We start from the raw sequence: 56061 nt of genomic DNA on the forward strand, positions 1-56061 counted from the left end.
GACCCTCGTGATCGAGAACGGCGGCGGCTACGACCACTTCCTCGACACCATGATCAGCGCGGCCGGCACCGAGGCCCCCGTCATCACGGCCACCGTGATCGCCGGCCTGGAGGACGTCCACGACCACGCGGAGGAGGAGGAGTCGGAGGGCGGGCACGAGCACGCGGAGTTCAACGAGCACGTCTGGTACGACCTCTCGGTGATGAAGGAGGTCGCGGGGCGGATCGGCGACGAGCTCGCCGCGCTCGACCCCGACAACGCCTCCGCCTACTCCGCCAATCTCGCCACCCTCGACGAGGGGCTCGACGCCCTGATCGCCCGCGAGGGCGAGCTGAAGGGCGCACTCTCCGGCCGCTCCATCGCGATCACCGAGCCCGTCCCGCTGTACATGACCGATGCGCTCGGCCTGACCGACGCGACTCCCGAGGCCTTCAGCGAGGCGGTCGAGGAGGGCACCGACGTCCCCGCGACCACGCTCCAGGAGACGCTGGCGCTGTTCTCCGGCGAGGCCGTGGACGCGCTGATCTACAACGAGCAGACCGAGGGGGCGCAGACGGACGCGGTGCTCGACGCCGCGAAGGCCGCCGGGATCCCGGCCGTCCCCGTCACCGAGACGCTGCCCGAGGGCGACGACTACACCGGCTGGATGACCGCCAACCTCGACGCGATCGAGGGAGCCCTCTCCCAGTGAGCCACGACTCCCCGACCAGGCCCGTCTCCCCGGAGGCGGGCCCTTCGGCGTCCGTGCTGCGGCTGCGCGGCGCCGGGCTCCGCTTCGGCGACCGCGAGCTGTGGAGCGGCGTCGACCTCGACGTGCGCGCCGGCGAGTTCGTCGCGGTGCTCGGGGCGAACGGCTCCGGCAAGACGAGCCTCCTGCGCGCGGTGCTCGGTCAGCAGCAGCTGAGCGCGGGGGAGCTGCAGGTGCTCGGCGAGCCCGTGCACCGCGGCAACCGGCGCATCGGCTACATCCCGCAGCAGAGGCTCGCCGACGAGGGCACTCCGCTGCGCGCGCGCGATCTGCTCGGGCTCGGGATCGACGGCCACCGGTTCGGCCTGCCCCTGCCCTCCCGCTCCCGGCGCGCGGCCGTCGACGCGCTGCTCGAGGCCGTCGGCGCCACCGCCTTCGCCGACGCCCCCATCGGCAGCCTGTCCGGCGGCGAGCAGCAGCGCGTCCGCGTCGGCCAGGCGCTCGCGGGCGACCCGGCGCTCCTGCTCTGCGACGAGCCGCTGATCGCGCTCGACCTCGCCCACCAGCGGGCGGTCAGCGAGCTGATCGACCGGCACCGCCGCGAGCGGAACCTCGGCGTCCTCTTCGTCACGCACGACGTGAATCCGGTGCTCGGCATGGTGGACCGCGTGCTCTACCTCGCCGGCGGCCGGTTCCGGATCGGCACCCCCGACGAGGTCCTGCGCTCGGAGGTGCTCAGCGAGCTCTACGACGCACCCGTCGACGTGATCCGCGCCCGGGGCCGGGTCATCGTGGTCGGCGCCCCCGACCACTCGCACGTGCACGAGCACGAGGAGGGGCAGTCGTGACGGACGTCTGGTCGCAGATCTTCGACTTCTCCGACTACGGAGCGCTGCTGTCGCTCCTGATGAACTCGGTGATCGCCGGCGCGGTCCTCGGAGTGGTCGGCGGGCTCATCGGCGTCTTCGTGATGTCGCGCGACATGGCGTTCGCGGTCCACGGCATCAGCGAGCTCTCGTTCGCGGGGGCCTCCGCGGGGCTGCTGCTGGGCGTCGGCGTCGTCGAGGGATCGATCGTCGGCTCGCTGATCGCGGCGGTCCTGATCGGCGTGCTCGGCTCGCGCGCCCGCGACCGCAACTCGATCATCGCGGTGCTGATGCCGTTCGGACTCGGCATCGGCATCCTCTGCCTGGCCCTCTACCCGGGCCGCAGCGCGAACAAGTTCGGCCTGCTCACGGGTCAGATCGTCGCGGTCGACGACCCGCAGCTCGGGTGGCTGATCGGCATCTCGGTGGTCGTCCTCGTCGGTCTCGCGCTGATCTGGCGCCCCCTCACCTTCGCGAGCGTCGACGCCGACGTGGCGGCCGCGCGCGGCATCCCCACCCGGGCGCTCTCGATCGCGTTCATGCTCCTGCTCGGCCTCGCGGTCGCCGTCTCGGTGCAGATCGTCGGCTCGCTGCTCGTGCTCGCGATCCTGGTGACGCCGGCGGCCGCGGCGCTGCGCCTCTCCGCCTCGCCGGTGGTCGTGCCGCTGCTGAGCGTGCTCTTCGCCGTCGGCGCGCTGGTGGGCGGCATCCTGCTCGCGCTGGGTGGATCGATCCCGATCAGCCCCTACGTGACGACGATCTCGTTCGCGATCTACGCGGTCTGCCGGATCATCGGCCGCAAGGGCGTCCGGCGCTCCCGGCTCGCCGTCGGCGGGGGGCGGTAGCGTGGCCCGGGTCGTGCGGAGTGGAGGTGGTCCAGTGGTCAAGCGCAACACGTGGCAGCGCGAGGCGGTGCGCGAGGCCCTCGGGCGTCGCGAGGACTTCGTCAGCGCCCAGGGCCTGCACAGCGCGCTGCACGCCTCCGGCTCGCCGATCGGGCTCGCGACGGTCTACCGCGCGCTCTCGGACCTGGCCGTGGAGGGCGAGGCCGACTCGCTGCAGTCGCCCGAGGGCGAGAGCCTCTACCGCGCCTGCACGCCGGGGACGCACCACCACCACCTGATCTGCCGCCGCTGCGGGCTGACGGTCGAGATCGCGGCCGACGAGGTCGAGGAGTGGGCGCGCTCGGTCGCGTCGCAGAACGGATTCACGGACGCGCACCACGTCGTGGACGTCTTCGGGCTCTGCGCGGCCTGCACCGCGGGGCTCGCCGAGGCCTGAGGGTGGTCCGGCCGGGAGCCCGTCCGCGGGCGACCCTGGCCCGGGTTCGGCTCAGGCCGGAAGGAACACGCCGATCGACCGGTCCTTCACCACGGAGCCGGCGGGCAGCACCCGTCCGCTCATCGCGAGGTAGACGCCCGGCGGCAGCAGCTGCACGGCGGCCACCGCGGTGCCGAGGTTGAACGCGGCGTCGCTGTCGAGCATCCGTGCGGGCTGCATCGCGCCGGTGAGGACGACCACCCGATCGCGGACGACGCCGAGGGCCTCGGCCGTCGCGGTCATCGTGTCGGTGCCGTGGGTGAGGACGATCCGGTCCTCCTCGGCGGCGAGCACCCGCTCGCGGATGAGGGCCCGATCGGCGTCGTCGAGCTCGAGGCTGTCCTTGGCGAGGACCTCCTCGACGCGGAACTCGAGCGTGGTGAGCACCGGGGCGAGCAGGCGCGGCACCATCGGGGCGCCGATCTCGAGCTCGCCCGCGAGCGAGTACTCCTTGTCGACGGTGCCACCGGTGGTGAGGACGAGGATGCGGTCAGTCACGCGATCAGACTAGGCGCCGCCTCCGACACCGGCACGTTCGTGCGCAGTGGCCGCGCCACGGCGGCGGCGGCGGCCCGCATCGGGAACGATGGAGCGCATGACATCCTCCTCCCCCTCCCTCCTCCGCACCGGCGCCAAGGTGCTCCTCGGCTCCGCCCTCCTCTTCGCGGGGGTGAGCCACCTCACCCGCAAGCGGGAGGAGTTCCAGGCGCAGGTCCCCGAGTGGGTGCCGCTGGACAAGGACGCGGTCGTGCTCGCCTCGGGCGTGGTCGAGATCGGGCTCGGCGCCTCGCTGGTGCTCGCGCGCCGCCGGGCGCCGCTGGTCGGAGCCGCGGCCGCCGCCTTCTTCACCGCGATCTTCCCGGGCAACGTCTCGCAGTGGGTGACGCGGACGAGCGCCTTCGGCCTCGACACCGACCGCAAGCGCGCCGTGCGCCTCGCGTTCCAGCCGCTGCTGGTGGCGTGGGCGCTCTGGTCGACCCGTCGTCCGCGGGGCTGATCCCACTCGGCTGATGCCGCTCGGTGGGCGGCACGGCGCCGGCCGCGAGCGCGTGCCGTTCGTCGCCCGCCGCTGAGGATCCCCTCAGCCTCAGCCGCCGCCCTGCTGCGCCTCGGCCAGCAGCGGCGCGAGCAGCTCCTCGATCCGGCGCCGCGCCCCCTCGGCGTCGCCCGCGGCGATCGCCTCGACCAGCTCGGCGTGCTGGCGGGCGTGCACGTCCTCCTCGCCGCCGACGTCCTCCTCCAGCACCGACTCGAACATGCCGGTGAGGCCGTCGTAGAGCTCGACGAACAGGTCGTTGTGGGTCGCGACGACGACGGCCCGGTGCAGCGCGGTGTCGGCGGTGATCCGCTCGGCGAGCTCCGGCGCCTCCCACGAGCGGGCCCGGCGGGCCAGCAGGGAGCGGAGGGCGGCGACGTCCTCCCCGGTGCGGCGCTCGGCCGCCAGCGCGGCCGTCGCCCCGTCGATCGCGAACCGCAGCTCGAGGCCCTCCCGGCGGGCGGCGCTCGGGATGCGGCGGCGCAGCGACTCGGCGAGCTGCGAGCGCGCGGTGACGAACGTGCCGCGCCCCTGCTCCCGCCGCACGAGGCCCGCCTGCACGAGGGCCTGGACGGCCTCGCGGACGGAGTTGCGTCCGGCGCCGGTCCAGCGGGCGAGCTCGGCCTCCACCGGGATCCGCTCGCCGACGGCCCAGCGGCCGGAGCGGATCTCCTCGTGGAACAGCGCCGTGATGTGGTCGATCACGCTCTCGCGCTGGAACGGCGCCGCGGGGCTAGACTCGCCAGAATTCATCCCATCATCCTATCTCCCGGGGACTCCATGACCGCAGCACCGACGCTCCGCGCCACCGCCCTCCTGGCCCTCGCCGCCATCGCGATCACCGCGCTGAACCTCCGCACCGCCGTCACCGGCTTCAGCCCGCTGCTCGACACGATCGGCGCCGATCTCGGCTTCGGGCCCTCGCTCTACGGGGCGCTGGGGACGATCGTCACCGCCTCCTTCGCCGTCTTCGGCTTCGTCGCCGCGGCCGTCTCGCGCCGGATCGGCCTGGAGCGCACGCTCGCGATCGCGACGCTGGTGACCACGCTGGGCATCGCCCTCCGCGCGCTCAGCCCGAGCCCGGTCGCTCTGGTGCTCTCGACCGTCGTCGCCTTCGCGGGCGTGGGCACCACGAACGTGCTCATCGTGCCGATCGTGAAGCGGTACTTCGCCGAGCGGATCAAGACGGTCAGCTCGCTCTACCTGGCGCTGCTGCAGGTGGGCCAGTTCGTCGCTCCGCTGGTCGCGGTGCCGCTGGCCTCGACGGCGGGGTGGCGCTGGGCGATCGGGATCTGGGCCGTGATGACGGCCGCGGCCTGCCTGCTCTGGGCGGCGCTCGCGGCCCGCGGAGGAGGCGGGGCGGCTCCGGCCGCCGCCGGCGGCCGCGTGGACGGGGCCTGGCGCACGCCGCTGCTCTGGGCGATGGTGCTGATGCTCGGGATGACCGGTCTGCACACCTACGGGATCATCACCTGGCTGCCGACGATCCTCGTCGACGCGGGCGCGGATCCGGCGCAGGGCGGGGCGCTGCTGGCGCTGTTCTCGGTGTTCGGCCTCGCCGCCGCCTTCGTGGTGCCGCCGCTGACGCTGGGGATGCGCAACCCGGTCGTGGTCGTGGTGGTGTGCTGCGCGCTGCTCGCCGTCGGATACGCCGGCCTCGTCGTCGCTCCGCTGGAGGGTGCCGTGGCGTGGGTGGTCTGCCTCGGGCTCGGCGTCAGCACGTTCCCGATGACGCTGACGCTCGTGAACGCGCGGACGCGGACGGCCACCGGCTCCTCGACCCTCTCCGGCGCCACGCAGGGGCTCGGCTACGGGCTCGCCTGCCTCGGTCCGCTGCTGATCGGCGTGCTCTACGAGGCGCAGGGGGACTGGAGCGGCGCGTACGCGCTGCTGTTCGCCGGAGTGGCGGTGCTGCTGGTCGGCGGGATCGTCGCGTGCCGTCCGCGGTTCCTCGAGGACGAGGCGGCGCTCCGCCGGGCCTGAGCGGCGGCGCTCAGCGCGACGCGGCCGGAGCGAGCGCGGAGACGATCCGCCCCAGCCCGAAGCGCCAGGCGCTCTCCACGTCGCCGCCGAGGGTGAAGGCGCCGGTGATCTCCATCCCGATGAACCCCGTCGCCCAGGCGGTCAGCGTGCGCGCCGCCTCGAGGGCGTCCTCCTCGCCCGCCAGCTGCGCGGTGAGTTCCAGCAGGCGGGCGCTCGCCGCGTCGCGGTACTCCTGGGCGGCGACGGGCGTGCCGGGAGCGGGGGCCGTCACGAGGAGGAACGCGGCCGGCCGCTCGTGGCCGAAGGCGCGGAGGCGGTCGGCGAGCGCGGCGGCGCCCGGGGCGTCGGCGAGGCGGTCGGCGAGCACGGTCAGGGCGTCCGCGGCGACGAGGCGGATCAGCGTCTCGCGCCCCTCGACGCGCTTGTAGAGGGAGGGAGCGCGGACTCCGACGCTCTGCGCGACGGCCTTCATCGTGACCCCGGCGAGCCCGTCGCGCTCGAGGAGCTCGCCGGCGGCGCGCACGATCGCCTCGAGGGAGGTGCGGTCGGGAGTGGGCATGGGCCGAGTATAGCTATTGACAGTAGCCATGATGGCTAACTAGCGTAGCCATCATGGAACTCGGACCCCACCTGCGCCGCATCGGCACCGACATCGTCGCCGTCCACCTCGTGCACACCGACGAGGGCGTCACGCTCATCGACGCCGGCCTGCCCGGTCTCTGGCCGGAGCTCCTGGCCGAGCTGCGCGCGATGGGCCGCACCCTCGACGACGTGCGCGGCGTCGTGCTGACCCACGGCGACTCCGACCACGTGGGCTTCGCCGAGCGCCTGCGCCGCGACCACGGCGTGCCGGTCCACGTGCACGCCGCCGACGCCGAGCGGGCGAAGGGCGGGGCGAAGCCGAGGACCGCGACACCGCGGCTGCGCGTCCTGCCGCTCCTCGGCTTCGCGGCCTACGCGCTGCGGAAGGGCATCGCGACGGTCCCGCCGCTCACCGAGGTCGTCGAAGTGCACGACGGGCAGACGCTCGACCTGCCGGGCGCTCCCCGCGTGATCGCGCTCCCGGGCCACTCCCCGGGGAGCATCGCCGTGCACGTGCCGCTGGCCGACGCGGTCTTCGTCGGCGACGGGCTGACCACCCGCCACGTGCTCACCGGTCGCACGGGTCCGCAGCCCGCGCCCTTCACCGACGAGCCGGAGCAGGCGCTCGCGTCGCTCCGGGCGCTCCTGCCCACCGGGGCGCGCTGGGTGGTACCGGGACACGGGGCGCCGTGGAGCGGCGGGGTCGAGGCGGCGGTCCGGCTGGTCGAGAGCGCCTGAGGCCCGGAGCCGCTCAGGAGGCGGGGACGAGCTTCCAGCGGTCGGCGAGGATCTCGAGGCCCTTGTCGAAGGTCGCCGACCACGCCGTGACGTCGTGGGCGCTGTCCGGCACCTCGAGGTAGGTGGCGCTCATGCCGGCGGCGACGGCCGCGGCGTAGACGGTCTTCGCTCCGGGGAGGAACGAGGTGTCCTCGGCGCCGACTCCGAAGATCGCGACGGTGCCGGTGTAGGGGGCGTTCTCCGCGAGGACGTTCACCGGCTTCGCGGCCTCGTAGGCGGCCTGGTCTCCGCCGAACCCCTGCGCGACCGTCGCCGCCTCGCTGCCGAGGGTCGGCGCGAGCTCGCCCGAGGCGTCGACGATGTTGCCGAAGAGCGACGGGTGGCCGGCGCCGAGCTGGATCGAGCAGGTCCCGCCCTGCGAGAGGCCGCCGATCGCCCAGTGCTGCGCGTCGCCGAGCACCGGGAGGTTCGCGCGGATCCAGTTCGGGACGTCGACGGTGAGGTACGTGGCCGACTTCCCGAGCGGCGAGTCGACGCACATCGGGTTCCTGTCCGGATCGCCCAGCTGGTCGGGCGACACGACGATCGGCGCGAGGCCGGCGTGCGCGGCGGCGTAGGCGTCGAGGGTCTGCTGGAACTTCTCGGTCGAGAGCGGATCGGAGGGCGACCCCGGCTGCCCCGAGAGCATGATCATCACCGGCAGCAGCGGCGGTGCCGCGGTGAGGGCCGCGGGCGGGAGGTAGACCACGGCGTCGCGGGCCGGGAAGCCCGACGCGGTGGCGGGGATGGCGACCGTCGAGACCGAGCCGACGGCGGGCATCCCGGCCGGGGCGGTCCAGGTCGCGAGGTCCGAGTGCGGTCCGTCCGCGGCGGCGACCGGCACGGAGGAGTCGGAGTACGCGCTGATCCCGAGCGCGCTGCGCACCGTGGGGTACTGGCCGAAGTCGATGTTGACGGTCATCGCGGCCGCCGCGACGATGAGCACTCCGGCCGCGAGCGATGCGAGCACTCCCCGCGCGCGCCGGCGGGCGATCGCGTGGCCGAGGACGACCAGCGCGACGCCCAGCCCGCCGATCCCGAGGCCGATCGCGACCCGGGTGACCGGCGTGAAGTCGACGCCGAACGGGCCGTCGGGCCCGTCGACGAGGGCGGCCAGGGCGGCGCCGCCGATCAGGCCCAGGAGGAGGACCGCGACGGCGATCCCGCCGCGCCGGGAGCGCCCGCGGCGGGGAGCGCGGACGTGGGCGGCGAGCAGGAGGAGGAGCGCTCCGATCGCGAGCACGTAGACGGCGACGACGAGGGGGCCGGAGACGAGGCTCAGGTCGAGGAGAGAGGTCATGCGTCGATCCGGTCGGAGGGTGCTCGGGCGGGCGTCAGTCTGGCGGCGGTCTCTGGAGGAGAGCCGGGAGCTGTCGGGAGCGATTCTCCTCCCCGGGCGCGGATCCACCGAGCTCTCCACCGATCGGGCGCAACCCCGCGCGCCGCGCCGCCGCTCCCGCCTAGCGTGGGACTCCCGACGCACACCGCGCCCTCACGAAGGAGCCCGCACCATGACGCAGCACCCCCGCCTCGAGACCTCCTCCCGCGAGGCCCGCGCATGAGCCGCGGAGTCGCCGTCGTCACGGGCGGCACGGCCGGGCTCGGACGCGCCACGGTCCGCGAGCTCGCCTCCCGCGGCTGGGACGTCGCCGTGCTGGCGCGCGGCGAGGACGGACTGGCGGCCACGGTCGCCGAGATCGAGCAGAAGGGCCGGCGCGGGCTGGGCATCCCGACCGACGTGGCCGACCGCGAGGCCGTCGAGTCGGCGGCCGACCGGGTCGAGGCCGAGCTCGGCCCGATCGAGCTGTGGGTCAACGACGCGATGGTCGGCGTCTTCGGCGAGTTCCTCTCGACCGAGCCCGCCGACTTCGAGCGCGCCGTGGGCGTCAACTTCTTCGGCTTCGTCAACGGCACCCGCGCAGCCCTCTCCCGGATGACCCCGCGCGACCGCGGGCACGTCATCCAGGTCGGCTCCGCCCTCGCGCACCGGGGCATCCCGCTGCAGGCCGCGTACTGCGCCTCCAAGTTCGGCGCCCGAGGCTTCACCGAGGCCGTCACCGCGGAGCTGCTGCACGCGAAGAGCCGCGTGCGCCTGTCCGAGGTCGACATGCCGGCGCTCAACACCATCCAGTTCAACTGGGTGAAGTCGCAGCTGCCGCACCACCCGCAGCCCGTGCCGCCGATCTACGAGCCCGAGGTGGGCGCGATCGCGATCGCCGACGTGGCCGACAAGCCGCGCCGCCGCACCTGGGTCGGCGAGCCGACCGCGGGCACCATCCTCGGCGACCGCTTCGCCGGGCGCTTCATGGACTGGTACCTCGCCCGCAGCGCCTTCGACGGTCAGCAGGCCCCCGACAAGACGGAGCCGATGCTCCCGAACAACGTGTATGAGCCGGTCCCCGGCGATCACGGCGCCCGCGGCCTCTTCAGCGACCGCGCGCACACCATGACGCCCCAGATCTGGATGATCCGCCACCGCGCCCTGAGCTACGCGGGGGCCGCCGCGGCCCTCGCCGCCGGCGCCGCGGGCGTCGTCTCGGCCCTGCGGAGGAAGTGACCGTGGTCGACGCCGTCGTCATCGGGGCGGGGCCCAACGGCCTCGCCGCCGCGGTCACGCTCGCGCGGGCAGGGCTCTCGGTCACCGTGCTCGAGCGCAACGAGACGATCGGCGGCGGCGCGCGCACGGCGGAGCTGACGCTGCCCGGGTTCCACCACGACGTCTGCTCGGCGGTGCACCCGATGGCGCTCGCGTCCGGCTTCTTCCGCGCCTTCGGGCTCGACCGGCGCATCGAGCTGGTCGTCCCCGAGATCTCGTACGCGCATCCGCTCGACGGCGGCCGCGCGGGCATCGCCTACCGCGACCTCGACCGCACGGCCGAGGCGCTGGGCCGCGACGGAGCGGCGTGGCGCTCCCTGATGGGACCTCTCTCCGAGCGGGCCGACCGCGTCGCGGGCTTCACCAACGACGCACTGCTGCGGATCCCGACGGACCCGAGCGTGCTGATCCGCTTCGGCCTGCGGGTGCTCGAGCAGGGCACCCCGGTGTGGAACCTGCGCTTCCGCGAGGACGTCGCCCCGGCGATGTTCTCCGGGGTCGCCGCGCACTCGATCCGCCCGATGCCGAGCCCGTCGACGGCCGCGGCCGCCCTGGCGCTCGGCGCCTACGCCCACGCGCGCGGTTGGCCGGTGCCGATCGGAGGCAGCCAGTCGATCGTCGACGCGCTCGCCGACGACCTCCGGGCGCACGGCGGCACCATCGAGACCGGCGTCGAGGTGACCTCGCTCTCGGAGCTGCCCCCGGCCCGCGCCGTGCTCGTCGACGGCACGCCGACGGCGCTGCTCGCGATGGCGGGGGACCGGCTGCCCCCGGCGTACGCGGCGGCCCTCCAGCGCTTCCGCTACGGCAACGGCGTGGCCAAGGTCGACTTCGCCCTCGACGGGCCGGTGCCGTGGACGAACCCGGAGCTCGCCGGCGCGGGCACGCTGCACGTCGGAGGCAGCCGCGCCGAGATCGCGGCCGCCGAGCGCGACGTGAAGCGCGGCCGGCACAGCCGCAGCCCCTACGTGCTGGTGGCGCAGCCCTCGATCGCCGATCCGACCCGGGCGCCCGAGGGCAAGCACGTCCTCTGGGCGTACACGCACGTCCCCCGGTACTCGCCCGCCGACCAGCAGGAGGCGATCACCGCCCAGATCGAGCGCTTCGCCCCCGGGTTCCGCGACCGCGTGATCGGCGCCTCCTCGATGACCGCCCGCGACATGCAGGCCTACAACCCGAACTATCTGGGCGGCGACATCGCCGCCGGCGCCGCGAGCGTCGCGCAGCTGCTCTCGCGCCCGGTCCCCACGACCGACCCGTGGCGGACGCCCGCGAAGGGGCTCTACCTCTGCTCCTCGTCCACCCCGCCCGGGCCGGGCGTGCACGGCATGGCCGGCTGGCACGCCGCCCGCAGCGCGCTGCGGCACGAGTTCGGGGTGCGCGAGTCGCCCGACCTGTCGCCGGAGGCGCACCCGGCCTGAGCCGCCGCCGTTGCGCTGCGCCCGTCGCCGCCCCCGGCCTGCCAGGCTGAGGGACGGCGCCGCCACGCGCCCCACCACCACTCGAAGGAGTCCGCGATGTCCCGCACCACCCGCGTCGTCCACTGCCCGCCCGAGTCCGTCTTCGCGGTGCTCGCCTCCGGCTGGCTGTTCCCGAGCTGGGTCGTCGGCGCGTCGCGGATGCGGAAGGTCGACGCCGACTTCCCGCACGTGGGCTCGCAGCTGCACCACTCCTTCGGCCTGTGGCCGCTCGTGATCGACGACCGCACCACGGTTCTCGAGTGGGACCCGCCTCGCCGGATGGTCATCCAGGCCGCCGGCTGGCCGCTCGGCGAGGCCCGGGTGCACGTCGAGGTCGAGCCGCACGCGCGCGGCGCGAAGGTGCGGATGCACGAGGCCCCCGTGAAGGGCCCGGGCACGCTCGTCCCGAAGCCGCTGATGCACTCGTTCCTCTGGATCCGCAACCGCGAGGCCGTGCGACGGCTCGCCCACATGGCCGAGGCGGGAGCCGCGGGACGCACGCTCGCGCCCGCCTCGCTCCCCTCGCCCGCCGACCGTGCCGGGATCGACCGGCCGAAGCACGTCTGGGCGCGCCTGACCGGAGCGATCGGGTCGATCGCGGTCGGGACGCTCGTGGTCCGCGGCGTCCTCGCGGCCGTGCGGCGCGCCCGGAGCTGACGGGCCCGGACCCGACGGCGCCCGGAGTCGGCGGCGCCCCGGAGACGACGGCGCCCGGGTCGGACGCCGCTCGGCTCGGACGCCGCCCGGGTCAGACGATCCGCTCGACCAGCCGCACGTGCTGCACCGCGACGCGCTTCGGCTCGCCCGCGAAGGCGGCGTCGCGCTCGGGCGAGGCCAGGTACGCCCGCTCGACCTCGGCGAACGCGTCGGCGTCGCCGGCCGTGCTGACCGCCCAGACGAACTCGTTCACCTCGCGGTCGGCGTAGGCGAACTCGATCCGGAAGCCGTGGGCCTCGCGCGCCGGCACGATCCGCTCGGGGAACCAGGCGAGGAAGTCGTCCATCACCCCGTCCATCAGCTCGTAGCGTCGGAGTTGGATCGTCCTGGTCTCGGCTGCAGCGCTCATGCTGCGACGGTACCCGCCCGGCGGCCGCGCCGTCGCCGCGCTACGCTCGCCGCCGACAGCCCCACGCCGAGGAGGACAGCACGGACCCCCGCCACCGCTCCCTCGCGCTGCTCGTCGCCGGCTGCTTCTTCATGGAGAACCTCGACGCCACGATCGTGACGACCGCCGCGCCCGCGATCGCCGCCGACCTGGGCGTCGACTCCGCCGCGGTCTCGATCACCGTCACCGCGTTCCTCCTCACCGTCGCCGTCCTCATTCCGGCCTCGGGCTGGCTCAGCGAGCGCTTCGGTGTGCGCCGCGTCTTCACCAGCGCGATCGCCGTCTTCACCCTCGCCTCCCTGCTCTGCGCGCTCAGCCCCACGCTGCCGCTTCTGGTCGGCGCCCGGGTCCTGCAGGGCGTCGGCGGCGCGCTGATGGTGCCGGTCGGCCGGCTCGCGGTGCTGCGGGCGACTCCGCGGGAGGGGATCATCCACGCCATCGCGATCCTGGTCTGGCCGGGTCTGGTCGCCCCCGTGATCGCGCCGTTCCTCGGCGGGCTGCTCACGACCGTCGCCTCCTGGCACTGGATCTTCCTGATCAACCTGCCCCTCGGGGTCGTCGCGTTCGCGATCGCGCGCCGGATCGTCCCCGGCACCGCCGAGAGCGCGCCGCCCCCGCTCGACGTCACGGGGCTGGTGCTCGTCGCGGTCGGGCTCGGCGCGCTGGTCGGAGCGGCGGGGCTCCTCACCGGCTCCGAGCTCGACGGGCGGGCGGTGGCGCCGCTGCTCGTCGGCGCGGTCGTGACGGCGCTCGCCGTGCGGCACCTGCGCCGCGCCGAGCATCCGCTCGTGCGGCTCGACGCCTTCCGCTTCCGCACCTTCCGGGTCGCCAACGCGAGCGGATCGCTCTACCGGGCGACCGTGAACGCGGTGCCGTTCCTGCTCCCGCTGCTGTTCCAGGACGCGTTCGGCTGGAGCCCGGTGCAGGCCGGCTCCGTGGTGCTGGCGCTCTTCGTCGGCAACCTGGCGATCAAGCCGGCCACGACTCCTCTGCTGCGGCGCCTCGGCTTCCGCGGGGTGCTGGTCGCGGCGAGCGCGGTGGGGGCGGCGTGCATGGCGGCGATGGCGTTCCTCGAGCCGGCGACTCCGGTGGCGCTCGTGGTGGCGCTGCTGGTGCTGAGCGGAGTGGCCCGCTCGGCGGGCTTCACGGCCTACAACACCGTCACGTTCGCCGAGGTCCCGCAGGAGGGGATGTCGGGCGCGAACACCCTCAACGCCACCACGCAGCAGATCGCGGCCGGACTCGGAGTCGCAGTGGGCGCGGTGGCGCTCGCCGTCGGCACCGCGATCGGGCCCGGCCTCGTCCCCTACCGCGTCGCCTTCCTCGCCCTCGCGGTGCTGACCCTCGTGCCGCTCGCCGCCGCCGCCCGGCTCCCGCGCGACTCCGGGAGCGCCCTCACCGCCTGACCCGCGCGGGCGTCAGGCGAGGCCGAGCGCGATGCCGTCGAGGATGTCGTGCGCGGTCGAGCGGACCCGGTCGACGCCCGGCGACGCCTCGTGGACCGTGCGGAGGACCTCGCCCCAGACCAGCGCGCCGGCCGCCAGCACGTCCTCGCGCCCCGGGCGGACCCAGGGGAGGGCCGCCGTCCCCTCCGGAGACAGCGCGGCGAGCTCGTCGCAGGCGGCGAGGACGTCGGAGAGGGGGAGGGACGTCTCGAGCGCGGCGCGGTCGGTGGTGCGGAGGACGTGCGCGGTGATCGTGAGCACGGTCGCGGCGACGCCGACGACGCTCCGGGCCTGCGAGAGGTCGACGGAGGAGGCGGCCAGCGCGGCGCCCACGTCCGCCCGGATCGCCGCGCGCTCGCCCTCCGTCGGCGCGGCGGCCCGGCGGTGGCGCTCGGTCAGGCGGACGCTGCCGACGTCCATCGAGTGCGCCTGCTCCGGCTCCGCTCCGCCGAGCACGAGCTCGGTCGAGCCGCCGCCGAGGTCGACGACCAGCACGGGCCGGGCGGAGTCGACGGCCGAGACCGCGCCGCGGAAGGAGAGCCGCGCCTCCTCCTCGCCGGAGATCGTCTCCGGGGTGACGCCGAGGATCCGCTCGACGGCGGCGAGGAAGTCCTCGCGGTCGGCCGCGTCGCGGGTGGCCGAGGTGGCGACGAAGCGGAGGTGCTCGGCGCCGGCCTCCTGCGCGGCGGCCGCGTACTCGCGGGTGACGGCGAGGGTCCGCTCGAGCGCGGCCGGATCGAAGCGGCCGGTGCGGTCGACTCCGCGGCCCAGCCGCACGAGCTCGGTGCGGCGCTGGACGTCCCGGAGGCGGCCGCCCTCCACGTCGGCGATCAGCAGGCGGAGGGAGTTGGTGCCGCAGTCGAGCGCCGCGACGCGCGTGGGGGAGGACATCCGCCCATTCTGCCCGCGCGGCCGGGGCCGGAGGCGGGCGATAGCCTGGGGGAGAGACGAAGGAGCCGCCCGTGCACGAACACCACGTCCGCGTCCACCGCAGCGACGAGGAGCTCCCGCGACACGGGCAGCTCGCCCACGCGCTCGCCGAGGTCGCCGCCGATCCGGTCGAGATCGACGACGAGGTCGCCGAGATGGTGGTCAACCGGGTCATCGACAACGCCGCCGTCGCCACCGCGTCGCTCCTGCGCCGCCCGGTCGTCGCCGCCCGCGCGCAGGCTCTCGCGCACCCCGCCTCCATCGGCGGCCAGGGCTCGGTCGTCCTCGGCGTCGACCCGGCCCGCCGGGTCTCGCCCGAGTGGGCGGCCTGGGCCAACGGAGTCGCCGTGCGCGAGCTCGACTACCACGACACGTTCCTGGCGGCCGAGTACTCGCACCCGGGCGACAACATCCCTCCGCTGATCGCCGTCGCCCAGCACGCGGGCATCGGCGGGGCGCAGCTCGTCCGCGGCATCGTCACCGGCTACGAGGTCCAGGTCGACCTGGTGCGCGCGATCAGCCTGCACCGGCACAAGATCGACCACGTCGCGCATCTCGGCCCCTCGGCCGCGGCCGGGATCGGCACGCTGCTCGGCCTCGACGTCGCGACGATCGAGCAGGCCGTCGCGCAGGCCCTGCACACGACGACCGCCACGCGGCAGTCGCGCAAGGGCGAGATCTCGAGCTGGAAGGCGTACGCGCCGGCCTTCGCGGGGAAGATGGCGATCGAGGCGGTCGACCGGGCGATGCGCGGCGAGACCAGCCCGTCGCCGATCTACGAGGGCGAGGACGGCGTCATCGCCTGGATGCTCGACGGCGCCGACGCGAGCTACGACGTCCCGCTGCCCGACCGCGGCGAGGCCAAGCGCGCGATCCTCGACACGTACACGAAGGAGCACTCGGCCGAGTACCAGGCGCAGGCGCTGATCGACCTCGCCCGCCGCCTGCACCGCACGCACCCCGAGGCCGCCGATCCCGAGCGCGTCGAGCGGATCGTCCTGCACACCTCGCACCACACGCACTTCGTGATCGGCTCGGGCGCGAACGACCCGCAGAAGTACGACCCGGCCGCGTCCCGCGAGACGCTGGACCATTCCGTGCCGTACATCTTCACGGTGGCGCTGCAGGACGGCGCCTGGCACCACGTGCACAGCTACGCCCCCGAGCGGGCCGCCCGCGCCGGCACGATCGCGCTCTGGCACCGGGTCACCACGCAGGAGGACGCGGAGTGGACGCGCCGCTACCACTCCACCGATCCGGGCGAGAAGGCGTTCGGCGCCCGCGTCGAGATCCTGATGACGGACGGCACGACGATCGTCGACGAGATCGCGGTGGCGGACGCGCACCCGCTGGGCGCGCACCCGTTCAGCCGAGAGCAGTACGTGTCGAAGTTCCGCACGCTCGCCGCCGACGTGCTCGAGGAGTCCGAGATCGAGCGCTTCCTCGACCTCGCGCAGCGCCTGCCCGAGCTGACCCCGGAGGAGGTCGGCCGCCTCAGCGTGATCGCCGCCCCCGGCGTCCTCGCCTCGATCGAGCCCCCGCGCGGCCTGTTCTGATCCCGCCGCGGGAGGGTCGTCCGCACGCACGGTGACGCGCGCACGGACGGCCTCCCGCGGCGGGGAGCGCCGTCGTCAGGCGGTCTGCTCGGCGACCCAGTCCTGGATCTCGGCGATGAAGCGCCGGCGCGAGAAGACCCGGCTCCGGGCCCGGAAGGCGTCGACGTCGAGCGCGAGCGCACGGCGCAGCAGGTCGCTCCAGTCCGGATCGCCCTCGAGGTCGGCGATGACGCCCCCGCCGGCGAGGGACACGCTCTCGCGCACTCCGCCGATGTCGGTCCCGATGACCGGCGTCCCGCAGGCCATCGCCTCGACGGGCATGATCCCGAAGTCCTCGACGGCGGGGAAGACGTACACGAGCGCCTGCGCGTAGAGCGCGCGGATCAGCTGGTCGGAGGGCGAGATGACGAAGGTCACGTCGGCCCGGATCTCCTCGGCGTAGGCGCGGAGCCGCGCCTCCCAGGGGCCGTGCCCGGCGATGACGACCGGCAGCCCGGTGCGGGCTCCGGCGTCCATGACCTTCTCGAGGCGCTTGTAGGGGACGAACCGCGAGGCGCCCAGGATGAACGGCCGCGCGAGCGAGTCGAGGAGGCGCAGCTCGTCGTCGTCGAGCGGGGAGCGCCAGTCGGTGATCGTCGAGAGCAGCTCGGTGTTCACCGGCGGGTAGATGACCCTCGACGGCTGGTGCCACGCGTCGCGCACCCGCTGCCCGGTGAAGAGGCTGTTCACCGCGATGGAGGAGGCCTCGGCGGCGCGGAGGCGGTCGATCGGCTTGAGGAGCAGGCTCGCGGTGCGGGCGGCGAGGCTGCTGCCGCGGCCGTCGCGGTCGGGCTCCCAGATGTAGCGGGCCGGGGTGTGCGCGTAGACGAGCTTGCGGGTCGGTCCGCTGGTGCGGACGTGGTGGGCGAAGAGGTGCGAGCTGACCAGCACCCACTCGCGGGAGGCGCCGACCGGGAGCCGCCACGTGGGCAGCATCGCCGGCAGGGCGAGGACCTTGTGGCGGCGCAGCGGCGTGCGCGCCAGCCAGGACTCCGAGACGGGCCTGCCGACGACCTCGGCGCAGTCGCTCCAGAGGACGCGGACGTCGGCGTCGGCGAAGGCCTCGGTCATCGCCTCGAGCACGCGCTCGGCGCCTCCGCGGCGCTCGACCCACTCGTGCACGATCAGGCCGGGACCGACCGGGGGGACGGATCGGGAACGGGTGGTCGCGTCGATGACGGCAGTGATGATGGGCCCCTTCCCCCGGGCGTGCGGTGAGGATCGGGCGGCCATCCGGAGACGGGAGCGGCTCCGAATGCTTATCCGTCGTCGGTGACCGATCAGCAGTGCAGTAGAAGCTAACCGGCTCGTGGAGAAGGAATCGAAAGGCGAGTACGAGTCGTCGCAGAACGACGGGGAAAGGAGAGTCCGATAATCCGGATAAGCCGCGAGCGGAATGGCGAGGATCGTCTGGAGTGCGTCGCGGAGGCGCTATTCCCTCGGAGATCACAACGATGGAGGAGAGTCGCGGAGAGGAAGAAGTCACTCTTTCAGTGACGCCGTGCCGGAAGGATCAGGAGACGCCGATGCGCTGCAGGGTCTGCCACCGCCACTGGTCGCGGACGCCCTCGCGCACGGTGCGCACCGCCCGCCAGCCCAGCTCCCGGTCGGCGCGCGCCGGGTCGGCCCAGCTCGCGGCGAGGTCGCCCGGCCGGCGCCCCACGGCCCGCCACCGGACCGTCTCCCCGCTCGCCCGCTCGACCTCGTCGATCAGCTCGAGGACGCTCGTCGGTGAGCCCGTGCCGAGGTTGTAGACGCGGTGCCCGGGCCGCGCGCGCTCGAGCGCCGCGACGTGCCCGGCCGCGAGGTCGCAGACGTGGATGTAGTCGCGCAGCCCCGTGCCGTCGGGGGTCGGGTAGTCGTCGCCGAGGACGTCGACGCACCGGGAGGGGTCGCCTGCGGCCCGTGTCAGCACGGGCAGGAGGCTCCCCGGCGCCGTGGCCGGATCCTCGCCGATCCGCCCCGACGGGTGCGCGCCGATGGGGTTGAAGTAGCGGAGGCTGACCGCGCGCAGGAGGGGATCGGCGCGCGCGGCGTCGCCGAGGATCTCCTCGATGACGCGCTTGGTCGCGCCGTAGGGGCTCGCCGCGCTGAGCCCGGCGGGGGAGTCCTCCCCGACCGGCATCGCGCCGCCCGGGCTGTAGACGGCCGCCGAGCTCGAGAACACGACGGTGCGGATCCCCGCCTCCGCTGCGACCGAGAACGCCGCGGTGGCGAGCCCGACGTTGACCGTCCAGTACTCGAGGGGCCGCCGCACCGAGTCGCCGACCGACTTGAGCCCGGCGAGCAGGACCAGGGCGTCGACCGGTCCGTGGGCGGCGAGGAAGCGGGTCAGCGCGGCCGTGTCGCGCGCGTCGGCGATCAGGCGGGGGACCACCGAGCCGGTCAGCTCCTCCACCGCGTCGAGGGTCCGCTCGCTCGCGTGCGAGAGGTCGTCCACGACCAGCACCTCGTGGCCGCTCTCGAGGAGCGCGACGGCGGTGTGGCTCCCGATGTAGCCCGCTCCGCCCACCAGAAGGACTCGCATGCGGGGGAGCCTAGATCGGCTCCCGCGCGGCGTCGGCGCCGCTGCCGGGCCCGCGGATCCGTCGATCCGCGCCGCCGTCACCCGTGCGCGGGACGCCCTCTGCCGCGGTCGTAGCCCGCGATCGCCGCGGACTCGACGGCGAGCGCGACCAGCTTCTCGCCGACCGGGCGGGGCACCACTCCGAGCGCGGCGTCCGCGAATCCCGCGACCAGTGCCGTCCGCCGCTCGCTCCCGCCGCGGGCCAGGAGGCGCACGGCCGCGTCCCATGCGCCGGCCGCGGGCACCGCCTCCCGCACCTGCTCGGGGTGCAGCCGCTCGAACGTGCGGCGGGCCGCCCCCGAGAGGAACGCGCGCCGGCTGCGGACCGCCGCCGAGACGGAAGCGCCGTGGTGCAGGGCCTCGGCGCCGGGCTCGATCCGCACCGGCACTCCCAGGCGGTGCAGCCGGTAGCCCCAGTCGACGTCCTCCCAGCCGTACTCGCGGTAGTCGGTGCTGTAGCCGCCGACCCGGTCGTAGGTCGCCCGCGTCACCGAGACGTTGCCGCCCCAGTAGCGCCAGGCTGCGTCGGAACCCGCCGCGTAGGCGCCGCGGCGGAAGCGCTCGCCGGCCGGCCGGCCGTAGGCGCGGGAGTAGGCGGTGCCCGGGTCGACGTCGGGGCAGAGGCCGACGACGCCGACGACCGCGTCCCGATGGGCCCCGACGTGCGCGGCGGCCCAGCCCGGGCCGGGCTCGAGGTCGTCGTCGCAGCGGATCAGCACGTCGCCCCGCGCGGCGTCGAAGCCGGCGGTGAGCGCGGCGGAGCGCCCCCGGTTCTCGGGGAGCACGACGCGGCGCACGGGCACGGGGGAGGCGTCGAGGGCGCGCTCGCTGGCGTCGACGACGCCGTCGAGGACCACGACCACGTCGAGATCGCGGTGGGTCTGAGCCGCGAGGGCGGCGAGGAGGCGGGGCAGGCGGGCCGCCCCCGCGTAGCTGGGGACGACGACGCTCGCGACGCTCATCGGGACTCCTCGCCGCGCGGGCTGCTCTCGACCAGAAGCAGCTCCTCCAGCCCGCTCAGCACGCGCGCCAGGTCGTCGGCGATGGCGCCGGGATCGGTGGAGTGGAGGCGGGCGAGCCGGTCGGCCAGGCCGGAGAAGTCCTGCGGCTCGTCGTCGAGCGCCCGCCAGGTCGCGGCCACGCTCTCGCGCAGCGCGTAGGGGCTGCCCATCGGGGAGACGTCCAGCGGGAGCACCAGGACGCGCCCGTTCAGATCGACGGAGGCCGTGTCCGGGCGGCGCCGCCAGAGAAGGAGCCGGGGGTCCTCTGCCATCTTCTCCGCGTCCTCTCCGCTGATCACCGCCAGTGCGAGTAGAAATCCGCCAGCGCCTCTTATGGCGACGCCTCTCTCGCTATGTTTGCCGCCGACGCGCCAAGGGGTGTACGTCGAGCGACAGCACCGGAGGGCCGCCAATGTCGGAGTCTAATCCGCTCGCATCCAGCGATATCAGCGATAAGAGCGAGAAGAAGAGCGCGAATTCCGCGGGCGTCTTCGCACGGCGGACGGTCGTGGCCGGAGCGGTCTGGTCGGTGCCCGCGGTGATGCTGGCGCAGTCCGCCTCCGCCGTCTCGATCAGCTGCTTCCCGGTGGGGACGGTCTTCCAGGCGGTCGCCCGCGGACGCCTCCTCAGCGGCTTCCTCGGCGGCGTGAACCTCGACAATGTCGCCGGTGTCTCGGGCGTGACGGCGACTGCGCCGGCGTCGGGACCGAATCCGCCCGACCCGGTCGTCGTGACGGGCGGCGTCAACGCCACGGTACTGAACGGCATCGCCGTGAACGCGACCGGGCTGACCGGCACGCTCTCCTCCCTCCTCACGCTGGCGGCTCCCGCCGGCGTCGGCACCCTCAACCAGTACGCGGAGGCGAGCACCACCGGCACCGTCCGCGGAGCCTCCGGTGCGATCACCAATGCCGGCCAGCTGGCGCTGACCCCGACCTCGGGGAGCTACCCCGACTTCGGCACCGTCAACCTGCAGGCGATCCTCGCCGCCGTCGGCAGGCCGGATCTGTCTGACCTCCTGACCAACGTTGCCGGGCTCACCCTGCAGATCGGCGCCGTCACCGGACGCGCTGCTCTTCAGTCGGCCTGCGTGCCCGGGTCGGACAACCTGCAGCGCGACTACCAGATCACCAGGCTGAACCTGGTGCTCACGTCGACGGCGCTGACAGCTCTCGTCACCGCGGTGAGGAACGCCCTTGCTCTGATCGAAGACATTCGTGTTGCCACGGTCGCTGTTGTCACGGTCGACGTCGCCGCCATCCTGGCGGGAAACCTGCCCGGCGGAGGTCAGCCGATCCAGGCGAGCCTCGGGACGACTCCGGCGACGCTGACGATCGATCTCGCCTCGCTTCTCGGTCCTGCTCCCGGGCAGCCCGGGAGCACGCAGTTCGGCTCCTACTCCGCCTTCCTCAACAACCTGCCACCGAACTCGACTCTCCTCGTGGACAGCGGTCTCGGCGTTCCGGCAGCAGCCCTGACCGCTTTCACGACGACTCTGGTCACTGTTCTCACGCAGAGGCTGCGCGAGAACATCAGGATTTTCGGGACCCCGCTGAACAGCCCTGACGTGGCCGCCAGCGTCTTGACCCTGGTCCTGAACGTGCTGAACCCGTTGCTCGCGGCCCTGCCGGCTCTCGTCGGAGCCGTCGTCACCACCGCGATCACCCCGGTCTTCGCCGCCCTCCGGGACGTCATCCAGATCGACGTCAACGCGCAGAACCGCTCGACCAACCCGACCGGGCCCGCCGCCCTCGAGGCGCTCCCCGTCGGCCGCTACGACGTCGCGGCGCTCTACATCCGCGCGGTGGGGCTCGTGAACCTGCTCGACCTGTTCATCGCCCGCGGCTCCGTCGGGCCGAACGTCCGCACGGGCTAGCCGCGCGCTCGGCGCCGTCAGGCGCCGTGGACCACGAGGCCGTGCTCGACCATCGCGTCGAGCACGGCCTCGACGTGCGCCCGGGGGTCGCCCGCGGGCGGGGCGCCGTGCTCGGCGACGACGGCCCCGGTCAGCGCGTCGACCGTCGCGGGCGTCCCGAGAGCACGCCACAGCACCGGGCCGATCCCGGTGAGCGTCTCGACCCGCTCGTCGAGGAGGCAGCTGACCACTCCGTCGCGCTCGACCCACTCGACGCCGGCGGCGCGCGCGAGCAGACCCGGGCCGGGCGCCGCCGCATCGGCCTCGGGCGCGTCGGCGACGACCGGCGACGGCTCCCCGATCCGCTCGAGGAGGGGCAGCACCGTCTCCGCCTCGCGGTAGTGGAGCACCCGGGCCCCGCCGACGGAGTCGAGCAGCCCCGCGAGGTGGTGCAGCGCCGCGGGCAGCCGTGCGAAGTGGCTCAGCTCGGGCAGCAGCACCGAGAGCGCCTCGTCGAAGGCGATCGGCTCGAGCCGGGGCTCCGCCGGGCCGGACGGGTCGCGGGCGATCAGGAGCAGGGCGGCCAGGCGCAGCGGAGCGTCCGGCAGCGGCTGCAGGCCCATCACGGCGGGAGAGCGGTGCCGCTTCCAGTCGCCGCCGTCGAGGAGGGCGACGGGCTTCCGGAACGGCAGCACCCGCCCGTCGCGGCGGACGGCGAGCGTCTCGTCGGTCACGTACCCGTACCGCCGAGCGGCGAGGCTCACGAGGGTCGACTTCCCGGCACCGGGCCGGCCGACGAACGCGACGACGCGGCCGTCGGTCAGGGCGACCGCCGAGGCGTGCACGCTGAGCAGCCGGCCCTCGCAGGCGTCGGCCGCCGCGAGGGTGAGCGCGGCGCCGATGTGCTCGGCGAGGGCGTCCTCGGTCGGCTGCGCGATCACTCCCGGCTCCCCGATCGGCTCGGTCAGCGACACCCGGTACTCGGAGCCCGGGCGATCGGCGTCGTCGTCCACGTCGTTCCACGACTCCTCCACCTCCGCCACGAAGCGGTCGGGGACGGTGTCGTCGAAGGTGAAGCGCACGCCGAGCCCGAAGGGGGCGCGGATCAGTCGGCGGGTCATGTCAGGTCCTGTCCGTCCGTCGGAGGTGGTCCCACGCGAGCGGAGCCGTGCGGGCGCCGCGGCGCAGCCGCCGCCACCAGCCGGCCGCCACGTCGATCCGGCGCGGGCCGATGGCGGGGTCGGCGGCGCGCAGGGCGTGGGGAGCGGGGAAGACGGCGCGGGCGAGGAGCAGCGGCCGCTGCCGCCAGCCGGCCGCGCGCACGGCCTGCACCCACCCCGCGGAGGCGTGGGGCGAGCTCGCGTTGATCCGCCACGCCCGCAGCTCGGCCGCGGGCACCTCCCCGGCGCGCGCGCGGATGCCGAGCGCATCGAGGAAGGGCTGCGCGGTCTGGACGGCGCCGAGCTCCTCCGCCGCCGCCCGGAGCGGAGCGTGCAGCTGCGCGCGGGCGGCCACCGCCTCGACGAGCAGGTCGTAGTCGGAGGGCCGCGTGAGGCGCGGGTCGGTGATCTGCCAGGCGTCGCGGAGCGCGTGCAGCGCCAGCACGAGCGCCGAGTCGGCGACGCTCGCGGTCGCGACCGGACGGCCGGCCAGCTCCACGATCCGGTGCCGGCTCCACAGCGCCTCGAAGGCGTCGCGCGGCGGCACGAGGAATCCCGGCCACCGCCAGTGCACGTCGATGTCGACCGGCCACGCGGCGTGCCGGTAGGAGCGCGAGTGCTTGGCCGCGAGCGTCGGTCCGTCCGGCCAGGGCCGCTCGGTCCAGCCGTCGGCGGCCAGGAGGGCCAGGATCCCGGGCAGGTCGTCGGGGGCGACCAGAAGGTCGACGTCGCCGGAGGCGCGGGGCGGCCGGAGCCGGTCGGCGGCGGCGGTCGGTCCCTTGAGCACGAGTGCGCGCAGGCCCGCCGCGTCGGCCCGCCGGTGGACGAACGCCGACACGAGCGGCACGGCCTCGTCGGCCCAGAGAACGCCCACGAGCTCCATCCGGTCAGTATTCCAGCGCTCCCGCGGCCCGCGGAGCCCGGCCGGGCCCGGTGGAGCCGGGCGCTCGTCTCGGTGAGGATGGGCGCGCGGGCCGCGGGGGCACCGCACGGAGGCGGGCGGGGCGGCGGATGATCCACGGGGGAGCGGGCGGCGCCGGGCGGCCTCCGGTGGCGCTCGCGACCAACAACGGCGACATCGGCGGCGGCGAGGTGATGCTGCTGAGCATCGCGGAGGCGCTCGAGGCGCTCGAGGTGCCTGTCGTGGTCGTCGGCCCCTCGGAGCCGCGTGCGCTCGTCGCCGCCGCCCTCGCCGCCGGCCACCGGGTCGTCGAGCTCGAGGCCGCGGGCAGACCCGCCTGGATGCGCGCGCTGCGGCGCTGGGACGCCACCTCCCGCGAGGGCGTGCTGTGGTGCAACGGTCTGGTGCCGGCCGTCGCGACGGCAGGGCGTCCGCGGCGGATCGTGCACCTGCACCAGCGCCCGTCCGGCCTGCAGCGGCTGCTCGCGCCCGTCGCCCGCCGCGGCGCCCTGGCGACCCTCGTCCCCTCCCGCTACCTGGCGGGGGTCGTCCCCGGGTCGACCGTGCTGCCGAACTGGAGCCGCCGCGTCGACCTGCCGGAGGCGCGGCAGCGGGAGGACGGGACGACCGTCCTCGGCTTCCTCGGGCGTCCCTCGCTCGCGAAGGGGGTGCGGGTCCTCACCGAGGCGCTGGCGCTGCTGGAGGCCGGGGAACCGGGCGCGTATCGCCTGGTGCTGGCGGGCGAGCCCCGGTTCGTGGCGGAGCGGGAGCGTCGCGAGGTGGAGGCGGCCCTCGCTCCGGTCGCCGCTCTGGTGGACCGGCCGGGGTGGATCGAGCCCGGCGACCTCTTCGCGCGGATCGACCTCCTGGTGGTGCCGTCGGTGCAGCCGGAGTCGTTCGGCCTGGTCGTGACGGAGGCGATGTCGGCCGGCGTCCCCGTGGTGGTGAGCGATGCCGGTGCGCTCCCCGAGGTCGTCGGCCCGTCGATCGACGCCACGTTCCGAGCCGGGGATCCGCGGGCTCTGGCCGAGCTGATCAGAGCCCGGAAGAAGAGAGGACTATCGGAGTCGCGGGAGAGGGATCGTGCCCGCTGGAACGATTCCTACTCCCCGTCCTCCGGGAAGTCGGCTATCGACGGACTTCTGGCGCGGATGGCCCTCTCCGATGATTCCTGATCCTCCCGCCAGGAGACCGATCCGCTTTCCGGGGAATGCCGCGGGGAGCCTCTCCTCCTCCCTCGGGAAAGGACGACGATGACCCGCGAACCGGAAGTCCTCAGAGTGCTCGGACTGTTCCTCAAGCACTCGACACTGCGCCTGGCTCCGGGCGAGCCCTTCGCCCGCGGGAGGCTGCCGTACCGGGCCGACCTCCTCCGGGACGACTCGACGCGGCTCCTCGTCCCCGGTCACGCGTCTCGGCCCGCGCACGTGAAGCTCCGCGACGTCGTGGAGCACCGCACGGGGCTGAACGTGGACACGCAGCTGCGCGCGCTCCGGGCGGTCCGCTCGGCCGACGCGGTGCTCTGCGTCCTCGAGCCGGAGGCGGGTCTCCCCGCCCTGCTCCGGCGCGCGCGGCTCGGGCCGTACGGCCGCACGCCGCTCGTGGTCCTCTCCTGCTGGTGGGCGGAGGAGCTGCTCACCGGCTCGCCGCAGCGGCGCCGACAGGTGGTCCGGCTGCTCCAGGGCGTGGACCGGATCATCGTGCTCAGCGAGAACCAGCGCGAGCTCTTCGCCCGGCACGGCGTCGACGAGCGGCGGATCGCACCGGTGCTCTTCGGGGTCGACTCGGACTACTACCGGCCCGTTCCGCCGCGTCCGAAGCGGTTCGAGGTGCTCGCCGTCGGGGTCGACCGCGGGCGCGACTTCGACTCGCTGGTCGCCGCCGCCGAGCGCCTGCCGCACCGGCGGTTCGACATCGTGACCACTCCTGCGCGACGGCCGTCCCGGGCCCTGCCGGCCAACGTCGTCCTGCACGATCCCGTCCCGGTCGGCCGGCACCGCGACAACCTGCGCGACGCCGAGCTCGTCGTCGTCACCAGCCACGACCTCGCCTACCCGACGGGCCAGAGCGTCCTGCTGGAGGCCTCCGGCTGCGGGACCTGCACGGCGGTCACCGCGAGCGCCGCGATGACCGGCTACGTCCGCGACGGCGAGACGTCCTTCTCGCTGCCCCTGCACGATCCAGCGGGGATCGCGGCGGTGCTGGAGGCGGTGCTGAGCGACGACGGGAAGCGGGCCGAGGTCGCCCGCGCGGGCCGGGAGCGGGTGCTGGCCGAGCTGAACGCGCGGCACATGTGGGCGGGCGTCCGCGCGGTCCTCCGCGACGCGGTCCGCGAGCGCGGCCGCGTCTGAGCGGCGGTCGGCCGGGGCCCCACCAGGCGACCTCCGTCGCGCCGGGAAGGGCCCGCCGACCGGGACCTCCGCGCCCCGGACCCGCGGATCCGCGCCGGATCGGGCGGACGCGGGAGGCGCTACTCCGGCGGCAGAGCGCGGGCGCGAGCGGACCGCTCCGCGAGCAGAGCGAGACCCGCGCCGATCACGACGAACGAGATCGGGGCGAAGAACACCTCGCCCAGCTGCGTCGCGCACAGCAGCACCAGGATGCTCGCCGCGCCGACCGCGTGCCCCGGGCGGCTCCCGGCCCCGGCGGCCGTCGTCGCGAAGCCGGCCACGAGCACGGTGCCGACGACGCCGACGAGCAGCACGACGCCGCCCTCGGCCATCAGCGCCAGGTAGGAGTTGTGGAAGAACCAGTCGATCCCGTCGACCCGCGCGGTCGCCTCGCCGAGTCCGGAGCCGGTCCACGGCGAGAGCGCCACCTTGTCGACCGAGGCGTCGAGGATGCGGGCGCGCAGGGCGTCGGAGCCGGCCCGCTCCACCCCGTAGTCGCCCGCCGTCGCCAGGTTCCGCTCGGCCCAGAGGAACAGCAGGACGAGGCCGCCGCCGAGGAGCGCGCGGAAGAGCAGGCGCAGGTACGGCGCCGCGACGAGACACACGAGCGCGCAGGCGTAGGCCGCCATGGACGTGCGGGAGTCGGTGGCGACGACCGCAGCGGCTCCGAGCGCGAGCACGCCGATCCGCAGCCACAGCCGCGAGCCGAGCGCCGAGACCAGCAGTGCCGCCGCTCCGTAGACGAGACCGGCCACGTTCTTGTCCTGGAGGAAGCCGGTCAGGGCGCCCTGGTAGCTGTCCGGGGCGAGTCCCGCGACGAACAGCACAGCGTTCAGCGACAGGGCCGCGGCGAGTCCTTTGAGCCCCGAGACCACGTCGATCCGCCCGCTCGCGAGGAAGCCCGCGGCGAGCATGACGAGCGCGATGTTCGCCGCCCGGCGCAGGGCGTCGAGGCCGTCGAAGGACGAGCCGGCGAGGACGAAGGCGAGCAGGGCGAGGCACAGCCACGGGTACCAGGCGGCCCGTCCGAGACGGCGGGTGGGCCGCCGGAAGAGGCTGACGAGGACCAGGGCGGCCAGCGCCGTCTGGGCCAGCGGGACGCTCCCCGGGAGGAAGGGGGTGGGGAGCCGGTAGACCAGGAGGCCCATCAGGACGGCATCGAGTATCCGAGCGGAATGTGCTATCGGAAAGGCCTCGTGAACGAGCGGGGAACGCCTCTCGACGACGATCTCTCCCCCTGGCGCGGACATGTCGTCATCCTCGCAGAAAGGGCCTCCCGAGGGGTCGGGGACCGCCTAGGGAAAGGCGCTCCGCATTGCTAGCGTGACCGACACCTCAGCATCGTCGTGCGGCGCATGCGCGGCACGCAGAAAGGTGCGCAGTGACTGTCGTCGATCTCATCGCTTTCACCCGGCGGAACTGGCGGACCCTCGTGGTCGCCGTGCTCGTCGGAGCCCTGGCGATGGCCGCCTTCTCGTTCCTCACTCCGAAGGTCTACGAGTCGAGCTCGGCCGGATTCGTGATCGCCGCGAGCGACGGCAGCTCGGCCGATGCGATCAGCGGGTCGCAGACCGCAGTGACCCGGGCCAACGCCTACCTGCCGCTGATCTCGAGCAGCGCCGTCTCCGAGCGGATCGAGGCCGACCCGGAGGCGAATCCCGGCGGGGAGGCCCTGAGCGGCCGCCTCACCGCGAGGGTCGCTCCGGGCAGCACCCTGATCGAGGTCACCGCCGCGGCCGGGACCGCGCAGAACGCCGCCGCCCTGGCCAACGGGGCGCTCGCGGCGCTGGCGGCCGTCATCACCGACATCGAGACGCAGTCCACCGCGGACCGCACACCGCAGATCACCGTCGTCCCGCTCGAGAACGCGGAGCCGCCCGCCGCCCCGACGAGCCCCGACTGGGTGCGGAACATCCTGCTCGGCGCCCTGGGCGGCCTCGTGCTCGGCTTCGGTCTCGCCTTCCTCCGCCGGGCCCTCGACATCCGCGTGCGGACCGTCGACGACCTCACCGAGCTCTTCGGCGTCGGCGTCCTCGGCCGCATCCCCAAGGCCGGACGCCCGGGCCGGACCGGCGGCCGCCGCGGCACCGACGCGCTCACCGCGGAGGCGTTCCGCTCGCTCCGGACGGGCCTGCGCTTCTCCAGCGTCGACGAGGAGACGCGCAGCGTCGTGATCACCAGCGCCAACCAGGCCGAGGGCAAGTCCACGATCGCCGCCGGACTGGCCCGCGTCACCGCGGAGTCCGGGCAGCGCACCCTCCTGGTCGACGCGGACCTCCGCCGGCCCTCCGTGGCGCGGATGCTGGACATCGACGGCGCCATCGGCCTCAGCGAGGTCCTCAGCCACCAGATCCCTGTGGACGACGCGATCCGCCCCACCGGCACCGCGGGCCTCTACGCCCTCCCGGCCGGCCACATCCCGCCGAACCCGTCCGAGATGCTCGGCTCCGAGGCGATGCGCGCCCTGGTCGCGCGCCTCTCGAAGGACTACTTCGTCATCATCGACGCCCCGCCCGTGCTGCCCGTCACCGACGCCTCCATCGTCGCGACCGTCGTCGACGGCGTCGTCTTCGTCGTCGCCTCGAACCAGACGCGCCGGCCCGAGGTCGTCGCCGCCCGGCGGATCGTCCAGCAGGTCCGCGCCCGCGTGCTCGGCACCGTGCTCAACATGGTCACCGCCCGCGACGGCGACACCGGGTACTACTACTACGACCGCAAGAACGCGTACTACGCCGAGCCGCAGCCGGCGACGGGGCGCAAGCGCGCGGCGACGGCACCGCGCCGGTCCGAGCTCGCCCCGGTGGAGTCGCGGGCCCTGCCTCCGCAGACGTCCCGCCGGGCGGCTCGATGAGCGGGCGCCTGCTCCTGCTCTGCCATGCGAACGTGGCACGGTCGCCCTCGGCCGAGCTGATCGCGGCGCGCCTGCTCGGCGCCGGCTCCGACTGGCGGGTCGAGAGCGCGGGAACGCACGCGGAGGTCGGCCGCGGGCTCGACCCCGAGCTCAGCGATGCGCTGCGGGCCCGCGGGCTCTCCACGGCCGGGCACCGCGCGCGCCAGGCCGACGGCCGGATGCTCGCCGGCACCGACCCCGTGCTCGTGTTCGAGGCGGGCCAGCGCGAGTGGGTCACCCGCCACTTCCCGGCCGCCGCGCGCCGCACCACCACGGTCCGCCGGGCGGCGCGGCTGGCGGGAGCCGCCCCCGGCGTCCCGCTCCTGCGGCTGCTCGCCGACGACACCGCCCCCTACGGCGCCGAGGACGACTTCGCCGACCCGTTCGGGCGCGGACCGGACGTCGCTGCGGCGGCCGCCGAGGACATCGATGCCCTGCTCCGGGTGATCCTCCCCGCTCTCGGTGCTCTGCCCGTCGGCGCGGAGCCCCCGGCCGCCACCGTCCGGAGCACCCGCCGCTCGCTCCGCCGGGACCGCGCCGCCGAGACGGTCGCGAGGTGACCGCCGAGGGGGTGAGCGTCGTGATCCCGCACTACGGCGACCCCGCGCCCGCGCTCGCCCTCGTCGAGCGGCTCCGCAGCCAGGAGTCGCCCCCCGCCCTCGAGATCGTCGTCGTCGACGACGCCTCCCCGGTCCCGTTCCCGACCGGGACCGACGGAGTGGAGGTCGTGCGGCGCGAGCGGAACGGCGGCTTCGGCGCAGCGGTGAACACGGGCGCCGCCCGGGCGCGACACCCGCTGCTCCTGGTACTCAACAGCGACCTCGTCGTCGGGCCCTCCTTTCTCCGCGACCTGCTCGAGGCGGGACGGCCGTGGCTGCCCGCGGTCGTCGCTCCGGACCTCGTCGACGCGGGCGGGGAGCGGCAGTGGGTCGGCCGGCGCTTCCCACGGCTGCGCCACTACGTCGTGGAGTGGCTCACTCCGCTCGCGCGCTGGCGACCGCGGCTGCACGCGGCCGTCGGCCACGACACCCGGTGCACCCCGGGCGCGACGGTGCCGGTGGACTGGGTGGTGGGCGCCGTGATGCTGCTGCCGGTGGCCGAGTTCCGCGCGGTCGGCGGGTTCGACGAGTCCTTCCACATGAACTGCGAGGAGGTCGACCTCCAGCGCCGGCTGCGCGAGCGCGGCGTGCCCTCGGTCTTCGCCGGCTCCGTCGTCGCCGAGCACACGGGAGGCGGCTCCTCCGACCCCGCGCGCCGACTGGTCTGGCTGGTCGCCTCGCGCCTGCGCTACGCCGGCAAGTGGGGCGGGCGCCCCGCCGCCCTCGCCGCGGCCCTGCGCGCCGCCTCCGCCGTGAACCTCGCCGCCAACGCGGTGCGCGCCGCCGCCGGCAGCGACGTGCGCCCGCTGGCCGTCCTCCGGCGCGAGCTCCGGCTCGTCGCCGCCGCCGAGGCGGCGTCCCGGTGAGCGGGCCCGTGCTCGTGGTGAGCCCGGTCTTCCACGGCTACTGGGAGGCGCTCGAATCGGCGCTGGCCCACCTGGGCGACGACGTGGTCGTCCACCGCTACGACGCCGCGACCGGGCTGGCCCACGTGCGCGACGCCCTCGGCCACCGGCTCCCCGGGGGCCGGCTCCGGCGCTCGTCGATGCGCGCCGAGACCGACCGCGCGATCGCGGCGCTGCGCGCCGTCCGGCCCCGGGCCGTCCTCGTGGTGAAGGGCGACTCCCTCGGCGACGCCTGGTGGGAGGAGGTCGGCCGCGCCGGCGTCCCCGTGGTGCTCTGGCTCTACGACGAGCTCCGCAACATGGGGCACCCCGTCGACCGCCTGCGCTCCCTTGCCGGGGAGGCGGTGTCGATCGTCAGCTACTCCGCCGCCGACGTCGCCGAGCTCGCCCGCGCGGGGGTTCCGGCCGGGCACCTGCCCGACGCCTTCGACTCCCTCCTCTCCTTCCGCCCCCGCCCCTCCTCCGCGGTGACCTTCGTCGGCGCCCGCTACCCCGAGCGCGAGCGCGTGCTGCGGGAGCTCGCGGCCGGCGGGGTCGCGGTCGAGGCGTACGGGCGGCAGTGGTCACGCCATCCCTGGGACGTAGCGCGCACCGGCCGCTGGCGCTCGGCCGGCGTCCCCGCCCGCCGCGACGTCCCGCGGGCGGGCTACTACGGAGTGATGGCCGGCTCGACCGCGACCCTGGCTCTGCACGGCGCGGGCCACGGCGGACTCTCGATGCGCGCCTTCGAGGCGCCGGGCGTCGGGGCGCTGACCCTGATCGACCGGCCCGAGGTGGCGGAGTTCTACGAGGTGGGCAGCGAGGTGCTCGTCTTCGAGGAGCGCGACCAGCTCGTCGAGCACGTGCGGCGGGCGGGCGCGGACCCCTCGTGGGCGCGGCGCATCCGCGAGGCGGGCGCGCGCCGCACGGGCGCCGAGCACACCTTCGTGCACCGGATGCGGGAGGTGAGGGCCCTGTGGCGCTGACGCACCCGACCGACCTGGAGGCCTGGCGCCGCTGGCAGCGCGGCCGCGACCCGCTGCGCACCGCCCGGGCGGCGCTGCGGCGCTCCGAGCCGACCCGCCTGGTGCTGCACGTGCGCGGCGAACGGCCCGCGGTCCTGCTCGCGGTGGAGGCGTCGACGGCGAGCGCCCTCGCCTCGACCGCGGCCTCGCTCGCGCCTCTCGGCGGGGCTCCCGCGGCGGTCCTCGCTCCCTCCGGAGCCGGCGACGCGCTGTCCGGGCTGCTGCCGGGCCGCTGGAGTGCGCACCCGGTCGACCCGGAGGCGGACCCGCCCGCCGAGCTGCGGAGCCTCCGCGCCGTGATCGCCACCGGCCACTTCCTCGCGGCGGGAGCGGCCGCCCACCGCTGGTCCGGGATCCTCGGCGCCCGCTTCCTGGTCGTGCAGCACGGCCTGCTCACCCCCTCCGCCCCGCCGCTCCCGCCCGGAGCGACGCTGCTGGCGTTCTCGGAGGAGGACGCGGCCTTCTGGACCTCCGGCCGCAGCGACGTGGAGACCGAGGTCGTCGGCAGCCAGCTGCTCTGGACCGCGTCGCGCCGCCCGCGCCCCGAGCGGCTCGAGGAGCGGCCCCTGTTCCTCGGCCAGCTGCACGGCGCGGAGCTGCCCCGGCGGACGGCCGCGGCCACCGCCTCCCGCTTCTGCCGCGAGGCGGGCGCCGACTACCGCCCCCACCCCGCCGAGGTCGACCGCCGCTCGCGCTGGCAGCACGCGCGGTGGGAGCGCCGCGGCATCCGGGTGCTCCGCGGCGGCGACCTCGCCGCGCAGGCCCGGCCGGTCGCCTCGATCTTCTCGACCGGGGTCCTCGAGGCCGCGGCCGCCGGGATCCCCGCGTGGGTCGTCTGCGATGACCCGCCCGCCTGGGTGCTCGAGTTCTGGAGCCGGTACCGGCTCGCGCGCTGGGGCGGGGAGACGCCGACCGCGGCTCCGCCCGTCCCGTCCGTCGAGCCGGCCGTCGCCGTCGCCCGCCGGGCACTCGCCATCGCCGAAGGAGGCACCCCGTGACCGTTCTCTGCGTCATCCCCGTGCGCGGGGGCTCGAAGGGCGTCCCGCGCAAGAACGCCCGCCCCGTCGCGGGCCGCCCGCTGGTGGTCTGGAGCATCGAGCAGGCGCTCGCCGCCGGTCTCGACCTGCTCGTGTCGACCGACGACCCCGAGCTGGCCGCGATCGCGGAGGGGGCGGGAGCGGACGTGCCGTTCCTCCGGCCCGCCGAGCTGGCGCGCGACGAGACGGCGACCGAGTCCGTCGTGCTCCACGCGATCGAGCACCGGGCCGCGCTGGGGCGCCGCCCGGACGCGGTGATGCTGCTCCAGGCGACCTCGCCGATCCGGCTCCCGGGCACCCTCGCCCGCGCGCTCGAGCAGTTCGCCTCGACGGGGGTCGACTCGCTGGTGGGCGTCGTCCCGCAGACGCCGTTCCTCTGGCGGCTGCAGGAGGGGGCCGCCGTGCCGCAGTACGACGTCACGGCCCGGCCGCGGCGCCAGGACCTCGCCGAGGCCGACTTCTTCTACCGCGAGACCGGGTCCCTCTACCTCACCCGCACCGAGGTCTACGAGCGCGAGCGCAACCGGATCGGCGGCCGGGTCGGCCTGTTCGTCATGGACGAGGCGGAGGGCGGGGACATCGACACCGAGGCGGACCTCGCGGTGGTCGAGCAGACCCTCCTCAGCCTGTCGGCGGGAGGCGGCGCATGATCATCGACCGGCACCTCGCCCCGTTCATCGTCTTCGCCGAGGACCCGGTGCTCACCGCGCTGGCCAAGATCAACGCGAACAAGCAGCGGATCGTCTTCTGCGTCGACGGGCACGGGATCCTCCGCGGGTCGGTGTCCGACGGGGACTTCCGCCGCTGGATCATCGCGAACCCGACGGCCTCCCTCGACGTCCCGGCCCTCGCCGTCGCGAACACCGCCGTCCGCACGGCGGGAGCGGACGAGCCGGCCACCGCGATCGCCGCCCGGCTCGGCCGCGACGGGATCAGCCACCTCCCGCTCGTCGACGACCGCGGGCACCTCGTCGCGATCGCGGTCGAGGGCGACCGGGCGCTGCGGATCGGCCGCCACGAGGTGGGCGACGGCCACCCGGCCTTCCTGATCGCGGAGATCGGCAACAACCACAACGGATCGGTCGATCTGGCGCGGCGGCTGGTCGACCTCGCGGTCGAGGCGGGCGCCGACGCGGTGAAGTTCCAGCTGCGCGACCTCGACTCCCTCTACCGGCGCGCCGGCGGGGCCACCGCGGGGGAGGACCTCGGCGCCCAGTACACGATCGACCTCCTGCGCCGCTTCTCGCTGCCCGCCGAGCCGCTCCTCCGGGTCTTCGACCACGCGGCCGAGGCCGGGATCGACATCCTCTGCACCCCGTGGGACGCCCCGAGCGTGCAGGCGCTCGTCGACTACGGGATCCCGGGCCTCAAGATCGCCTCGGCGGACCTCACCAACCACGGGCTGATCGAGGACGCCGGCACCCGGGGACTGCCCCTGCTGCTCAGCACCGGGATGTCCCGCGAGTCCGAGATCCTCGAGTCGGTCGCGCTGCTGCGCTCGCTCGGCACCTCCTTCGCCCTGCTGCACACCCAGTCGACGTACCCGGCGCCCTACCGCGACCTCAACCTCGCCTACCTCGACCGGCTCGCCGAGATCGGCGGCGGCGTCGTCGGCTACTCCGGCCACGAGCGGGGCTGGCACGTCCCGGTCGCCGCGGTCGCCCGCGGGGCCCGCATCGTCGAGAAGCACTTCACGGTCGACCGGGGGATGGAGGGCAACGACCACACGGTGTCCCTGCTCCCGGACGAGTTCCGCCGCATGGTCGGCGAGATCCGCGACATCGAGGACTCGCTCGGCACGCGCGACGCCCGATCGGTCTCGACGGGCGAGTCGATGAACCGCGTCTCGCTCGCGAAGTCGCTGGTCGCCTCCCGCGACCTCTCGATCGGGGACGTGGTGCGCGCCGCCGACGTCGTCGTCCGCAGCCCCGGCCGGGGCCTCCAGCCCAACGAGCTGCCGCAGCTGCTCGGCCGCGCGCTCCACCGCGACGTCGAGGAGGGCGGGTTCTTCTTCGCCGGCGACCTGCGCGAGAGCACGCCGTCCGGCCGGCCGTTCCGGTTCCGCCGCCCCTGGGGCCTGCCGGTGCGGTACCACGACCACGCGGCGCTCGCCACGGAGTCGAACGCCGACTTCCTCGAGTTCCACTTCTCGTACCGCGACCTGGAGATCGAGCCGGACGACGTGTTCACCCGCCGCCTCGACTCCGGCTTCACCACCCACCTGCCGGACCTGTTCGCGGGCGACTTCCTCGTCGACCTCGCCTCCTTCGACGACGACGTGTGGGAGCGCTCGATCGCGGAGGTGCAGCGCACCGTCGAGACCACCCGGAGCCTCGCGCGCTGGTTCCGCCAGGAGGAGGACCCGATGATGGTCGTCACGATGGGCGGCTTCACCCGCCACGCGCACGTGGCTCCGGATCAGCGCGCTCCCCTCTACGAGCGCGTTGCCGACGCCCTCGAGCGCATCGACACGAGCGGCGTCCGCGTGCTGGCGCAGACCCTCCCGCCCTACCCGTGGCTCATGGGCGGGCAGCAGTTCCACAACCTCTTCGTGGACCCGCGCGACACCGCGGAGTTCGCGGCCGCCACCGGCACGCCGCTCTGCCTCGACGCCTCGCACACCAAGCTCGCGGCGAACCACCTCGGGCTCGCCTTCTCGGAGGCGGTGGCGCTGCTCGCTCCGCTCAGCGCGCACCTGCACCTCGTCGACGCGACGGGTGTCGACGGCGAGGGGGTGCAGATCGGCGAGGGCGAGATCGACTGGCCGGACTTCGCGGCGTCGCTCGACGAGCTGGCGCCCGGGGTGCCGTTCATCCCCGAGATCTGGCAGGGGCACGTCAACAGCGGCGAGGGCTTCTGGACCGCGCTCGAGCGGCTGGAGGAGTGGCTGTGACCCCGCTCGCGCTCTGGGCGGTGCCGGTCGGCGAGTTCGGCGGGGTGGCCCGCCACGTCCTCGACGCCGCACGGCGCGGGATCCCCGGCCACCGGCTCGTCGTGCTCTGCCCGGAGGGAGCGCTCGCCGAGCGGCTGCGGGAGCAGGGCTCGGCCGTGACGACCGGGCGCTTCGGAGTGTCCGCCGGTGCCGCCGCCTCCGTGGCGACCCTGCGCGCGACCGCGGCGGCTCTCCGCCCGGCGGTCGTCCACTCCCACCTCGCCCACGCCGACCTCGTGACCGCGGCGACCCCGCTGCCCCGCGGGGTCCGCCGCGTCACGACGGAGCACGGCATCGCCGGGCCCGACGTCTACCACCGCACCGCACTGCGGGCGCGGACGACCGCGGCGGCGCACCACGCGCGGCTGCGGTCGTTCGACGGCGCGATCGCCGTCTCGGAGGCCACCCGCCGCACCATGATCGAGAAGTGGCGTCCGAGCCTGCCGGTGCAGGTCGTGCTGAACGGAGTCGACGCCGCGCCCCGCGACCGCGAGCCGGGGGAGCCGGGCTCCCTCCGGGTCCTCTCGCTCGCGCGCCTGGCGCCGGAGAAGCGCCTGGACGCGCTGCTCGAGGCCTTCGCGGTGCTGCGCCGGCGCGTCCCCGGCGCCACGCTGACCGTCGCCGGCGAGGGACCGCTCGACGGCGCCCTGCGCGCCCGGGCCGAGCGGCTCGGCCTCGGCGACGCCGTGTCGTTCCCCGGCTTCGCCGATCCGGAGGCGGCGCTCGCCGCGGCGGACGTCGTCGCCCAGCTCTCGGTCTGGGAGAACTGCTCCTACACGCTGCTCGACGCGGCCGCCCGCGGGATCGGCGTGGTCGCCTCCGCGGTGGGCGGGAACCCCGAGATCGTCGAGCGGGACTCGCTGGTCGACGCCGACGACCCGGAGGCGGTGGCCGCGGCGCTGGAGCGGCAGGCGTCGAGGGCCGCGGCTCCTCGCGCCGTGCGGGACGTCTCCATCATGTGCGGCGGGATCGCCGCCGTGTACGAGGGGGTGGCGGCGTGAGCGGCGGGTCCCTGCGACCGGGGCTGCGCACCCTCCTCTCGCTGGCCGGCGCCGCCTCTCCGGGCTGGATCACCGCCGCCGTCGCGGGCTCCCTCGCGCTCGCGATCCTCGACACCCTGGGCGTCGCCGCGATGGTGCCGCTCATGGCGCTGCTCACCGGGACCGACACCACCACGGGCGCGCTCGGCGTCCTCTCCGGCGTCCTCGGCTCGACGGACGTCCAGACCCTCCTCCCGATCATCGCCGGCTTCGTCGCGGTCGTCTTCGTGCTCAAGAGCGCCGGGACGATCGTCTTCCGGTGGTGGCTGCTCGGCCGCACCACGCGGATATCGGCCGACGCTGCGACGGAGCTGCTCCGGCGGTACGTCCTCGCGCCCTACGCCGTCCACCGCTCCCGGCGCCTCGCCGAGGTGTACCGGACCATCAACGACGCCAGCGCGCAGGCGGCCGGCGTGCTGCTCGGCGTGATCGGCATCGCCTCCGACCTGCTGGTGCTCGTCGCGATCGTGGCGATCCTGCTGGTCGCCTCGCCGGTCGCGACCCTGTTCGCGGCCGTCTTCTTCGCGGTGCTGCTCGGCGGCGTCCAGGCCCTCCTGCGGCGGCGGCAGGGCCGGATCGGCGAGGAGATGGCGGAGGCGGCGCTGGAGTCGTGGCAGTACCTGCTCCCCTCGCTCGACGGGTTCCGCGAGGCGCGCCTCACCTCGAGCGCGGCGAGCCTGGTCGCCGGCTTCAGCGGGGCCAAGCGCCGCAGCGCCCAGGCTCTGCGCTCCCTCTCGCTCGTCTCGGAGCTGCCGAAGTACCTGCTCGAGATCGGCTTCGTCGTCGCCGTCGTGGGCGTCTCGGGGATCCTGGTCGCCACCGGCTCCGGCGCCGAGGCGCTCTCCGTCCTGGGCGTCTTCGCGGCCGCCTCCCTCCGCGCCCTGCCGACCCTCAACCGCGTCTCGGCCACCTTCGCGATCGTGCGCAGCGGGCAGGCGGGTCTGCGGATCGTCTCCGAGGCGGCCGAGGAGCTCGCCTCTGAGGGGGCGCACGACGAGAGGCCCGGGCCGGGCGGCCGCTACTCCGGCGACATCGCGCTCGAGCACGTCACGTACCGCTACGCCGACTCCGACGTGGACGTGGTGCGGGACGTCTCCCTGGTGATCCAGCGGAACGCCACGACCGCCTTCGTCGGATCCAGCGGCGCCGGCAAGAGCACCCTCCTCGACCTGGTTCTCGGCCTGCTCCCGCCCACGAGCGGCCGGATCCTCTGCGGCGGGCGGCCGATCGACGAGGACCCCGCGGCCTGGTACGCGGGGCTCGGCGTGGTGCCGCAGGACGTGTTCCTCCTGGACGCGACCGTCGCCGCGAACGTCGCCTTCGGGGTCCCGGCGGCCGAGGTCGATCACGAGCGCGTGCGCGAGGTGCTGCGGACGGCGCAGCTCGAGGAGTTCGTCGGCGGGCTGCCGCAGGGTCTGGACACCCGCGTGGGCGAGCGCGGCGTCCGCCTCTCCGGCGGCCAGCGCCAGCGGCTCGGCCTCGCCCGGGCGCTGTACCGGCGCCCCTCCGTCCTCGTCCTCGACGAGGCGACCTCGGCGCTCGACAACCGCACGGAGCACGAGATCTCGCGTGCCGTCGCCGAGCTGCACGGCAGCATGACCGTCCTCGTGGTCGCCCACCGGCTCTCGACCGTGCGCGGCGCCGACCGGCTGCTCTTCCTCGACGGCGGCCGGATCGAGGGGGCCGGCACCTTCGAGGAGGTGCGGGCCGCGCACCCCGGCTTCGCCCAGCTCGTAGCGCTCGGAGAGCTCTCGTGAGCGGGGGAGGCCCGCGGTGGTGACGCTCGGCGACGTCCGCTCGGCGCTGCTGGCGCCCCTCCGCCGACGGGGCACGACGGTGCTGCTGCCCGGCGAGTCGTTCGGGGTCGGGAACCTCGCCTACTTCTGGCTGCAGGCCCACGCCCGCCGGAGCCGCGGGGTGCCGACCGCGGTGCGTGCGACGCGGAGGACCGCGGAGTGGGCGGAGGTCTTCCCGCGGGTCCTCGAGGAGCTCGTGGTGCCCCCGGCGGAGATGTCGTTCTTCAGCCCCCGCGAGTTCGGGAGCGTCCACCAGGAGCTCGGCGTGGAGTTCACGACGGACGAGCTGGCGGACTTCGTCGCGACGATGCTGCTCCCGCCCGGCGGTCCCTTCACCGCTCTGGTGGCGGCGGCGCGACCGGAGGCGGACCTCACCGTGAACATCCGGCGCGGCGACTACTACAGCGTCCCGGCCTTCCGCGGCCGCTACTCCTTCGACGTGGTCGAATACGTCGACGCGGCGCTCGCCCTGGCCCGCGAGCGGGAGCCCGTGCGCAGCGTCCTGATCGTGTCGGACGACCTCGACTGGTGCCGGGTGAAGCTGGCCCGCGTCCTCGAGGGCCTCGAGGTGCGCTTCCCGGGGGCGGGGACGCCGGTGCCGCAGCAGCTCGCCCTGCTGGCCGCGTCCCGCCGCCTCGTGCTGACGAACTCGACCTTCTCGTACTGGGGCGCTCATCTCGGCGACCACGTGCACGGCGGCGCCGACGTGATCGCGCCGTGGTTCCACAGCCGCGCGTGGAACGGAGGGGCGGCGACGCAGCTCGACCCGCGCTGGCGGGTGGTCCGCGACCTCCCCGGCGGCTGGGACGGCTGACGCGGCGAGTCGGAGGCGGGCGGCGGCGCGGGGCTCGCGGGCGCCGGTGGGGGCTGCGGGCGGGCGGCTCCGGGGCGCGACCGGGCGTGGACGGCCGCGGGCTCTCGGCTCCGGGCTCGCGGCTCCGGGCCTCAGCGCAGGACGTGGCCCTCGACGTCGACGGGAGCCCGGGCGGTGAGGCGCTTCAGCCGCATCGCGGGGCGCTCGACCAGCAGCCAGCTCGCCCACGCGAGGGGGACCGTCGCTGCGACCGAGAGCGCGATGTACGCCCAGAGCGGCACGTCGGCTCCGGCTCCGACGATCGCCAGCGAGAGCAGCTGCTGCACGGGGAACGCGTAGATGTACATCCCGTAGGAGACGTCGTGGGTCGCGCCCACCCGGCGGAGGGGGAGCCGGGCGCCGAGCGCGACCATCAGATAGGCGAGGGGGAGGCCGGCGAGCACGCGGTAGAGGCCGGTCGCGATCACGAGGACGAGCAGCACGGCCGCGATGGCGGTGAGCGCGCCCGTCAGGGGGAGGCGGTCGCGGTACAGGTGCACGAGCGCGCCGGCGAGGAAGTACCCGACGAGCGTCACCGTCTGGTTGAGGGGCGCCGGGAACGGGACGAGGTCCGTCGCGAGCACCGCCGCGACGAGGGTGAGGCCCGCGAATCCCGTGACCACGAGAGGGCGCACCCAGCGCGCGGGCGCCAGGGAGACGAGCAGGCCGATCACGACGTAGCTGACGAACTCGTAGAACAGGCTCCAGAGCGAGCCGTTCCACGCGCCCGGGTAGGGCACGGAGCCGAGCATCTCCGCGATGCCGTACTCCCGGATGTAGAGGGCCGCATCGGCGACCACGAAGCGCACCGCCCCGGCCGCGCTGTACTCGCCGGCTCCGAGGAGGAGCGACGCGAGCGGTGCGGCGACGAAGGCCACGACCAGGAGCGAGACGAGGAAGGCGGGATAGATGCGGAGGAAGCGCCGCCAGAGGAAGTCGACCAGCGATCGCGAGCGCAGCCGGCTCGCGGTGATCAGGAAGCCGGAGGTGGCGAAGAACCCGCCGACCGCCCAGGCGCCGAGGGTGGAGCCGCCGAACCCGGGGTCGTCGCCGTAGCCGCCGAGGGGGAAGGAGTGCGACACCATGACGAGGACCGCCAGCCCGAGCCGCAGGGCGTTGATGCTGTTCGACCGCGGGTCGAAGGCGGAGCCGACGGTCGGGCGCGTGCGCGGGCGTGGCGCGCGGGCGGGCGCGGCGGTGCGCCGGCCGTTCTCCTGGCGGGTCATGCGCACATCCTGCTGACCCCGGCCGCCGCCGTCGATCGGGCGTGGGACGCGCCGCGCTCCTCCCGGAGGGCCCGCGCGCCAGCAACGACACGCGCTCCACCCCTGCGGACCCGCCGCGGAGCTGACGCGGACTGACGTGCGGCCTGCGGCTGATCCCTCTCCGCCCCGTCGTCCCTCCGTCGCCCTCTCCGCGAGACGCCGCTCCGGTAGCGACACGCCGGAGCGGGCGTACCGGAGCGGCACCTCGTGGCAGGCGGTCGGATCACGCCGGTCGGATCACGCCGGTCAGAGCAGCCCGTCCGTGAGGTGGTCCGGCGTGCCGAAGCGGTGGGCCGTGATCGACACGGCCTGCTCGCGGAGGAACGGCAGCAGCTCCAGCCGGCCCGCCTCGGTCGCCGGGCCGGCGTAGACCGCGAGGTCGGGGCGCCCGCCCGTCACGGCCGTCACCGTCGCGGCGGACGCGCCCAGCAGGCGCACCCGTCCGGCGCCGTGCGCGCGCACCCGCGCCTCCCACGCCGCGTCGTCCTCGACCACGACGGCGCCGGCCGCCTCGTCGAGACCGGCGGCGAGCTGCGGAGGCAGCGCCGCGGCGCTCGAGACGACCACCCGTGCCTGCGCGGTCGCCGCCGCGACGGCCACCCGCACGAGCGAGCCCAGCGGCTCCCCGGCGGCCAAACGCACCAGCACGGCGGAGTCGTAGGGCAGGCGGCGGAAGACGTTGCGCTCCGCCTCCAGCCCCGTCACGTCGCGAGGAGCGCTCGCGGCCCACGCCGCCGCGCAGCTGCGCGCCGTCCGCTCCACCGCGGCGTGCTCCTCCGCCGGGAGCTCCGCGCGCGACGCGGCGAGCAGGCGGGCGGCCGGTCCGACGACCGGAGCGGTCGCCTCCGACGGCGCCGCGGTCCAGGAGCCCAGGCCGAGCAGGTAGTCCGGCCCGCCCGCCTTGGTGCCCGGGCCGACCGCCGACTTCTTCCAGCCGCCGAACGGCTGGCGCTGCACGATCGCCCCGGTGATCCCGCGGTTCACGTAGAGGTTGCCCGCCTCGATCCCGTCGAGCCAGGTGCCGATCTCCTCCGGGTCGAGCGCGTGCAGGCCCGAGGTGAGCCCGTAGTCGACCTCGTTGACGATCGCGATCGCCTCGTCGAGGGTCGCCGCCGTCATGATCCCGAGGATCGGCCCGAAGTACTCGGTGCGGTGGAACTCGGAGCCGCGGCGCACGCCGTCGCGGACGCCGGGGCTCCACAGGCGTCCGGAGTCGTCGAGGCTCCGCGGCTGCAGCAGCCAGGTCTCACCGGCGCCGAGCACGGTCAGGCCGCGCAGCAGCTTGCCCTCGGCGGGTTCGATCACCGGCCCCATCCGCGTCGCGGGGTCGGTCGGGTAGCCGACCGTGAGGGAGGAGACCGCGTCGAGCAGCTGCGCGCGGAACCGCTTCGAGCGCGCGACGGAGCCGACCAGCACCACGAGCGAGGCGGCGGAGCACTTCTGGCCCGCGTGCCCGAAGGCGCTCGTCACCACGTCCTTCACCGCCAGGTCGAGGTCGGCCGAGGGGGTGACCACGATCGCGTTCTTGCCGCTCGTCTCGGCGAGCAGCGGGAGGTCGTTCCGGAAGGAGCGGAACAGCTCCGCCGTCTCGTAGGCGCCGGTGAGGATCACGCGGTCGACCTGCGGGGAGGCGATCAGGTCGCGCCCCAGCTCCTCCTCCGGCAGGCGGAGCAGGCGCAGGGCCTCGCGGGGCACGCCCGCCGCCCACAGCGCCTCGGCCACCACGGCGCCGCAGCGCGCGGTCGGACCGGCGGGCTTGAGCACCACGGCGGAGCCGGCCGCGAGCGCCGCGAGGACGCCGCCGGCCGGGATCGCGACCGGGAAGTTCCACGGCGGAGCGACCAGGGTCAGCGCGGCCGGGTGGAAGCGGGCGCCGTCGACCGCGTCGAGCTCGAGGGCGCGCTCGGCGTAGTAGTGGGCGAAGTCCACGGCCTCCGAGACCTCGGGGTCGCCCTGGTCGAGGGTCTTGCCGCCCTCGGCCGCCATGACCTCGAGCAGCTCGGCGCGGCGCGCCTCCAGCTCGTCGCCCGCGCGGTGCAGGATGCGGGCGCGCTCCTCGGCCGGGACGTCGCTCCAGCCGCTGCCGCGGGCGCCGGAGAGCACCGACTCCAGCTCGTCGAGGGTGCCGATCGTGGCGGCCTCGATCGCGTCGGCGCCGGCCCGGGAGGAGGGGACGCGCGCGAGGATCGCCTGCGCCCACTCGCGGTTCGCGGCGACGGACGGGTCGGTGTCGGGGGTGCCGCGGAAGTCGCCCGGTCCCGGACGGCCGCTCGCGGCGAACCGGTCGGGCACGCGGTGCGCCGGGGGGACGGCCCCGTCGAGGGCGGCGACGGAGGCGCGGAACCGCTCCTCCTCCCGCGCGAAGAGCGCCGGGTCGGCCTCGAGCTCGAAGACGGCCGACATGAAGTTCTGGCTCGACGCGCCCTCCTCCAGCCGGCGGATCAGGTAGGCGATCGCCACGTCGAACTCGGCCGGCGCGACGACCGGCGTGTAGAGCAGGAGCGAGCCGACCGTGCGGCGCACCGCCTCCGCCTGGCCCTGGGCCATGCCGAGGAGCATCTCGTACTCGATCCCCTCGCGGACGCCGCGGGTGCCGGCGAGCAGCCACGAGTACGCGACGTCGAAGAGGTTGTGCCCGGCGACGCCGACCCGCACGTTGCGGATCCGCTCCGGGTGCAGCGCGTAGTCGACGACGCGCTTGTAGTTCGTGTCGGAGTCCTGCTTGCTGCTCCAGGTCGCCAGCGGCCAGCCGTGGACCGAGGCCTCGACCTGCTCCATCGGCAGGTTCGCGCCCTTGACCAGGCGCACCTTGATGCCGGCGCCGCCGCGGGCCCGGCGGGCGGCGCTCCACTCCTGCAGGCGGATCATCGCCGAGAGCGCGTCCGGCAGGTAGGCCTGCAGCACGATGCCGGCCTCGAGGCCGAGGAACTCCGGCCGGTCGAGGATGCGGGTGAAGACCGCGATGGTGAGGTCGAGGTCCTTGTACTCCTCCATGTCGAGGTTGATGAACTTCTGCGGCGAGGACGCGGCGGCCCGGGCGAACAGCGGCGCCAGCTCCTCCACGATGTCGTCGACCGCGGCGTCGAAGGCCCACGGGTTGTGCGGGGCGGTGCTCGAGGAGACCTTGATCGAGACGTAGTCGACGTCGTCGCGGGCGAGGAGCCGGTGCGTCCCCTCCAGGCGGCGGTGGGCCTCCTCGCGGCCGAGGACGGCCTCGCCGAGCAGGTTCATGTTGAGCCGGACGCCGTCGCGGCGGATCGCGGCGATGGCCGGGCCCAGGCGGGAGTCGGTCGCGTCGATGATCAGGTGGCCGACCATCCGTCGCAGCACCCGGCGCGCGATCGGCACCACGACGTCCGGGAGGAGCGGCGCCATGACGCCGCCGAGGGCGACCGCGCCGCGCATCGGAGCCGGGAGGAAGGACGGCACGCCGCCCGCGATCGCCTTCAGCGCCGCCGCCGCGACGCGGGTGTCCTCGGGGCGGACGACGCCGTCGACGAAGCCGACCGTGAAGTCCAGGCCGGCCGGGTCCTTCAGCACGCCCGCCAGCTGCGCCCCGGAGGCGTCGATCGGGATCGCGGACGCCTCGCGCAGCCAGCGCCGCACCAGCGCGACGCTCTCGTCGACCAGGCGGGGATCGATCGAATCGGCGGACGGACCGTCGGCGGCGGGGCCGGTGGCGAGAGCGGGGCTGGCGAGATCCGTCATGGTGCGGTCCTTCTGCTCTGAGGTGGGTGCCTTCAGTATTCGACCGACTACCGTTGAGCAGAAGCGACCGTTCCTTACCGGTACCGGTCAGCTCAGCTGAACGATCGGAGAGACGCCGTGCTCGATGTCCGCCGCCTGGTCCTGCTCCGCGAGGTGGCCATCCGCGGCACTCTCGCCGCCGCGGCCGAGGCCCTCGCCTACAGTCCCTCCGCCGTCTCGCAGCAGCTCGCCGTGCTCGAGCGCGAGGCCGGCGTCGAGCTGCTGCGGAAGGCGGGCCGGCGCGTGCAGCTCACACCCCAGGCCGAGATCCTGGTCGAGGCGGCCGGCGAGGTGATGGCCCTGCTCGAGCGGGCGGAGGCGGCGCTCGCGGCCTCGGGGGAGTCGGTGACCGGGCGGGTGCGCGTCGCGGTGTTCCAGTCGGCCGCGCTCGCGCTCATGCCGGGCGCGCTCCGGGCCGTCGCCGACCGCTTCCCGGAGGTGCGCGTCGAGATGGTGCAGCGCGAGCCCGAGGGTGCGCTGCACGAGACGTCGTGGGCGCGGGAGTTCGACCTCGTCGTCGCCGAGCAGTACCCCGGCCACTCGACCTCCTGGCTGCCCGGACTGGTGCGCAGCGACCTGACGACCGACGCGATCCGCCTCGCCGTGAGCCACGACTCCGCCGTCGTCGACCTCGCCTCGGCCCGCGACTCCGCCTGGGTGATGGAGCCGCGCGGCACCGCGAGCCGCCACTTCGCCGAGCAGACCTGCCGGGTCGCGGGCTTCGAGCCGGACGTCCGCTTCGAGACCGCCGACCTGCAGGCGCAGATCCGCCTCGCCGCCTCCGGCCACGCCGTCGCCCTGATGCCCGACCTGGTCTGGGCGGGCGAGGCCCCGGACTGCCGCCTCCTCGAGCTGCCCGGCACGCCCCGCCGCACGATCTTCACCGCCCAGCGCGAGGCGCAGCTGGCGTCGCCGGCCGTGCGGGTGTTCCGGGAGTGTCTGGCGGAGGTGGCGGGGCGGTTCGCGTGAGCGGGGGTGTGAGGCGGTGCGGTTCGCGTGAGCGGGGGCGTGAGGCGGTGCGGTTCGCGTGAGCGGGGGGCGTGTGGCGGTGCGTGTGGCGGGGTGTTGCGCCGGTGTCCTGCGCGCGCCGCCCCGAGGACGGCGGGGATGTGCGGTGTCGGCTGCGGTGATCCCTCCCTCCACAGGAGGGCTTCACGCCGGTTCTCCACGGATATGACGATCCGTCGCTTCCGTATCGGTGGTCGCTGATTGAATACACGTATGACGATGATCAGCGGGTCGACAGCAGCGGAGGCGGTGCTCAGCGAGGTGCGTGCTCGCGGCGACCGGGCCGCCGCGCTGGCCCGTTCGGCGTCCCCGCTGCTCCTGGCCGCGGCCGAGGAGCTGCACGCCGGGCACCGGGCCGCGCTCGAGCATCCGGAGTCGTTCGCCCGCGGCTCGGCGCCCCACGCGTCGAGCGACCTCGCCGAGCGGTCGATCCGCGCGGAGTTCGCGGTCGCCCTCGGAGTCTCCGAGCGGGTCGCCTCCCGCGAGCTCGACCACGCGCGCCTCCTCGTCGAGGACCTGCCGACCACCCGCGCCGCCCTCGCCGGGGCGCGCCTGCGGTGGGAGGCGGGCCAGGTCGTCTGCGCCGTCGCGGCCACCCTGCCTCCGGGCTCCCGCGCCGCGTTCGATACGCGGGCGGCCGAGCTCGCGGCCCGCACCACGCCGACCCAGCTGCGGCGCGCTCTGGCCCGACTGCGGGAGGAGCTCCACGAGCAGCCCCTCGCCGAGCGCCACCGACGTGCCCGCGAGGACCGCGCGGTCTGGCTGACCCCCGAGGTCGACGGCATGGCGACGCTCTGCGCCCTCCTCCCCGCCCCGGTCGCCGTGGGGGCGTACAGCCGCCTCGACCGGATCGCCCGAATCCTCCGCGACGGCGCCGAGGGGCCGGCGGGGGCGGAGCCGCCTGCCGCCACGGATGCGGGCTCCTGCGGGGCGGAGGCGAGCGGGACGACCGGGGCGGAGCCGACCGGAATCACCGGGGCGTGCGACGTCGACGCGATCTCCGGAGCGGGCGACGAGCGGACCCTCGCCCAGCTGCGAGCCGACGCTCTGGCCGACCTCCTCTGCGAGGCGGACGTCATCGGCACGGCGCCCGACCCGGTCGGCGCCGATCGGCCCGTTCCGACCCTCGTCACCGGCGTGCGCGCCGAGGTGCGGGTCACCCTGTCGGCGAGCACCGCGTCCGGCGCCGACGACGCCTCCGCCGAGCTCGACGGCTACGGCCCGATCCCGGCGGACGTCGCCCGGAGCCTCGTCCCCGCGACCGTCACCCGCGTGCTGACCGAGCCCCGGACGGGCGCCGTCCTCTCGGTCGGGCGCACACGCCGACTGCCGCACCGCGAGCTGCGGCTCCTCCTCCAGCTCCGCGACGTGACCTGCCGCTTCCCCGGCTGCACCCGCTCCGCCGCGAGCGCCGAGGCCGACCACGTCGTCGAGTGGCGAAACGGCGGCGGCACCGACCCCGCCAACCTCGCCAGCCTCTGCGTCGCCCACCACCACGTGCGGCACGGCGACCGCTGGGCCTACGTCCTCCACCCCGACGGCACCGCCGACTGGACCACCCCCACCGGCCGCCGCATCACCACGCGCCCGCCGGGCCTCGAGGCACGACTCCGTCCAGGCCCACCGGCGACCCCGAGGTTCGCGGACCGGCCGCCGCCGTTCTGACACGCTGCCGTTCTGACGTGCTGACGTGCTGACGTGCTGACACGCTGACACGCTGACGTGCTGACGTGCTGACGTGCTGACGTGCTGACGTGCTGACGTGCTGACGTGCTGCCGTGCTGCCGTGCTGCCGTGCTGCCGTGCTGCCGTGCTCCCGTGCTGCCGTGCACCCCTGAGGGAATCGGCCGTCGGGCGGGTTCGGCCCGTTGCGCGGGTTCGCACTGGTGATCGGGCCGTGAGTCGCTCGGGAGCGAGTGCTCAGCGCCCTACCGCCGCGCCACTGCCGCTCGGATCCGCGCCTTCGCTCGGGTTCACGCGGCCGCACCGCCGCGCCACTGTCGCTGAGGCGCGGACCGTCACCGGGGCCGCACCGTCGCCTGACGCCGTGCCGACACCAGGGCCGTGCCGCCGCCTTGCGCCCTGCCGCCGTTCGGCCACCACGATCCGGCACCTCGGCACCTCGGCACCTCGGCACCTCGGCACCTCAGCGCGCGCCGAACCGCCGTCGAGCGCCGTCGCGTCGGGCCGCCGTTCGGGCAGCGCGTCTCGCGACTGTGCTGGCGCCCCGCACGGCCCCACGGCTGATCCGGCGGGGTGCGCAGTCCGGGCACGCCCGCGCGGTCAGTCGGCGACGCGGAGGAGCACCTCGCCCGTCGTCCCGCCCCGCGGCCGCCCCGCAGCCGTCCCGCCGCCGCGACGCAGCCGTCCCGCCGCCACGACGCTACGCCGCCAGGAAGCGGTCCGCCGTCCGCAGCGAGAGCGCCATCGTCGCGAGCGCCGGGTTCGCGATCAGCGCGCTCGGGAACACCGAGTTGTCGCACACCCAGAGGTTCGGCACGTCGAAGCTGCGGCCGTCCGCGTCGATCACGGCGTCGCCCGCGTCGGTGCCCATCCGCACGGTGCCGAGAGTGTGCGCCGTGCGCGCCATCACCCGCGTGCTCGTCGCGCCGGCAGCCTCCACGATCGCGGTCATCGTCCGGATCGCGTGCCGGTCGATCGCCTCCTCGTTGGCGCCCGCCGAGAACGTGATGCGCGCCTTCGGCACCCCGTGCTCGTCCAGCTCGTCGGTCAGCTCCAGCCGGTTGCCGTCGGCGGGCAGGCACTCCGCGTTGATCCCGACGCCCGCCGCGAAGCGGTAGCCGTCGAGCGCGTCCATCAGATCGCGGCCCCAGAGTCCCGCGCCGCGGGCGAGCGTCGTCGCGTAGGTCAGCGGCATCACTCCGAGGCTCTGGATCAGGTAGCCGCCCGCGAAGTCCGCGTCGGCCGGGCGGACGGTGTCCTCGGTGATCACCGAGGAGGGGTAGCCGCGGTAACCGCGCATCTCGTTCTCGAAGGTGCCCCAGACCTGGGTCGCCCCGTGCGCCAGGAAGTTGCGGCCCACCTGGCCGCTGCTGTTCGCGATGCCGGTGTGCAGGAGGAGCCGGGGCGTCTCGACGCCGCCCGCGCAGAGGAACAGGGCGGAGCAGCGCTGCCGGTGCTCCACTCCGCCGCTCGTGTAGACCACGGCGCACACGCGGCCCGCGGCGTCCAGCTCGATGCCGTGCACGAACGAGTCGGCCCGGATCTCGGCACCGGCCCGCACCGCCTCCGGCAGGTAGGTCACGTCCATGCTCGTCTTCGCGCCGGTCCGGCAGCCCTGATGGCACTGGCCGCAGTTGACGCAGGAGGGCCGGCCGTCGTCCCGCGGGCCGCTGAGCACGGCGGCGGGCGCGTCGGTCGCGCGCATCCCGATCGCCGCGCAGCCGCGCAGCATCATGTCGGCCGAGGCGTTCCGCGCGAGCGGGCCCTGCAGGTAGCGGCGCGACGGGTCCCACGGGTACTCGGCCGGGCCCGCCACTCCGATCGTCGCCTCCACCTTCTCGATGTACGCGGTGAGCTCGGCGTGCTCGATCGGCCAGTCGCGGCCGACGCCGGAGTCGCTCCGGAGCCGCAGGTCGCGCGGGTCGGGGCGGGGCGTGAACGCGCCCCAGTGCAGCGTCGAGCCGCCGACCCCGCGGCCGCTGTTGTTCTGCCCGAAGGCGGTGGGGGTCTCGCCTCCGCTGAGGCGCTCCTCCATCCAGTTGATCTCGACGGCCGCCGTCTCGTCGGCGGTGTGGCCGAGCGGATCTAAGTGCGGCCCGGCCTCGAGGGCGACGACCCGCAGCCCTCGAGCGGCGAGCACCGAGAGCAGGGGCGCTCCGCCTGCCCCGGTGCCGATCACGACGGCGTCGACCGTCTCGTCGAGCGGGAAGCGGCGCATGCCGGTCGTGTTCATCGGTGACTCCTCGTCGTCGGTTCCCAGGTCTCGCGGTCGTCGGCGCCGAGCAGGCGGAAGCCCGTCACGAGCGGCAGCGTGTCGCCGCCGCTGGCGTAGCCGTCGTAGCCGATCCGCGCCATCGACGCGGGGTGCGCCAGCCACTGCTTCACGAGGTCGACGCGGCAGTCCTCGAACCAGGCGGTCAGCTGCTCGGCACCGAGCCCGCCGGCCGAGCGGTCGCCGGGCTCCGCGGAGCCGTCGGCGATCGCGGTGAGGCGCGCGTCCTGCTCGGCGGGGCCGAGGCCGGCGAAGCCCCGGAGGGCGTCGAGCGCCAGACCGTAGGCGATCGGGTCGGCCGGCAGGTCGGCGTTGCGCCAGCCGTCGCCCTCGCCGTTCGCGAGCTGCGTGTCCACCCGTGCGGCCAGGTCGATCCGGCCGCCCTCCTGCGGGACGACCCGGTCGGCGATCGCCCGCAGCTCCGCGAGCTGGGCGACGGTCAGGGCGCGCGGCGCGTACTCCGGGTCGTCGGCGAGCGCGCGCACGGCCAGCAGCCCGCGCACCCGCGTGGAGGTCCGGGCGGAGGCGATGGCCGCGCCGACGTCGGCCGGAACCGACGGCGCCGTGCCGGCCTCCTCCTCCCAGAACCGGCGGATCGCCGCCGCCACCTCGACCGGGCGCTCGAACGGCAGCAGGTGGCCCGCCCCGGCGAGCGTGAGCAGCCGGGCACGGGAGTAGAGGGAGCCGTTCAGGCGGCGCTGCGCGTCGGCGCCGAGGTCGCCGTCCTCACCGCCCGCGATCAGGAGCGCGGGCACGGCCCCGAGGGCGGCCTCTCCGGTGCGGTCCTCGCGGCTGCCGTGCTCGAGCCAGTCGCGCCAGCCCTCGGGGGAGTAGCGGCGCAGCTCGGCCAGCACCTCCGCGTCGGCGTCGGCGGGCAGCGGCGAGCCGACGTTCTGGTCGACGAACTCGCGCGCCTGTGCCTCGTCGAGGTGCCCGTCGTCGACCCAGCCGAGCATGGTCGAGCGGCGCTCCTCCTCCATCGGCTCGGGCGAGAGCGGCGACCCGGCGAGGAGCACGACGCCCGCGAGCCCGAACAGGCCCGAGCGGCCGGTGACCGTGCGGGAGGCCACGAGCGAGGCGATCTTCCCGCCCATGCTGTGCCCGAGGAGCAGCCAGCGGGAGGCGCCGTGCTCGCGGATCCGGCGGATCGTGGCAGCGGTCATCTCCTCGAGCGAGGTCCCGGATCCACCGGGCAGGTCGAGCGCGACGAGGTCCGCGACGTCGGCGAGCTCGCGGCCGAGCGCGTCGAAGGCGCGGCCGTCGAGCCCGAGTCCGGGAAGGGCGAAGAGGGTGGGGCGGGGGCTGGTGGACACGGGCGTCCTGTCGGATCGGCCGCGCCACGGCGGTGGGGAGCGGGAGGGGAGCGGCGGCGGGGGGCCGGCCCTCCCCATCCGACCACACGGCGTGCGCGCGCCCGGACCCTTGCGCCGGCGGGGCACTCGTGCTGTGCTCTGCGCCACCGTTCCGCGCCACGATGCCGGGCGGTCGTGCCGCCCCTCTGTGCCGCCCCTCCGTGCCGGGCCTCAGAGCGGGGAGGCGAACACCACCAGGTTGTCCCGATAACGGCCGATCGCCGCGTCGTACTCGCCTCCGCAGGTCACGAGGATCAGCTCCTCCTCGAGGGTCGCGCCGAAGACGCGGGCGGTGGGGAACGCGGCCTTGGCGTGGGACTCGACCGCCGTCACCCGGTAGCGGTGGTCGGAGCCGTCCACTCCGCTCACCGCGATCTCATCGCCCGGGGCGAGCTCGCCGAGGCGGAAGAAGACCGCGGGACCGGACCGCGAGTCGACGTGCGCCGCGATCACGGTGCGGCCGCTGCCACCCGGGCGCCCGCCTCCCGAGAACCAGCCGACGTCGTCGTAGTCCACCGGCACCTCCATCGCCCCGTCCGACTGGATGCCCAGCGCGATCAGCGGCTCGTCCAGGCCCATCGCGGGCACGCTCAGCCGGGCGGGCTCGACGCCGACGGTGCGCGCAGGCGCGGCAGCGGCGGGGTCGGGCGCGGGGACCGGGGGAGGAGTGAGCGGGGGAGCAGAAGCGAGGGCCGGAGGCGCGGGCGCGCTCGCGGGCGTCTCCGCTCCTCCGCTCCCGTCCGCGGCGGCGCACCCCGCGAGGAGCAGCACGGCGCACAGTGCCGCCGCTCCGCTCCTCGACCGGGTGCCCACGATCAGGAGGCGGTGCGCCGGCGGGCGACGACCACTCCGGCCGCGCCGAGGGCGGCGACGGCTCCGAGGCCGGCCATCGCGGCGAGACCGGACGGGCCCGTGGCGTCGCTCCCGGCGGCGGTCGCGCCGCCACCGGTCTGGAGGCCGCCGACCGGCACCTGCGAGAGCTGGCCGCGGACGACGCCAGCCGCATACGAGGCCGTGTGGGAGTCGCCCGCGAAGGCGGCGGGATCGGCCTCGAGGGCCTTCAGCGTGAATCCGGCGCCGGTGTCGGCCCCGTTCGCCTGGATGCCCGTGGTGAAGGGGCCCTGCAGGCAGCCGCTGCTGGTGCGGGGGCCGTCTCCGACCGGGGCCGGGTTCGGGAACGCGATGCGCGGCGGGCCCGCCTTGCCCAGCGCCGCCTGGTGGATGTGCGTCGCGGTCTTCGCGGGGCTCTGGTAGTCGCCGGTCACGCCGGTGAGGGTGATGTCGTAGCAGATGACGTCGAGGTCGCTGTTGACCCGGAAGGTCATCTCGCCCGTGGCGCCGGGCTGGCCGGGGGTCGCGGCGGAATCGGCGTTCACGACCTGGTCGGGCGTCGCCATCACCGTGAAGGCGCTGGTGAAGGAGGACGGCTCGGCGACCTCGGTCTCGGCCTGGGCCGGCGCGGCGGCGAAGAAGGAGGCGGCGGCGACGGCGGTGATGCCGCCGAGGGAGAGCAGGCGGCGGCCGGCGCGGTTCCGCGCGGGGGACGTCTTCGTCATGGTGGAGCCTTTCGATCGCGAGCGCCGAGCGGGCCCGATGCAGGGAGTACGGCCGGAAGCGGCGCTGCGTTCACTCCATCTGAGAGGATCTTCACGGAGACGGTCCTCGCCTCCGATGAACGCCGCCGCCGCCGCGGCCGTACCCCCTTCCGACGGACCACCGGTCCCGACGAGGAGGCGGTGTGGCGCGCACGGCGACGGCACGACGAGACGAAGGGCCCGCGATGCCGCGCGAGCACTCGGAGGTCCCGGCTCCCGTGGTGCGCCTCGAGCCCCGGACGGCGGGGTTCGACCCGGCCGCCGCCTTCGACGAGCACGGGTCCGCCCTGCTCGGCTTCGCGCTCAACGCCCTGCGCGACCGCGGCCTCGCCGAGGACTGCGTGCAGGAGACGTTCCTGCGCGCCTGGCGCTCGCGGGCGAGCTACTCCGCCGAGCGCGCCAGCACCCGCACCTGGCTCTTCGCCATCGCCCGCAACGTCGTCATCGACGTGCACCGCTCGCGTCAGCGCCTGCCGCGCCTGATCGAGGCCGAGATTCTGGAGGAGGTGCCCGCGGAGGACCGCGACCCCCTCGAGCCGCTCGCGATCGCCGAGGCGCTCGCGCGGCTCTCCGCCGAGCACCGGCAGGTCGTCGTCGCCGTCCACCTGAACGGCGAGACCTACGCCGACCTGTCGGCGGCCACGAGCGTGCCGGTCGCCACCCTGCGCAGCCGCGCCTTCTACGCTCTCCGAGCGCTCCGCGGTCACCTCGCGGGCGCCGGATCCACCGACGAGGAGAGATCGTGATCGACCGAGACCAGCCCGACGGAGACCAGCCCGGCGGCCGCCGCGAGGAGCTCCTCGCCGCGGCCCTCGCCGGCGACCTCTCCGCCGAGGAGGCGCGGGAGTTCGAGAGCCTGCGCGCCGCCGACCCCTCGATCGACCGCGAGCTCGCGTCGTTCGGCTCGGTGGTCGACCGAGTCGGCGCGCTGGGCCGCTGGGAGGAGGCGGAGCCGTCGCCGGAGCTGCGGTCGCGCGTCGCGGCGCTCGCCGGGGAGCGGCCCGAGCGCGCGGAGAGTGCACGTGCCCCGCGCCGCCGTGCCCCGCGCCGCCGTGCCGTCCTGGCCGTCGCCGCGGCGGCCGCGCTCCTCGTCGTGGGCGGCGTCGCCGGAGCGGCCCTGCGGTCCGCCGAGGAGCGCCCCGTCGCGGGACCGCCCGGGACGCTCGGCGCCGTCGAGGCGATCGCCTTCGACGAGCGGACGGAGGGCGTGACGCTCGACGGCTCGCTGGTCGCGCACACCTGGGGCACCGAGACGATCCTCCGCGGGACCGGCTTCGCGCTCGGCGAGAGCTACGACCTCGTGCTGGTCACCGGCTCCGGTGAGCGGCTCCCGTCCGGCTCCTTCCTCGGCAGCTCCGCGGAGCTCGACTGCGAGATGAACGCGGCCGTCCTGCGCGAGTCCGTCGCCGCCGTCGAGATCACCGACGCCGGCGGCGCGCTCGTCGCCTCGGCCGCCCTCCCCGCCGTCACCTGAGCGCCGGCGGCGCGGGCTCGCGGCGCGGCTTCAGCTCGCTGACGAGCGTGCCCGCGACGATGAACCCCGCCCCGAGCAGGGCGAGCGCGGGGAGCCGGTCGCCGGCGAGGCGGCCGATCAGACCGGCCCAGACGGGCTCGGCGGAGTAGATGATCGTGGCGCGCGACGGCGAGACCGAGCGCTGAGCCCAGTTCATCGTCAGCTGGATCAGGCAGCTGCTCGCCCCGAGCGCGAGCGCGGGGATCAGCCAGGCCCCCGAGAACGCCGGGACCGCCTCGCCCGCGAGGGGCATCGAGGCGAACCCGAGCGCGCCGGCGACCAGCAGCTGCACCACGGTCACCCGGCCGAGGTCGACGCGTCCGGCGACGAGGCCGATCAGGATGATCTCGGCCGCGATCGGCAGCGTGCTCACGATCGTCGCCACCTCGCCCGCTCCGAGCGCGACGCCCGGCTGCGGGCCCGCGATCAGGAGCAGTCCGACGAACGCCAGCGCGACGCCCACCAGCGTCAGCACGCCTGGACGGCGACGGAACACGACCCACTGGAGCAGCGGCACCAGCGGCACGTACAGCGCGGTGAGGAACGCGGAGGTGCTGCTCGGGATCGTCTGCAGCCCGTAGCTCTGCAGGCCGTAGCCCGCGAAGATCATCACCCCGATCGCGACGCCGGCCGCGAGGTCGATCCGCCGCATCCCCCGGAGCGAGCGGTGGAACACGACCGCGCTGATCAGCCCCGCGATCGCGAACCGCATCCCGACGAAGAACAGCGGCCCACTGTGCTCCATCGCGATGTGAACGGCGAGGAAGGTCCCGCCCCAGATCGCGGTGATGCCGATGAGCGCCCACTCCGGACGCGTGAAGCGGAGGCCCCGGAGAGGCGAGATGTGCATCATTCTGCACATCCTAGGAGCAACAGGGGCTCCTCGGTGCAGAATAGTGCGCATGTCGGCTCCCGTCCTCGCCCACCTGGGCGGCAACCTCCGTCTCGCGCGGCGCGGAGCCGGACTGAGCCAGTCCGCGCTGGCGGCGCGCTCGGGCATCAGCCGGCGGACGATCGTCGCGGCCGAGGCCGGCGAGGCCAACATCTCGCTGACCGGAGTCGACCGCCTCGCGACCGCCCTCGGCACCACGTTCACTGCACTCGTCTCGGCCCCGGGATCCGCGCCCGCGGCGATCGACCAGGTCGCCTGGCGGGGAGCGGGCGAGGCGAGCGTCGCCGTCCTGCTCTCCTCCGTCCCCGCGCGCCGGGAGGCCCAGCTCTGGACCTGGACGCTCGGCCCCGGGGACCGCTACGACGCGCAGCCCGACCCCGAGGGGTGGCACGAGATCCTGCTCGTCACCGCCGGCGCGCTCCTCCTGGAGCGGGAGGGCGAGGAGCCCGTGCGGCTGGAGCCCGGACGGCACCTCGCCTTCCCGACCTCGCGGCACTACTCCTACGTGAACGCGGTGGATGCCGTCACGACGCTCGTCCGGATCGTGGTCGACTGACGGGTCGGCGCCTCAGGCCCGCGAGCGCAGGGTCTCGAGCAGCGCCGCGGGGGTCTCGGGGTCGTCGAGGCTGATCGCGAACTCGCGCGAGCGGTCCGTCGTCACCACCAGCCCCGGCCCGGCGTGCAGGATGACCGCCGAGCGGCCCGGCATCACCCGGTACCCCCAGCCGCCCCACTCCGACGGCCGCAGCTGGGCCGTGCCGGCCGAGGCGATGGTGTCGAGCGGGATGCGGCGCAGCGGGATGCCGAGGGCGGTCGTGACGACGCGGAGGCCGCGGCGGTCGGCGGTCACCCGCAGGCGGGAGAAGGAGAGGAGCACCAGCGCGACGACGCCGAGGACGACGGCCGTCGCGATCGCCGGACCGGTGGCGCCCGCCGCGGCGAGCGTCGCGAGGGAGAGGGCCGCGCCCGCCGCCGTGGCGATCGCGGCGACGGCGAACACCGGGCCCGTCAGCGTCTGCGACCAGGCGCCGGTCTCCTCTGCCGCCAGCGGCAGGCGGCCGGCGGCCAGGCGGGAGGCGCGCCGGGTGCCCGGAGCGATCAGCGCGGGCACGACGGCGAAGAGCATCCCTCCGAGCAGCGCGAGCAGCCACCCGCCGAGCTCCGCCCCCTCGGCGCGCCCGGCCGCGAGCGTCGTGCCGACCGAGGTCGCCCAGGCGGAGGCGCCCAGCCCGGCCACGAGGCCGAGGGTCGCCAGCAGGAGCCGCGGGGCGCGCCCGACGACCGCCGCCACGAGGCCCGCGACGGCCGGGAGCCCGGAGAGCACGAGGGCGATCGCGAGCAGGGCGCCCGTCGACGCGGTCGCATCGGCCGCCCCGGTGCCCGACCAGTGCGAGGCGAGCTCCGCGGGCAGAGCGTCGTCCA

51 protein-coding genes (2 of these 51 running past the window's edge) are annotated in these 56061 nt (G+C 75.1%); 30 read left to right on the plus strand and 21 right to left on the minus strand.

The annotated features are described in order from the left end of the window. The 4 genes in view from C5C29_RS04365 to C5C29_RS04380 are tightly spaced (at most 59 nt apart) and all read left to right on the plus strand, a layout consistent with a single transcriptional unit that may run on beyond the window. A protein-coding gene (locus C5C29_RS04365; protein ID WP_104224544.1) for a metal ABC transporter solute-binding protein, Zn/Mn family crosses the window boundary here: on the plus strand, positions 1-691 show its 3' portion. The gene continues 272 nt to the left of window position 1, outside the view; 691 of the gene's 963 nt are visible here — the last part of the coding sequence; its start codon lies beyond the left edge, outside the window; its stop codon occupies positions 689-691. Further along, positions 688-1536 carry a metal ABC transporter ATP-binding protein gene (locus C5C29_RS04370; protein ID WP_104224543.1) on the plus strand — a complete coding sequence of 283 codons (849 nt, stop codon included), beginning with the start codon at positions 688-690 and terminating at the stop codon, positions 1534-1536. The genes C5C29_RS04365 and C5C29_RS04370 overlap by 4 nt, the downstream gene beginning before the upstream one ends. Before the next feature lie 59 nt (positions 1537-1595). Then, positions 1596-2399, plus strand: a complete 804-nt coding sequence (locus tag C5C29_RS04375) for a metal ABC transporter permease (RefSeq protein WP_104224551.1) — start codon at positions 1596-1598, stop codon at positions 2397-2399. A 34-nt stretch (positions 2400-2433) separates the two neighbouring features. Further along, complete coding sequence (locus tag C5C29_RS04380) at positions 2434-2835, plus strand: Fur family transcriptional regulator (protein ID WP_104224542.1); 402 nt, start codon at positions 2434-2436, stop codon at positions 2833-2835. A 51-nt stretch (positions 2836-2886) separates the two neighbouring features. Here C5C29_RS04380 and C5C29_RS04385 read toward each other — a convergent pair whose 3' ends face one another. Beyond that, the gene (locus C5C29_RS04385) at positions 2887-3372 is read right to left on the minus strand and encodes an asparaginase domain-containing protein (protein ID WP_104224541.1); all 486 of its coding nucleotides are present in this window, start codon (positions 3370-3372) and stop codon (positions 2887-2889) included. An 88-nt stretch (positions 3373-3460) separates the two neighbouring features. Here C5C29_RS04385 and C5C29_RS04390 point away from each other — a divergent pair, with 88 nt between their 5' ends. Beyond that, complete coding sequence (locus tag C5C29_RS04390; protein WP_181027249.1) at positions 3461-3871, plus strand: hypothetical protein; 411 nt, start codon at positions 3461-3463, stop codon at positions 3869-3871. A 90-nt stretch (positions 3872-3961) separates the two neighbouring features. Here C5C29_RS04390 and C5C29_RS04395 read toward each other — a convergent pair whose 3' ends face one another. Next, positions 3962-4663 (minus strand): FadR/GntR family transcriptional regulator, encoded by a 702-nt coding sequence (locus C5C29_RS04395; RefSeq protein WP_104224539.1) that lies wholly within the window; start codon positions 4661-4663, stop codon positions 3962-3964. Between the two features lie 27 nt (positions 4664-4690). On the opposite strand from C5C29_RS04395, the gene C5C29_RS04400 reads away from it, so the two are divergent. Further along, on the plus strand, positions 4691-5893 hold the full coding sequence (locus C5C29_RS04400) for an MFS transporter (protein WP_104307985.1): 1203 nt from the start codon (positions 4691-4693) through the stop codon (positions 5891-5893). A 10-nt stretch (positions 5894-5903) separates the two neighbouring features. On the opposite strand, the gene C5C29_RS04405 is transcribed toward C5C29_RS04400, so the two are convergent. After that, the gene (locus C5C29_RS04405; RefSeq protein WP_104224537.1) at positions 5904-6452 is read right to left on the minus strand and encodes a TetR/AcrR family transcriptional regulator; all 549 of its coding nucleotides are present in this window, start codon (positions 6450-6452) and stop codon (positions 5904-5906) included. A 53-nt stretch (positions 6453-6505) separates the two neighbouring features. Between C5C29_RS04405 and C5C29_RS04410 the strand changes: the two genes are divergently transcribed. Further along, positions 6506-7213: an MBL fold metallo-hydrolase gene (locus tag C5C29_RS04410; protein ID WP_104224536.1), complete on the plus strand. Its 708-nt coding sequence runs from the start codon at positions 6506-6508 to the stop codon at positions 7211-7213. Between the two features lie 13 nt (positions 7214-7226). Here the strand turns inward: C5C29_RS04410 and C5C29_RS04415 are convergent, their stop codons facing one another. Continuing rightward, positions 7227-8552 carry an esterase family protein gene (locus C5C29_RS04415; protein WP_104224535.1) on the minus strand — a complete coding sequence of 442 codons (1326 nt, stop codon included), beginning with the start codon at positions 8550-8552 and terminating at the stop codon, positions 7227-7229. A gap of 258 nt (positions 8553-8810) precedes the next feature. Between C5C29_RS04415 and C5C29_RS04420 the strand changes: the two genes are divergently transcribed. The 3 genes from C5C29_RS04420 (at position 8811) to C5C29_RS04430 (ending at position 11965) form a co-directional block, all read left to right on the plus strand. Beyond that, positions 8811-9809 carry an SDR family oxidoreductase gene (locus C5C29_RS04420; RefSeq protein ID WP_104233564.1) on the plus strand — a complete coding sequence of 333 codons (999 nt, stop codon included), beginning with the start codon at positions 8811-8813 and terminating at the stop codon, positions 9807-9809. 2 nt (positions 9810-9811) lie between these two features. Continuing rightward, on the plus strand, positions 9812-11269 hold the full coding sequence (locus C5C29_RS04425) for a phytoene desaturase family protein (RefSeq protein ID WP_374953269.1): 1458 nt from the start codon (positions 9812-9814) through the stop codon (positions 11267-11269). Between the two features lie 96 nt (positions 11270-11365). Next, positions 11366-11965, plus strand: a complete 600-nt coding sequence (locus C5C29_RS04430; RefSeq protein ID WP_104267836.1) for an SRPBCC domain-containing protein — start codon at positions 11366-11368, stop codon at positions 11963-11965. A gap of 91 nt (positions 11966-12056) precedes the next feature. Here C5C29_RS04430 and C5C29_RS04435 read toward each other — a convergent pair whose 3' ends face one another. Further along, entirely contained in the window at positions 12057-12374 is a 318-nt protein-coding gene (locus C5C29_RS04435) for an NIPSNAP family protein (protein ID WP_104224531.1), read from the minus strand. Between the two features lie 131 nt (positions 12375-12505). Between C5C29_RS04435 and C5C29_RS04440 the strand changes: the two genes are divergently transcribed. After that, on the plus strand, positions 12506-13819 hold the full coding sequence (locus C5C29_RS04440) for an MFS transporter (RefSeq protein WP_104267837.1): 1314 nt from the start codon (positions 12506-12508) through the stop codon (positions 13817-13819). A gap of 12 nt (positions 13820-13831) precedes the next feature. Here C5C29_RS04440 and C5C29_RS04445 read toward each other — a convergent pair whose 3' ends face one another. Continuing rightward, positions 13832-14749 carry an exopolyphosphatase gene (locus C5C29_RS04445; RefSeq protein ID WP_104267838.1) on the minus strand — a complete coding sequence of 306 codons (918 nt, stop codon included), beginning with the start codon at positions 14747-14749 and terminating at the stop codon, positions 13832-13834. A 71-nt stretch (positions 14750-14820) separates the two neighbouring features. Here C5C29_RS04445 and C5C29_RS04450 point away from each other — a divergent pair, with 71 nt between their 5' ends. After that, complete coding sequence (locus tag C5C29_RS04450) at positions 14821-16344, plus strand: MmgE/PrpD family protein (protein WP_104233570.1); 1524 nt, start codon at positions 14821-14823, stop codon at positions 16342-16344. Positions 16345-16419: 75 nt separating this feature from the next. On the opposite strand, the gene C5C29_RS04455 is transcribed toward C5C29_RS04450, so the two are convergent. The 4 genes from C5C29_RS04455 to C5C29_RS04470 all read right to left on the minus strand — a co-directional run bounded on the left by C5C29_RS04455 (position 16420) and on the right by C5C29_RS04470 (position 20222). Next, complete coding sequence (locus tag C5C29_RS04455; protein WP_104227213.1) at positions 16420-17616, minus strand: glycosyltransferase; 1197 nt, start codon at positions 17614-17616, stop codon at positions 16420-16422. A 280-nt stretch (positions 17617-17896) separates the two neighbouring features. Beyond that, a complete protein-coding gene (gene galE / locus C5C29_RS04460; RefSeq protein ID WP_104233571.1) occupies positions 17897-18910 on the minus strand; it encodes a UDP-glucose 4-epimerase GalE in 1014 nt (337 codons plus the stop codon). A 77-nt stretch (positions 18911-18987) separates the two neighbouring features. Continuing rightward, positions 18988-19911, minus strand: coding sequence for a glycosyltransferase family 2 protein (locus C5C29_RS04465; RefSeq protein ID WP_104307986.1), 924 nt, complete (start codon positions 19909-19911; stop codon positions 18988-18990). Further along, a complete protein-coding gene (locus C5C29_RS04470) occupies positions 19908-20222 on the minus strand; it encodes a hypothetical protein (protein ID WP_146079006.1) in 315 nt (104 codons plus the stop codon). Before C5C29_RS04470 ends, C5C29_RS04465 begins: the two co-directional genes overlap by 4 nt. Positions 20223-20362: 140 nt before the next feature. Between C5C29_RS04470 and C5C29_RS04475 the strand changes: the two genes are divergently transcribed. Next, positions 20363-21826 carry a choice-of-anchor G family protein gene (locus tag C5C29_RS04475; RefSeq protein ID WP_146083456.1) on the plus strand — a complete coding sequence of 488 codons (1464 nt, stop codon included), beginning with the start codon at positions 20363-20365 and terminating at the stop codon, positions 21824-21826. Positions 21827-21843: 17 nt separating this feature from the next. Here the strand turns inward: C5C29_RS04475 and C5C29_RS04480 are convergent, their stop codons facing one another. Both C5C29_RS04480 and C5C29_RS04485 read right to left on the minus strand, forming a co-directional pair. After that, the gene (locus C5C29_RS04480; protein WP_104307988.1) at positions 21844-22926 is read right to left on the minus strand and encodes a PqqD family protein; all 1083 of its coding nucleotides are present in this window, start codon (positions 22924-22926) and stop codon (positions 21844-21846) included. 1 nt (position 22927) lies between these two features. Beyond that, a complete protein-coding gene (locus C5C29_RS04485; RefSeq protein ID WP_104233575.1) occupies positions 22928-23848 on the minus strand; it encodes a nucleotidyltransferase family protein in 921 nt (306 codons plus the stop codon). Between the two features lie 128 nt (positions 23849-23976). On the opposite strand from C5C29_RS04485, the gene C5C29_RS04490 reads away from it, so the two are divergent. Continuing rightward, a complete protein-coding gene (locus C5C29_RS04490) occupies positions 23977-25041 on the plus strand; it encodes a glycosyltransferase family 4 protein (RefSeq protein WP_104307989.1) in 1065 nt (354 codons plus the stop codon). A gap of 78 nt (positions 25042-25119) precedes the next feature. After that, a complete protein-coding gene (locus C5C29_RS04495) occupies positions 25120-26217 on the plus strand; it encodes a glycosyltransferase family 4 protein (protein WP_104307990.1) in 1098 nt (365 codons plus the stop codon). A gap of 119 nt (positions 26218-26336) precedes the next feature. Here C5C29_RS04495 and C5C29_RS04500 read toward each other — a convergent pair whose 3' ends face one another. After that, on the minus strand, positions 26337-27404 hold the full coding sequence (locus C5C29_RS04500; RefSeq protein WP_104307991.1) for an O-antigen ligase family protein: 1068 nt from the start codon (positions 27402-27404) through the stop codon (positions 26337-26339). Positions 27405-27637: 233 nt separating this feature from the next. Here C5C29_RS04500 and C5C29_RS04505 point away from each other — a divergent pair, with 233 nt between their 5' ends. From C5C29_RS04505 to C5C29_RS04550, 10 genes are read left to right on the plus strand one after another with little or no spacing between them, the layout of a single operon-like run. Continuing rightward, positions 27638-29107, plus strand: coding sequence for a polysaccharide biosynthesis tyrosine autokinase (locus C5C29_RS04505; protein WP_104307992.1), 1470 nt, complete (start codon positions 27638-27640; stop codon positions 29105-29107). Further along, complete coding sequence (locus C5C29_RS04510) at positions 29104-29706, plus strand: hypothetical protein (protein WP_104307993.1); 603 nt, start codon at positions 29104-29106, stop codon at positions 29704-29706. The genes C5C29_RS04505 and C5C29_RS04510 overlap by 4 nt, the downstream gene beginning before the upstream one ends. Continuing rightward, on the plus strand, positions 29703-30611 hold the full coding sequence (locus C5C29_RS04515; protein WP_104307994.1) for a glycosyltransferase family 2 protein: 909 nt from the start codon (positions 29703-29705) through the stop codon (positions 30609-30611). Before C5C29_RS04510 ends, C5C29_RS04515 begins: the two co-directional genes overlap by 4 nt. Next, on the plus strand, positions 30608-31615 hold the full coding sequence (locus tag C5C29_RS04520) for a glycosyltransferase (protein ID WP_104307995.1): 1008 nt from the start codon (positions 30608-30610) through the stop codon (positions 31613-31615). The genes C5C29_RS04515 and C5C29_RS04520 overlap by 4 nt, the downstream gene beginning before the upstream one ends. Continuing rightward, the gene (locus C5C29_RS04525) at positions 31606-32652 is read left to right on the plus strand and encodes a hypothetical protein (RefSeq protein ID WP_104307996.1); all 1047 of its coding nucleotides are present in this window, start codon (positions 31606-31608) and stop codon (positions 32650-32652) included. The genes C5C29_RS04520 and C5C29_RS04525 overlap by 10 nt, the downstream gene beginning before the upstream one ends. Beyond that, a complete protein-coding gene (locus C5C29_RS04530; protein ID WP_104307997.1) occupies positions 32649-33341 on the plus strand; it encodes a cytidylyltransferase domain-containing protein in 693 nt (230 codons plus the stop codon). Before C5C29_RS04525 ends, C5C29_RS04530 begins: the two co-directional genes overlap by 4 nt. Further along, complete coding sequence (locus C5C29_RS04535; protein ID WP_104307998.1) at positions 33338-35584, plus strand: N-acetylneuraminate synthase family protein; 2247 nt, start codon at positions 33338-33340, stop codon at positions 35582-35584. Before C5C29_RS04530 ends, C5C29_RS04535 begins: the two co-directional genes overlap by 4 nt. Next, positions 35581-36624 carry a glycosyltransferase family 4 protein gene (locus tag C5C29_RS04540; RefSeq protein WP_104307999.1) on the plus strand — a complete coding sequence of 348 codons (1044 nt, stop codon included), beginning with the start codon at positions 35581-35583 and terminating at the stop codon, positions 36622-36624. The genes C5C29_RS04535 and C5C29_RS04540 overlap by 4 nt, the downstream gene beginning before the upstream one ends. Next, positions 36621-38420, plus strand: coding sequence for an ABC transporter ATP-binding protein (locus tag C5C29_RS04545; protein ID WP_104308000.1), 1800 nt, complete (start codon positions 36621-36623; stop codon positions 38418-38420). The genes C5C29_RS04540 and C5C29_RS04545 overlap by 4 nt, the downstream gene beginning before the upstream one ends. 19 nt (positions 38421-38439) lie before the next feature. Then, a complete protein-coding gene (locus tag C5C29_RS04550) occupies positions 38440-39273 on the plus strand; it encodes an alpha-1,2-fucosyltransferase (RefSeq protein WP_146083457.1) in 834 nt (277 codons plus the stop codon). A gap of 131 nt (positions 39274-39404) precedes the next feature. Here the strand turns inward: C5C29_RS04550 and C5C29_RS04555 are convergent, their stop codons facing one another. Both C5C29_RS04555 and C5C29_RS04560 read right to left on the minus strand, forming a co-directional pair. After that, positions 39405-40538 carry an acyltransferase gene (locus C5C29_RS04555; RefSeq protein ID WP_104308002.1) on the minus strand — a complete coding sequence of 378 codons (1134 nt, stop codon included), beginning with the start codon at positions 40536-40538 and terminating at the stop codon, positions 39405-39407. Between the two features lie 285 nt (positions 40539-40823). Further along, a complete protein-coding gene (locus C5C29_RS04560) occupies positions 40824-44285 on the minus strand; it encodes a bifunctional proline dehydrogenase/L-glutamate gamma-semialdehyde dehydrogenase (RefSeq protein WP_104308003.1) in 3462 nt (1153 codons plus the stop codon). Between the two features lie 117 nt (positions 44286-44402). On the opposite strand from C5C29_RS04560, the gene C5C29_RS04565 reads away from it, so the two are divergent. After that, a complete protein-coding gene (locus C5C29_RS04565; protein WP_104227335.1) occupies positions 44403-45293 on the plus strand; it encodes a LysR family transcriptional regulator in 891 nt (296 codons plus the stop codon). A gap of 252 nt (positions 45294-45545) precedes the next feature. Continuing rightward, entirely contained in the window at positions 45546-46997 is a 1452-nt protein-coding gene (locus tag C5C29_RS04570; protein ID WP_104308004.1) for an HNH endonuclease signature motif containing protein, read from the plus strand. Positions 46998-47715: 718 nt separating this feature from the next. Here C5C29_RS04570 and C5C29_RS04580 read toward each other — a convergent pair. From C5C29_RS04580 to C5C29_RS04595, 4 genes are all read right to left on the minus strand, one after another. After that, positions 47716-49248 (minus strand): GMC family oxidoreductase, encoded by a 1533-nt coding sequence (locus C5C29_RS04580; RefSeq protein WP_104292931.1) that lies wholly within the window; start codon positions 49246-49248, stop codon positions 47716-47718. Beyond that, positions 49245-50600 (minus strand): alpha/beta hydrolase, encoded by a 1356-nt coding sequence (locus C5C29_RS04585; protein WP_181128745.1) that lies wholly within the window; start codon positions 50598-50600, stop codon positions 49245-49247. The genes C5C29_RS04580 and C5C29_RS04585 overlap by 4 nt, the downstream gene beginning before the upstream one ends. Positions 50601-50810: 210 nt before the next feature. Next, complete coding sequence (locus C5C29_RS17395; protein WP_104353823.1) at positions 50811-51452, minus strand: class F sortase; 642 nt, start codon at positions 51450-51452, stop codon at positions 50811-50813. A gap of 2 nt (positions 51453-51454) precedes the next feature. Beyond that, positions 51455-52195, minus strand: coding sequence for a CHRD domain-containing protein (locus C5C29_RS04595; RefSeq protein WP_104227340.1), 741 nt, complete (start codon positions 52193-52195; stop codon positions 51455-51457). Positions 52196-52419: 224 nt separating this feature from the next. On the opposite strand from C5C29_RS04595, the gene C5C29_RS04600 reads away from it, so the two are divergent. Next, positions 52420-52980 carry a sigma-70 family RNA polymerase sigma factor gene (locus C5C29_RS04600; RefSeq protein ID WP_104227341.1) on the plus strand — a complete coding sequence of 187 codons (561 nt, stop codon included), beginning with the start codon at positions 52420-52422 and terminating at the stop codon, positions 52978-52980. Then, a complete protein-coding gene (locus C5C29_RS04605; protein ID WP_104308007.1) occupies positions 52977-53708 on the plus strand; it encodes a hypothetical protein in 732 nt (243 codons plus the stop codon). Before C5C29_RS04600 ends, C5C29_RS04605 begins: the two co-directional genes overlap by 4 nt. Here the strand turns inward: C5C29_RS04605 and C5C29_RS04610 are convergent. Continuing rightward, positions 53701-54600 (minus strand): DMT family transporter, encoded by a 900-nt coding sequence (locus tag C5C29_RS04610; RefSeq protein ID WP_258059541.1) that lies wholly within the window; start codon positions 54598-54600, stop codon positions 53701-53703. The two genes, C5C29_RS04605 and C5C29_RS04610, sit on opposite strands and share 8 nt — an antisense overlap. 49 nt (positions 54601-54649) lie before the next feature. Here C5C29_RS04610 and C5C29_RS04615 point away from each other — a divergent pair, with 49 nt between their 5' ends. Next, positions 54650-55195 (plus strand): helix-turn-helix domain-containing protein, encoded by a 546-nt coding sequence (locus tag C5C29_RS04615; protein WP_104227343.1) that lies wholly within the window; start codon positions 54650-54652, stop codon positions 55193-55195. Between the two features lie 12 nt (positions 55196-55207). Here the strand turns inward: C5C29_RS04615 and C5C29_RS04620 are convergent, their stop codons facing one another. Continuing rightward, positions 55208-56061: the 3' portion of a hypothetical protein gene (locus C5C29_RS04620; RefSeq protein WP_104273871.1), read on the minus strand. Its footprint extends 91 nt past the window's final position; only the last 854 of its 945 coding nucleotides appear in the window; the start codon falls outside the window, past its right edge; it ends in the stop codon at positions 55208-55210.

This window comes from Rathayibacter sp. AY1H2, from assembly GCF_002931985.1.
Classification (GTDB): Bacteria; Actinomycetota; Actinomycetes; order Actinomycetales; family Microbacteriaceae; genus Rathayibacter.

Bases quoted from the DNA above. Each gene is read 5' to 3' on its own strand.
- C5C29_RS04375 (WP_104224551.1), top strand. From the start codon at position 1,596: ATGAACTCGGTGATCGCCGGCGCGGTCCTCGGAGTGGTCGGCGGGCTC.
- C5C29_RS04390 (WP_181027249.1), top strand. From the start codon at position 3,461: ATGGAGCGCATGACATCCTCCTCCCCCTCCCTCCTCCGCACCGGCGCC.
- C5C29_RS04395 (WP_104224539.1), bottom strand. From the start codon at position 4,663: ATGAATTCTGGCGAGTCTAGCCCCGCGGCGCCGTTCCAGCGCGAGAGC.
- C5C29_RS04400 (WP_104307985.1), top strand. From the start codon at position 4,691: ATGACCGCAGCACCGACGCTCCGCGCCACCGCCCTCCTGGCCCTCGCC.
- C5C29_RS04405 (WP_104224537.1), bottom strand. From the start codon at position 6,452: ATGCCCACTCCCGACCGCACCTCCCTCGAGGCGATCGTGCGCGCCGCC.
- C5C29_RS04410 (WP_104224536.1), top strand. From the start codon at position 6,506: ATGGAACTCGGACCCCACCTGCGCCGCATCGGCACCGACATCGTCGCC.
- C5C29_RS04415 (WP_104224535.1), bottom strand. From the start codon at position 8,552: ATGACCTCTCTCCTCGACCTGAGCCTCGTCTCCGGCCCCCTCGTCGTC.
- C5C29_RS04420 (WP_104233564.1), top strand. From the start codon at position 8,811: ATGAGCCGCGGAGTCGCCGTCGTCACGGGCGGCACGGCCGGGCTCGGA.
- C5C29_RS04430 (WP_104267836.1), top strand. From the start codon at position 11,366: ATGTCCCGCACCACCCGCGTCGTCCACTGCCCGCCCGAGTCCGTCTTC.
- C5C29_RS04435 (WP_104224531.1), bottom strand. From the start codon at position 12,374: ATGAGCGCTGCAGCCGAGACCAGGACGATCCAACTCCGACGCTACGAG.
- C5C29_RS04440 (WP_104267837.1), top strand. From the start codon at position 12,506: ATGGAGAACCTCGACGCCACGATCGTGACGACCGCCGCGCCCGCGATC.
- C5C29_RS04445 (WP_104267838.1), bottom strand. From the start codon at position 14,749: ATGTCCTCCCCCACGCGCGTCGCGGCGCTCGACTGCGGCACCAACTCC.
- C5C29_RS04455 (WP_104227213.1), bottom strand. From the start codon at position 17,616: ATGGCCGCCCGATCCTCACCGCACGCCCGGGGGAAGGGGCCCATCATC.
- galE (WP_104233571.1), bottom strand. From the start codon at position 18,910: ATGCGAGTCCTTCTGGTGGGCGGAGCGGGCTACATCGGGAGCCACACC.
- C5C29_RS04465 (WP_104307986.1), bottom strand. From the start codon at position 19,911: ATGAGCGTCGCGAGCGTCGTCGTCCCCAGCTACGCGGGGGCGGCCCGC.
- C5C29_RS04470 (WP_146079006.1), bottom strand. From the start codon at position 20,222: ATGGCAGAGGACCCCCGGCTCCTTCTCTGGCGGCGCCGCCCGGACACG.
- C5C29_RS04475 (WP_146083456.1), top strand. From the start codon at position 20,363: ATGTCGGAGTCTAATCCGCTCGCATCCAGCGATATCAGCGATAAGAGC.
- C5C29_RS04480 (WP_104307988.1), bottom strand. From the start codon at position 22,926: ATGACCCGCCGACTGATCCGCGCCCCCTTCGGGCTCGGCGTGCGCTTC.
- C5C29_RS04485 (WP_104233575.1), bottom strand. From the start codon at position 23,848: ATGGAGCTCGTGGGCGTTCTCTGGGCCGACGAGGCCGTGCCGCTCGTG.
- C5C29_RS04490 (WP_104307989.1), top strand. From the start codon at position 23,977: ATGATCCACGGGGGAGCGGGCGGCGCCGGGCGGCCTCCGGTGGCGCTC.
- C5C29_RS04495 (WP_104307990.1), top strand. From the start codon at position 25,120: ATGACCCGCGAACCGGAAGTCCTCAGAGTGCTCGGACTGTTCCTCAAG.
- C5C29_RS04500 (WP_104307991.1), bottom strand. From the start codon at position 27,404: ATGGGCCTCCTGGTCTACCGGCTCCCCACCCCCTTCCTCCCGGGGAGC.
- C5C29_RS04510 (WP_104307993.1), top strand. From the start codon at position 29,104: ATGAGCGGGCGCCTGCTCCTGCTCTGCCATGCGAACGTGGCACGGTCG.
- C5C29_RS04535 (WP_104307998.1), top strand. From the start codon at position 33,338: ATGATCATCGACCGGCACCTCGCCCCGTTCATCGTCTTCGCCGAGGAC.
- C5C29_RS04555 (WP_104308002.1), bottom strand. From the start codon at position 40,538: ATGACCCGCCAGGAGAACGGCCGGCGCACCGCCGCGCCCGCCCGCGCG.
- C5C29_RS04560 (WP_104308003.1), bottom strand. From the start codon at position 44,285: ATGACGGATCTCGCCAGCCCCGCTCTCGCCACCGGCCCCGCCGCCGAC.
- C5C29_RS04570 (WP_104308004.1), top strand. From the start codon at position 45,546: ATGACGATGATCAGCGGGTCGACAGCAGCGGAGGCGGTGCTCAGCGAG.
- C5C29_RS04580 (WP_104292931.1), bottom strand. From the start codon at position 49,248: ATGAACACGACCGGCATGCGCCGCTTCCCGCTCGACGAGACGGTCGAC.
- C5C29_RS04595 (WP_104227340.1), bottom strand. From the start codon at position 52,195: ATGACGAAGACGTCCCCCGCGCGGAACCGCGCCGGCCGCCGCCTGCTC.
- C5C29_RS04600 (WP_104227341.1), top strand. From the start codon at position 52,420: ATGCCGCGCGAGCACTCGGAGGTCCCGGCTCCCGTGGTGCGCCTCGAG.
- C5C29_RS04610 (WP_258059541.1), bottom strand. From the start codon at position 54,600: ATGATGCACATCTCGCCTCTCCGGGGCCTCCGCTTCACGCGTCCGGAG.
- C5C29_RS04615 (WP_104227343.1), top strand. From the start codon at position 54,650: ATGTCGGCTCCCGTCCTCGCCCACCTGGGCGGCAACCTCCGTCTCGCG.